This is a genomic window from Nostoc sp., from assembly GCF_036918245.1.
Lineage (GTDB): Bacteria > Cyanobacteriota > Cyanobacteriia > Cyanobacteriales > Nostocaceae > Nostoc.
Map to the genome: position 1 here is coordinate 1 of NZ_JBALEF010000104.1, position 41887 is coordinate 41887.

A 41887-nucleotide genomic window follows, 5' to 3' on the forward strand; every position below is an offset into this window, starting at 1 on the left:
TCGCGGAGCGTCTGGTAGAGTAGCCATGCCGGAATGGCTTATCGGTTCAAGAATAAATCTGAGTAGGTCATGGGGAGTGTCCTTAAATAGCCGCCAATATTGGACAGTCTACTACGCTACAAGCCCCATTCTCTCGTTGATAGTGGCATCATCGTGCCAAACCGGGTTAATTGTACTCGCTTGGCTGAAAGTAAGACGAGATAAGCCTTTCAAGAAGCGCTTTTTTGGTGAAAAACTATGATTATGCTGCTAGTTTTGATCTAGTTTAAACGAAAAATCGTCGTTTCAGGCACTTGAATTTTTCGATTCGTATAAAAAACCTTTTTTGGGTGCGACAAGATGGCGCACGAAGGGCTGGAAGCCCCTAGATATAAGCCAATCGGATTGTTCGGAATTTGAGACAGCGAATCAGCCTCGGAAATTGGCGAAGGTATTGATAAGCCGAGCGCTTGCCATCTGGTCGAAGAGGTTACTTAGAGTCTTCGTAGATAGTCGCTCCCGCACTGCGGAGTTCATCCAGAAACCATTTGGTATCCGAGAGTAGTTCGGGTAGGTAAAGCCCAGGGCGGGCAGGAGAACGGTCATTGAGTCCCAATACCGACGCCAGAGAAAGAACGACGCACAAACCCGTGAGTGAGCATGCGCCATGCTTGAACTCCAGCGTTGATCGCAAATGCTTCGTTCGACCATCGGCCTCGCCCTCGATCTCGACGACGATCTCGTGAGCCGCCTCACCGCCCCGGCGGCGGCTGGACGATTCGTCGGTCACCAAGTCGAAGCGTACATCCGACGCTCCGGGGGCGGCATGGAGGCTCACGATATCGAACGAGGAAAATGCGGTGGCATCGAGCGATCGACCGTCGACTGATTCGACCTTGCCCTTTGCGGCGTCGCCGGACAGCCATATGCGCCGCCCACCCTCGAATACCAGTGCGGCGGGAGCCAACTCGTGTACCCGCTCCATGTCTTCGAGCGACGATGGACCAGCTGTATCCTTCTCGTCGAGGATTGCTCCGATCCTGATGGATTGGATGCTCTCAAAGCCTTTGGCGCTGTTCAGCGCCAGAAACGTGGCCGCACCGGCCATCCAGTGACTGGCGACCACGACGGGTGCTGCGGTCGCACGATGCGCGAACAGCGCCAACTCGGGGCCGAGTTCGGTGAGGCCAGTGTTGATGTTCAGGTAAGGGACGCCCAAGTCCTGCGCGTAGCTCATGCCTTTAAGCCCAGCTTCGGGAGCCAACATCACCACGGCAGCTATGGCGACGTCATCACCGAGGCCCAAGCGGGGCTTATCAATATCTATGGCAACGGCTTCGGCAGCGCCCACCTCCTGGGCGACTTCGCCTGCCGCTTGCAGGTTCCGTCCTCCGATGAGCACTGGAATGCCGGGATGCCTCTGGCGAAACCACCTGACAGCGGCGCGCCCCACGACGCCCGATCCCCCGGCGAAAAGTACCTGTGCTGTCGTCATCAAGTTAGAAGCGCGTTCTTGGTCAAAAACAATGGTTGGTTCTTTGGTTTTCATAATGCAATGAATGAGTGAATGAAATATACAATCGAGCGTACCTTTGCAAGCTGTTGGCGTTTTACCTGTTTACTGCGATCGCTTGCCAATCATGTTGTTGTACGAGGAGTGCAAGCTGCATTGGATTCTCGTCTGATCTAACTTGAGTGTAATGAGTGCCAACGCTCAACTTCTTTCAGATTCTTACAATGATTTGTCAGATTCTTATGGGGTTAGCGAACCTGCTTGGGGGTGATTCCAGTCAGGCGCTTAAACTGTTGCGTCAAATGGCTTTGGCTGGAGAAGCCGACTTGTAAAGCAATGTCCGCGATCGTCAAGTCCGTTTTCGACAGCATCACTTTTGCCTGTTCCACCCGCTGTTGAATCACATACTGATGCGGCGAGATTTTCATTGCTTGTTTAAACAAACTGGCAAAGTAAGTGGGGCTGATATTAACGACATTTGCCAGTTCAACCAGTGACAAATCGCAATCGAGATGAGTGTGAATGTAGTCGATCGCTTGCTGCAACTGGATATGAGTTAAGCTTCTATTCTCAGGTGCAATGATTGGTGCATTCTCAGAATAATGCCGCAAGAGATGGATGATTAATGCTTGAGACAAAGATTCAACATATAATCGCCCCATCATGCCACCTGATTTCACCTCAGCTAAAAGTAGCATGGTAATCTGCTGAAGATTCAAGTCTTGCTGACCGAAATGGTTGACCAAATTGACCCGTGCTGTATTGATTTGGGACACTTGGGCAACTTGTTCGACCAGCTTTGGCTGTAAATGAATGTTGAGTTCCGTTTGGACAGCCTCACTTCCTGGACAACACCAGTAGCTCAACTGTTCAGCCGGAACCAAGAGGCTATCTCCTTCTTGAAAGATTGATTCGTGCCAGCGATCGTCAGATTTCTGGCTCAGATAAGTGGGATGCCCCATCGGTAAGATTAGCCAATGATCGGACAGAGCAGGCAGTTCTATTTCTTCTATTTTGCCAGGAATTGAAGTATAGTCATGCTGCTCAACCAGGATGCCATTCCAGCCCATCTGCCGACTAGATAAGGTCAGCGTTCTCTGGAGTCGTTGGTTCAGCTCACTTGGTTTAAGAAGGGTGTTTGTCATAGAATTTGCCTGTACCTACTCACTCATTCACAGCTTGGGGAAAAAACGCTTTCTGATTTTCTTAGCTTTTAACATGAGTTCATCTCAGGTCAACCCTCTTTAGGTCAACATCTTTTCTTTACGAAAAGAACATTACGCCAGCTCGATGACGATTTTACCGAAGAGATATGCTGATACTTAGGATTAATAGGCATCTATTTATACATTTATAGCCGTAGCCAGTACAGTTAGGACGTAAACTAGACAAGTGTGTTTCCTTCCTCAATTAGGACTGACTAAGCAATGCCAAACCCCTACAGTTACGATTTCCGGCAAAAGGTGATTGAAGCGATCAAATTGAACGGGTTGAAGAAAAGTGAAGCGAGTGAACTGTTTAACATCAGTAGAAACACCATAGACCTATGGTTGAAACGCTTTGCAGAAACTGGAGATTTTCAGGCAAAGCGGAATCAGTCTGGTGGTCACAGCCATAAAATTATCGATTGGGAGAAATTTCGAGCCTTTGTGAAAGTGCATGGGGATCAAACTCAAGCCGAGATGGCACAACTATGGGAGGGCGAAATTAGTGCCCGCACGATATCCCGTGCCTTAGAGAAAATCGGTTTCACGCGAAAAAAAAGACCTACGGCTATCAAGAACGCTGCGAGTCTAAACGGCAAGAGTTTATTGCTCAGATAGCTCTGCATAACTCCGATGAAATTGTCTATGTTGATGAGTCTGGCATGGATAATCGAGACGATTATGGCTATGGCTGGAATGAGCGAGGAGAAAGGTTTCACGCCCTCAAGTCTGGGCGACGCCAAGGGCGAGTAAATATGATTGCGGCATTGTGTCATCAACAGTTGATGGCTCCCTTCACAGTTGAGGGTTCTTGTAATCGAGATGTGTTTGAGACCTGGTTGGAAACTTGCTTAGTACCTGTACTTAAACCAGGGCAGGTTGTAACAATGGACAACGCCACCTTTCATAAAGGTGGACGTATTGAACAGTTGATTCGAGAGGCTGGCTGTCAAGTCCTGTATTTGCCACCTTACTCCCCAGACCTCAACCGAATTGAGAAATGCTGGTCATGGCTCAAGAGTCGAATTCGCAAACAACTCCAGCAGTTTGACACTCTTCGAGAAGCTATGGAATCTGTTTTACGCAAGGCATCCTAACTCATCTGGCTATCGCTATAGGAGCTTCAAACCCCTGCTATGCCGTATTAAATTGTTGCACCAAATAATCTATAGGTTAATTGGTACATTGAGAATTGCCAAAAATATCGATTGACAGGATGCTTATACAGTAAGGGTTACAGCCTTAGCGTACAATTTTCCCGTTTTGGCACGGTGATGCCAATAGAAAAGCCTTTGTATCGCCCTCCGTAATACTCATTAAAAACTTTATTTCCAAGGTAAGCGTCGTAACTCAAATAACCGCGGCGATCTAAATGACCAGATAAATCTGTTACGTTCCTTTGGCGTCAATCTCGCTGTTGCGGAAAGATGAACCAGCCCGCGCCCCCGAAGCCAAGTTTGATAAGGCGCAGTTGACCAGTTCGCACCCCATAGAGGATGACAGCGGCGTTGTTCAGGTTGACCCAGCGCTGACCAAGGCGGATCTGGTAGGCGAGCGGGGCACCAGCAATGCTATTAGCGGGTTGGGGTCGGGTTCGGACGGTATAGATCGATGCCGTGGGGCCAGGCACTACCCAGTAGCCGAAACCGTTATAGAAGGTCGCCGTGTACACCGACCACACACTGTCGTGTGCTGGTACTACCGCACCACTAGGAATTCTCTGCTGGGCGGAGAACGGGGTACTGATGTTCCCGACTAGATAGATGTTGGTGTCTGGTCGCTCTGGTGACGGAGCAAGGGAGCTTGGATCTGCGGGGTTGGGGAGCCGTGCAAACTGGATCACCTGAATACCAGCGAACCAACCTGGGCGGGAGATGTCATAAGGGCATGTGGTAACGAGAGGCGGGCAGGGGCTACTGGAGCCTTCACTACCTGAGCTCTCGGCTAAGGTCGAGCCGACGGGAGCAAGGACGAGGAGCGCGGAGGTAACGGCAGACATCGTCATGGCTACGACCGGATGAAGGGATGGGAGCATCGACAGTCCTCAGTAATAAGTATGCAGGAAAGCATAATAATATAGTATTATTAATAGCTTTGCCAAAATAAGAGCCTAGATAAATTTTGGCAAAAACGGTAAAACTGAGCATATATAAGCGGTTTGATGAAAACGTGGTTTGGAATCTGAAACCCTTATCCCGCTGCGATCGCTGATTCTCAATCAGTAAAGACAACGGAAAAAGAGGGGAGGTCTACGGTTTTGATGGTGGCAAGAAGGTTAAAGGACGTAAACGCCATATCGTTGTAGACTCTCAAGGATTGTTACTTGGGGTTTTCGTCACCGAAGCTAATGCCTCAGAAAGATTAGGGGCAGTGGTTGTGCTGGATGAAGCAAAGGAAAAATTGTCCAAATTAAAAGTGATCTGGGGAGACCAAGGTTATTCTGGCAAGAACTTTGCCAATGCTGTTATTCAGGTCTGTGGTGAGCAAGTACGGGTGGAAGTGATTGAACGAACCTCCAACACCTTCCTTGCGTTGCCCAAGCGATGGATTGTTGAGCACACTTTTGGCTGGCTGAATCGATTTCGGCGGTTGAGCAAAGATTATGAGGTGTATTCCGAGGTGAGTGAAGCGATGATTTATGGTTCTTTGCTTCGTCTCATGGTCAGGCGATTAGCTATTTAACATTTACTTTACGAATCAGCTCTTAGTCAGTCCTGATTGAGGAAGGAAACACACTTGTCTAGTTTACGTCCTAACTGTACTGGCTACGGCTATATTCCCAAAGTTATTTAAATTAGCATTTGGTGAAAATTGTTAACTTCACTAAGCGTGAAGAATTAACGCTGACACCAAGCTAAAATCTAGACTAAATAATTACAGCAGATTTCAAAGAAGGTGAAGTACATACACTAAGTCTCAAAACCAGGGATAAAGCCTGTTTTACTTCTGACTTCTGATGTCTTTGCGGAGCTTTCTTTGCTTTGCTCATCTTACGGTTACAGTGACAGTAGGAGCAGCCGCAATTTTTTATGTTCTCGTCCTCAGCAGAGACTAGCTTGATTTTATCCGCTTTTTTGGACTCTTTGACCCTCATCCCTCAAGGATGTTGCTGGTCATTATTGGAGAGCTTTTCACCCAGACATTTTGATTGTGATAAAAATCACCACGCTGTTCTAATGTAAACCCACCCAGCAATAATCCCAACCATACTTCTACCATCGGCATTTGCAACACACGTTGCAGTTTAACTAAAGAAATCTCATCTTTGACATTTATCAGATGGTTAGCGATGGCGCTGTGCCATTTTTCCACATCCTCATCTGATGCCAAATTGCGGACATCTTCTAAAGTTGTCACCTCATTGAGCATTGCCAAAACATTCGCTTTTTCAACAGGTGCTACTACAGAATCACCCAACTCAGTAGGATATGAAAATTGGTGTGGGCCGTGTGGTTTAAAGGTTTGTGGTGTTTGCGGTTCAATCAAATCATCTAAATCCAGATGCATTGTTGTCCGCACTAGACCAGCAAAGAGATCGGTGCTAACAATTGGCCCCTTTGGGTTATTGAGATTGCGGGTATCTTGCAATAGCACTTCGGCACGAGACTTAAGAATATCCGCAATTTGACTGAAGGCAAGCGCTGCGGTTAATAACTGTGCCTCCAAGGGTAAATTTTCTAGCTCCGCATCTAAACATTCCCACATCGGTACTAGTGTTGATGTCGCTGGAGATTCAGACAACTCATCTAATACATCCCAGATGGTTAATTGGCGGTATGTGGTCATCTCTAGGATTCTGGATGTAACGGGCAGGGTCGTACTGGGCAGTAGCTTGAGGTAATCTCAAACATATCCTTATAAAGATATAGTGAAACACTATATTGAGATGCAAAAGCCTGTAACACCTGATCTGTATAAGTGCGTATTTTACCCGCCGTTAACCCAAAGCAGTGAATTGGTTCTAAGCGGCAAACAGGTTTTTGCCCTAGCCAGAGTTCTGCACCCAAGGCATGTAATGGTTTATCCCCTGGTTCTTTATACAAATACAGCACTGCAAAATATGTTGCTGGTGGTTCGACTATTACTGAATCAATTTCTGCTGAATGACTCTCACAACGATTACGGTAAAACGAACGGCGATTGTGACAGACTTTTGGATTCCAACACCCGTCCCCTGCTGTTCCATGTAAAACTTTAGCTTGAGTTGTTGGTAATTTGGCGCATAACTGACACTTGGGATCGAGTGGCTTTGGCATAGCTTACTCTACTTCCTCTCCGATTGCACGATAGTAAGCAGCGATCGCCGCTTCTTGCTCACTGCGAAGGGTATAGCGCCGAAACGCTTTCTCGCTTTGATGTCCTGTTAATTTTCGTGCATGGCTGGGGTCAACTCCCAATAGCAATAAGTCAGTAGCGTAAGTATGTCGAAAGGAGTGAGGGTGCAAATCCTCAATATGAGCTATTTCACCAATTTTTTCTACAGCGAAGTAAATACCGTGATAACTCAAGCGTTCACCTTTGTATGAAGCATGGTGTGAAATCATCAGTGGGGAGTCGCTGTTTAACACCTCTCCTTGCTGTGAGCGCAATTGTAAATACTCTGCTAAAACTTCCCGACTCTCTTTTCGCAGTGGAACTAAGCGTGGTTCATTGGTTTTGGTGTCTGGTAAAAATAGCAGCTTGCCATCAAATGAGCCAACATTTAGCTGTACAACTTCTCCAGCACGCAGTCCATGACTGAGAATGTGAACCAGTGCTGTATCGCGTTGCTTTGTTTCTCCCAACAATTCCAACGCTGACCAAACCTGTTCCATTTGTTCTGGGGTTAAACTCTGAGCTGGTGGCAGTGGTACTTTTTCCAGTTTAATCCCCAGTGTGGGTAAGGTAGCAATAATATCAGGATACGTATAGCACATCCATTTAAAAAAGCTTTTGAGTGCTGCAACTCCTGCATTGATGCTGCTTTTAGAAAGCGGTTTACCAGCATCAGTAAGTATTTCATCACGGAGATATTCTTTATATAGCGCAAGGTGACGTGGACGCAGTTCATGATAATGTAGTTCACTCCAAGCCAAAAACCTTTTGAGTTCTCGTTCGTAAAGCTTGCGGCTGTTGGGTGCGAGATTGTTGCTGCGTAAAAATTCCAAAACTTTTACCCACCGAATATCGGTTGGTGGTCTTGTACTAGCCGTGCGCCCAGAGAGCGATGCAGTTTCAGCGTTTAGGGGAATGAGTTTGATAGGAGGTAACGAATCTGCGTTATAGTTCATTCTTTTGTTCAAAAGTCTTCAGAAGTCGGAAGTCGGAAGTAATTGTCTTATCGCTGAAGGTTATGAAAATATATTTATTCTCTATTCGGAGTTAAACTATTAATTCTCGCTTGCCGCCTTCATCCTCCTGCCGTTGGATTTGCTGCCATTTAATCTCTGTTTAATTTTGCCAGTAGAAGCAACTCAGTTGAAGTCGGAGGTCGGAAGTCTTCCGCAAGTCGGAGGTCGGAAGTCGGAAGTCGGAGGTCGGAAGTCGGAAGTCGGAAGCAGAAAATAGTGATGAGAAACTGGCTTTTGAGTTAAATAACTAAGGTTTCAGTTGCGCTCTGTGGCATCCAACTTTAAAAATTTATTCTCATTTAATCTATTCTTTATTTTGCGTGTAGAGGCAACGAGTATCTTGACTATTTCATCAGCTTCTCTAAGTAATGGGTCAAATTTAGATTTATCAACAACTTCAGATTCAATTAAAATTTCTAGCCAATATTCAGTTTCACGTGCCTCCTTGAGTGCTATTTCCATTTTGTGCAAAAAGTCTTTATCAGACTGAGCCGAACGAGATTCATGCACATTAGCACCAATACTTGTACCAGAACGCAACAGTTGCTTTGATAGCGTGCGGCAAACCCCCGGTTTTTCATCAAGAAAGCTACAAGCCTTAATGATTCTGACCGCAAACGCTTTACTCCTGTCAGTAATATTAATGTCTTTATCCATACTTATACCCGCTGTACTTTATCTTTATCTTTATTTATTCTTACTTCCGACTTCCGACTTCCGACTTCCGACTTCCGACTTCCGACTTCCGACTTCAACCATCATACCCGATCGCGGATACAAAATAAGTAACCCTTATCTTTTATCCGATATAAACTACGGTAAAAACACACGAACCCCCAGACACTACACTTTCACCAACATGCTGTGACTTACACCATAAGTTGTCCGCGACGGACAGCTTATGCTTGAAAATGGAGCTTTAAAACCTGCTCTTTTTGGGCTTTGATACGTAAATTTAGTAGTTTCAAGTTTTTCAAGCTGCAAAAATATAGATATTTTCGGTCAGTTTATGCTTTATTTCTGAATTTTCGGTCACGTTATGGTTTCAAAACCTATATTCGCAGAGCGATCGCACTACGACAAATCAAGTATTTCAGCCTTCCTTACGGACAGTTTATGGTTGAAAAAACGGTCACTTTATGGTGTAAGTCACACATGCTCAAGCGGAGGGTGCATGTTGGCAACGGAATAGAGTGCGATTCGTTGATTAGTGAATCACGGTGTAAGTCCGTACATAACTAATCCAACCTGACAGCAGATTACTGTCATTAAAGGTTGAACTCTCGGTTTGATGTAGGTGTAAGCCCTACCATTCAGACTCAGAATTGACTCCTTATCTGCCCACACCGAACAAGCTCGTTTCTTGCAGAGTGAAGCTGGGAACAGGGCGCAATCAGACAGCCGTTACGGGTTGACACTGGCGCTAATAGGGAGTTCCCAAGATGAAACAGAGCCTAGAAAAGCAACTTACGTTGAGGCAGGGCGTAACACAAAAACCCCTGACCATACTGGAGATAATTCCCGCCGTACATTCTATTTAGAAACGGCAAGAGTCCAGGGAATCTAGTAGTTGAATTGGCTACATCTAACGGAACAATCAATCTCACCGAGGGAACGAATAAAAACGAGTTGTGAGTCCTGGGGAAGTCGAACCCCAGGTAGGTAAGACGGGATACGGAACTCTCACAAGTCGGGTAGGACAGACCGTAATTGGTCTGAGGTGTTCAGAATACATTAACTAGAGAAGAGAAAATGATTAGACACAGTTACAAAACTAGTGAATCTTGGAAAGCTCTACCGTGGAAGAAATTCCGCCGTAACCTTTTCCGCCTTCAAAAGCGCGTGTACAAAGCGGTTCAAGTTGGAAACAAGCGGAAAGCTCGGTCACTCCAAAAGCTTATTCTAAAATCTACCTCGGCTCGATTTCTTGCAATAAGACAAGTATCTCAGTTAAATGCTGGTAAAAAGACGGCTGGTATCGATGGTAAAAAATTCCTCACCTTTAGCGAACGCTTCCACCTGGAAGAATGGTTAAGAGTGAATAGCGGAGATTGGAAACATCAAGGCTTACGGGAAATCTCCATCCCCAAAAAGGACGGGACTACCAGAATGCTTAAAATACCAACCATAGCGGATAGAGCTTGGCAATGCCTTGCAAAATATGCTCTGGAAGCCGCCCACGAAGCAACTTTCCACGCTAGGAGTTACGGGTTTAGACCTGGGCGCTCTGCCCATGATGCACAAAGGTACATCTTTAATAACCTACGCTCCTACGCCAACGGAATAGATAAACGAATAATCGAACTCGATATCGAAAAATGCTTTGACCGGATTAACCACTCAACAATCATGGACGAACTCATCGCCCCCAAAGGCTTAAAACTCGGTATTTTCCGATGCCTCAAGGCAAGAGTTAACCCACAATTCCCCGAACAGGGTACACCTCAAGGGGGAGTAGTCAGCCCATTACTAGCCAATATCGCACTCAACGGGATTGAAAGTATCCACAGATACCACCTAGAGTATAAACGCGGCAAAAGAATAACAAACAAGACCTCTATAGGGAGCATTGCCGAGCCATCAATCCGTTATGCGGATGACATGGTTATTATACTCCGTCCCGAAGATGATGCGACAGAGATACTTGAAAGAATCGCCGAATTTCTCCGTATTCGCGGGATGAATGTAAGCCAAAAGAAAACCAAAGTTACCGCCACGACAGACGGGTTTGATTTCCTTGGCTGGAACTTCAAAGTTCAGAGCAATGGAAAGCTTAGAAGTACTCCCTCAGTGGATAACTTTAAAGCATTCCGTAAGAAAGTAAAACACGTCGTCAACAACTCGAATTATGGTTCTATCATTAAAGCTGAGAAATTAGCCCCGATAGTTAGAGGCTGGAGAAATTACCACAAGCATTGTGATATGAACGGGTCAAAGCATTCGCTTTGGTTTATGAGCCACAGAGCATACACGGTATTTAACAAGGAAACAAAGCAAAACCGCTATTCGAGCGAAAAGCTCATAAAGAAAGCATTTCCAACGGTTCCTACCTCCGAAAATAAACACGTCATGGTTCAGGGTACAAAATCCCCCTATGACGGAGATACAGCCTACTGGAGCGAACGCAATAGTAAGCTCTACGACGGCGAAACTTCTATTGCTCTTAAGAAGCAAAACTATAGATGTGCTTCCTGCGGGTTGAGATTCATTGATGAGGGACGGGTACACCTGCACCACATTGATGAAAATCATGCCAACTGGAAAAAGAATAATCTAGAGGCAATCCACGAAAGTTGTCACGATTACAAGCACATGAGCAAAAGCGTAAGCTAAGAACATCGGGAGCCGTATGTGATGAAAGTCACAAGTACGGATCTAACTGAGAGGTGCGGGAGATAATACTCCCCATCGACTCAACCAACTATTGCGCTGCCGAGAAATTTTGTTTGTCTTTGGTATCGCTTTTGATGCGTAATTCAGCAATACACACTTCCATGGTGCTAACTTATAGTTATAGTTAGCCGTAACTTATTATAAGCACGATTCAACTATAGCTTTGACTGAGTGCAAAGATAGTTTACAAAAGTTGCTCAGGCGGTTGCCTTAGTTCCGGGTTAATTCGAGAAGCTATCCACGCGCAGATCCCGCCAGACATCAGAAATCTGCCAGCCAGAGTTGCCAACAGACTGTACCGGAGGATTATCAAGCAATGGAATATAGTCAGGAACTCTAGGTTCTATTATGATTACTGGTTTCTCCTCAACCTCAACCACAGGGGCTGTATATTTGTCAGTATTAGCTTGAAGAAGTTGGTCTTCTGCGTCTTGGATTTCCCTCATTTCCTTCAAAGTCAGCTTAGACGGTTTTTTGATGATCTTCTTCGTCTCTATATCATTAGAAGTTTTCATTGGCTGTTCCCTCGAAGGCATTGGTTCAAAATTTGGATGGGTAAAGTTAGGAGAAGTTAGGTGTTAATGATTGCACGGAATTAACAAGGTACACCAAATAAGATTGAAAATACGAGTACCTTGCTGAAGAATTTATCTTTTTCGATACAATTTTCTTTTTCGTGCAGATGCTTTTATAAGCAAGCGATCGCTTTTTAATCGTGACTGTACGTCAATATTTTTTCCCGCTTAGAAATATTACAGCAATTGTGGGGTTTTGTACCAGAACTTCATGCAGACACCCGTGTGGTAGATGTGCATATCTCTAGAAAAGCGGACAAAGGTAGAATCCAACCCCAACGACCCAGAAGTTGCGCGCGGATGTCCTCCTGATTTAGCTGCTGGAATCAAGGGAGCTAGGATTTCCCACTCCATATCAGTTAAGTCTGTGGGGTAAGAGTTTCGCACCATAAGCAACTATGTAAATATACTGCTTATGGTGTATTTACCTTTGCTTTAACTCCTTTCTCCTCGCTTTTAGATTTACTTTATAAATAGCCTATAATTCACACCACACAGCAAAAAATGACTACGCTCTAGTGGTAGTAACAAAAAATAGAAAACATATAGGTTAAATACGAAATCTTTCATTTAGATTGACGTAAGCGGCGAAACAGCCATTTAAATGGCGAAAAAGAGCGATCACTATTTAGGTGGATAACATTAAACGGTAGTTCGATGGTAAAAGTACTACCTTTACCTAATTCACTTTGCACATTCAAACTACCGTGGTGTGCCAGAACAATTGCAGAGGCGATCGCCAATCCTAATCCAGAACCGCCAGTGCTACGAGAGCGATCGCTATTCACCCGATAAAAGCGATCGTAAATTCGAGTCAGTTCCTTCTCTGGGATACCAATACCCGTATCATGAACCCGAATCACAGCATGATGGTCACTACAACCCAGGCAAACAGTAACCTCCCCTCCTTTGGGTGTATACTGAATTGCATTGACAATTAAATTAGAAACCAAACGATAAAGCTGGTCACTATCACCGACAATATTTACTGGCTTATTTACCTTGATGCTAGATTGCAGCATTACACCTGCCGCGATTGCCATCGCTTCAAATTCCTCGACTAAATCGCTGACAATATCATTTAGACAACATTGTTCTAGTTGTACTGGCAGCTGTTGCCTATCTAAACGAGCCAATAATAATAAATCTACAACCAAAGTAATAAGTCGCTGATTCTGACGGTGAATAGTTCGCAGAATGTCCCGCGTTTCTTCTTCATCCAGTTGCGACATTAAAAGCGCTGATTCCACCGTTGCGCCTGTTGCAGCTAAAGGCGTTCGCAATTCGTGTGCTGCATCTGCTGTAAACTGTTGAATTTGTCGATAAGATTGATAAATTGGCTGCATGGCTAATCCTGATAGCCACCAACTAGCAACTGCAACCATACCCATTGCGATCGGCAATCCCAAACCTAAACTTAATTTCACACTATCCAGATAACGATTAAATTCTTCAAGACTTCGCCCCACTTGCATATAGCCCCAATCCCGATGATCTTGGGTGTGTAGCATTAAAGAATTTTGGTGATAATCATTGCCTTTGCTGTCTTTGAGAAATAACCATTTTTCATTCCTGAAGACAGTAGACAGTCCTTCTGGATAATTGCCAGTAGTAGCAATCAAGCGTCCTGAAATATCAAAAAAACGCACATAGTAGTGATCTTTATTAACTACACCAAGAAAATGGCGTTTAGTATCTGACTGCTGTTGAGTACAGCCAGATCCAACTCTACATATATTTATATTTGGGAATAGCTGCTGTACAACAGGTTCCAAACTCCCAGGTTGCCTGAGCTTAAATTCAATACTGTCATGGAGTGTTCCGGCTACAGACTCAATTTCACTGTCTAAGGCTACCACATGGGCATGGAAAACAGCTCTGTAGACACCGAAAGCACAAACGCTTAAAATTGAACCCATGACGAGGGCATACCACAGAGCTAAACGAACACGAGTTCCTCGAAACAGTTTATTTTGATTCATTAATCACATTAAGACGATATCCCATACCGTGCAAAGTTTCAATCGGGTTAGCGCAGTCGAAGCAGACTAATTTGCGACGCAACAAACGTACTTGCGCCGCCACCACATTGCTAGCAGGTTCTGCACTCACTTCCCAAAGCTGATTGCGAATCTGTTCCGTGGTAACAATTTGATTGGGGTGCTTCATCAAATATTCCACCAGTTGGAATTCTTTATTAGTTAAAGAAATTTCCTGTTTTTCCCCTGTCGTGTTTTGACCGACAACTGTACTATTGCTGTAATCTAAAGTAAAGTTACCAACGGTTAGTTGTTGAGGTTGTAAGTGGGGATAACGCCGCTGCAATGCCCGCAACCTTGCCAGTAATTCTGCCATTCCAAAAGGCTTCACCAAGTAATCATCAGCACCTGCATCTAAGCCAGCAACTTTATCTTCCATGCTATCTCTAGCTGTGAGCATCAAGACAGGCAAACAACTTCCTTTTAAACGCAGCTTTTTACACAATTCCAAACCAGTAAATCCTGGGAGCATCCAATCTAAAATCGCCACTGTATATTGTGCCGAACTATTTTCTAAATATGCCCATGCTTCATTACCATCCATTACCCAGTCAACTAAATATTTTTGCTGCTTCAGCGTTCGCTTAATAGCAGCACCCAAATCTGACTCATCTTCGACCAGCAACACACGCATATCAAATTGAAAAGTTAGAGGTTCGTGGCAGTTTTGTGAAATCAGCATAGTTAATAACAGGGTTATCCCTTACAAACAGATTGACAGAAGTTTATGAAATTAGGATGAAATTCTGAGTTATTAAATAATATATACAAGCAAGCTATCTAAGATCATAAAGAGATGCTACGGCTTTGGTAGTATAAAAACTCAGTAGATATGATTGCTCAATTGGTGTGAGTGATACTCAGTTAGAGAAGTTAACAAATCTAACTAATTGCAATACGTCTACTGAGTTATTTTTTATTCTGACAGGTAATGATGAAATCAAGATGAAATATTAAGTCAGCTCATAAAATCTCTAATTGCACTTAAGCCCAACTAAAATACATCAATCAAAAGCTATGATTTAGACTTTTTTCAGTTATTAAAAAATAAGCCTTGTTTTTGATATGTCATTATAGACAAAATAATCTTATTCATATCAATTATAAATCTCAATACATTGCTCGTTTTTCTATATAAAAGCCCACCCGCAGGCGAGCTAAGATTTTTCCAAATGAGAATAGCTATAGCGTTTCCTAAGCAACTGAGGTATAGCCTAGCCACCGTAAGTCTGAATCCGGGCTAAACCAAGTGGAATTTCTTCTTTCATATCAACCTTTTTGACAGATACTGGATAATGCCAAGTTTGCTCATAACCTGGAGTATTAACTCCTTTCATACGAATTGATATGCTTGTACCAGGGGCTACTGGTTCCGAAAAAGCTACTGTAGCTTTTCTGTTGTTAATGGAAACCGTTGTCGGAATTTTTTGACCTAATTTATTTTCGACTTCAATTCCTTTATCAATACTTACCCCCTCTGGTAAATCAATCGCCAATTCTGAAAGTGCTTTACCTTGGACATGAACATCAAACTTATGAGTAGCATTTAGGGTACGGGCATTATTAGGAACAGCAGTACTATTTCCTAAATGGGAAAATTTAGCATCATTTGGATTTTTCGCCCAAGCAGTAGAAACTGAAGGAACTGAAGATGCGAGAACTAAGGTAAAGGCAACAGTGTAAATCAGCTTTTTCATCAATATTCTCCTTGTTTTGTTAATCAGTTAATTACCTCTATATCTATAATTGTGGAAGGTATTGATGAAATAGAAGTGAAATATTGTTATGTTAAGTAAAATTTAAAATATAGTTATTAATCATCAATGATTAATAATATTTGACAATTGGGTTTAAAAATCCCAAAAAGCCTCTGACATTTAACTTACAGACAAGTTAAATGTCAGAGGCTTTATTTATTGAATCGTGCTAAGTTTAAAAATTTACACGAAATCTAGCTACACCTATAGGTATTTCTGCATTAATGCCAACAAGATTAGCAGATAAACGGTAGACAGGGCCATTACCAAGAAATGGTTGTTTGACATTCTTGATATCAATCTTTAGCTTAGTATTAGGAACAATTGGTTCAGCAAAAGCTAGTAATATAGTTTTCCCATCTACAGAAACATTAGTGTTAATTTTTCTGCCATTATCTTCGTTTATAACAACATCATTAGTATTATCACTCCACCTGATAGTATTTGGAACTTCAATTTTTAACTGCGAAACACTCTTGCTATTTTTGGGAACGTGTACTCGCAAAGTATGTCTAACACGCGACCAGCGAGTCTGAGGAAATTGATAGTTACCATCAACATGAGGAACATTACCATCTTCTTCATTGGCACTTGCATAGTTGGCAGGAATTAAAAGTGCAGCAGCCAGAGTAGATATAGCAACGTAAACTAGCACTTTCTTCATGTTTTCTCCTCACTTAATCACTAATGTCAACAAATCAAAATGAACCTGTGATAAATCAATACGGAACAATCTGGTAAAACTAAAATTAACTACCTTCTACGTTTCTTACTTTTCACATTGTGAAAAGTAAGATTAGGTGTAAAGGTTTGAAGTTGTTATACTCTTACACCTCGTAATACCAACATTTTCAAAAATTTCCATGAAAAGTCAGTCTACGGTTACACGTTAATTAAAGGAAGTTAGAAATATTACCGTTAAATTGTTTATCGTTTGAAGTCAAAAAGGTATACTACCTTTATTGATAAGTTTGGCAGGTCTAAATGAAATCAAGATGAAATTTATGATGAATGTCAAAATTTAAGGATTAAAATGTAGGGAATTGAGCTATACCAACGGGAATCTCTATTTCACTACCAACAACCTTAACTGAAAAGTGGTATACAGAAGCTGGGCCTGTCACTGGTTGTTGAACTTGATTAAAACTAACTAAGAGTTTAGTGTTAGAAATAACCTTTTCAGGGAAATCTATAATAATCTGTTTGCCATTGACAGAAATATTAGTATTAATTTTTTGACCATTCGGATCAAAGACATCAATGTCATCACTCACTGCTACAGTAGATGGAGTTTCAATAATAAGTTGAGAAAGAGCGTTGTTCTTTTGGAGGATGTTTAATCGAAAAGTATGTTTGACAAGCCGCCAACTATTAGTTGGATATTGCAAGTTATTCTCAATGTTAGTCTCTTTAGCACTTGCATGACTAAAAGAAATGAAAGCTGTAGTGGCAAGAGCAAACACTGTACCTGTGTAAATCAATGTTTTCTTCATCTGGAATTTTTAAGTAAATTTTATGTAAAATAAGCTACATATTTTTGCTTATTGAACGAACCTTTACATTATGAGTTTGACAGGTCACGATGAAATCAAGATGAAATTTTGGCTGGTTTGGGAAAATTATTCGTTCATGCTATGGTAGGTAGCTACGGCTGAAGGAGAACTGCGGTTGACATAGCGAAAAATCCAATATTTGAAAATTGTATCCATGACAACTGGGACAGTAGCAATGAATAGTAAAATCAGACTTTTGTTTTCTGGAAGACCAAAATGCTTTGAGGTGTTTTCTAAAATTATTTCCCAACCATAGGTAGAGTGATAGCCGACAAAGATATCAGTAGCAAGAATAATGAAAAAAGCTTTCGCAGAGTCGCTTAAGCCATAAATTAAGTCGGCACTAAAAAATTGAATAGTGGTAAGCTGCTGCTTACCAAAGACACATAATATAATAAATGACAATAATGAAAGTATATCTGCAAATACGTTAGCAACTGCATCAATACTTTCAGTTTTGTATTTTCGGGATAACGCCATAGCCTTATCTTTGACCTTCTGTTCTACAATATTTGAAGAAAGTTCTGGAGCTTTTCCCAGCAGTACTTCAAATTTAATTTTTCGCTCAAATTTTTTAAATTCAGTTAAGGCTCTTTCTTCCTGAGAAGAATTTAAGAAAATTTCCGATGCTTCTTGGCTCCAGTATTTATAAATTAAGGGTTGAATTACAAATGTTTTAAAGAGATTATTCACTAATAATGGAACAATAAATAGAATTAACAAATAACGGAGCGAACTAATTGTTCTGTGACGAGAAGCGCGAAACTCTTCAACAACTTTATGCTCTGCATTTGGCTCTAGTGCTTGTTTTAGCTTTTCTAGAGTTTGTAGTATCGACCGAGGAACAAAGCTAGGTTTTTGAGATTTTGGATTAGGTTTCATTCTCATTTGTTCGATAAAGTCAGGCTAGTAGTATTACCGGTGTGGCTGAACTAAAAAGCCTGAGAATAGTCTGGAGTAAAGCCAAGAGATAAGCTCCTAAAAGTTACTATATATAATCAAGATGAAATTAGGATGAAATAAATCATTGAGCATTAAAAATTTACTAATAAAAAATTAGACTCTTTGAGCTAACTAAACACGATATAAACAAAAAGCCGGATTAAACTTTAAAATTAGGAGTATAAAACCAAAAATTATTATAATCATTCTCAATGATTTTACATATAAATAAATTCTGATAGATAGGACTCATATTTTATTGTTGAAAAAACTCAGTTCATCTGTGACTGATATGTTAATATATTAAAGAGAAAAGAAACATCAACAAACTGCCACCTTTCAAGCTGTAAATCCTAAATTCAAAATATTTTAGGGATTCTCTGACACCTTATACCTAACTAATCTCAATGCGTTACGTTTTCGTCTGTCAATGGTCAACGACGTTTTTGAAGCGATAGGTCTAATAGCGTCTCTAGTCTTTTATCAGTTAAGCGATGCATAGGCTCCCAGGTTTTTAAACCAAGTGAATGAACCCAAACTTGGACGTAGATAAAAGAGTATAACAATGCACTTACTATGACTATTTAGCAACAGGCTGAACGTTTGTCTTTACACCACAAGATTTGTGTTATGTTTCTGCGATTAGGCGATATTATCCCTAGTTTCACTCAAGCTTCCACTACAGGCGAGAGCAATTTAGATAAAGTGCTGGTCTAGTCCATAAAGAACAGCTTGCTGGGTGGGAAAGCAGTTGAATTTAACTGTACTAATATCTCCACCACAACAGAATTCATTCGGAGTCAATTGCATTGATTAGTGTATTAGGAGAGCTATAGATGTTTTTTCGGCAATTATTCGACCGCGAATCTTGTACTTATACTTACCTAATTGCTGACCTCAATACACAAGAAGCAATTCTGGTCGATCCAGTTTTGGAACAAGTTGAACGTGACCACCATCTTCTCCAAGAGCTTGGCTTCACACTCCGGTATTGTCTGGAAACCCATATCCACGCAGACCATATCACAGGAACTGCACAACTGCGCTCATTGACTTTTTGCCTGGGGGTACTGCCAGAAAATGCTCAGGCAGACTGCGCTAATCAGTTTATTCGAGATGGAGAAATATTGCACATAGGAAGCATTACCATCCAGGCGATCGCCACCCCTGGTCATACTGATAGCCATATGGCTTACCTAGTCAATGGCATTAACGAAGCGGCTCCAAAGGAGCTTCGCGTTCTCACAGGAGATGCTTTATTCATTCGAGGTTGTGGGCGGACAGATTTTCAAAGCGGTGATGCAGGAACTTTATATGACTCGGTGACACAACGGCTATTTACATTACCAGACGAAACCCTTGTATATCCTGGTCACGATTATCAAGGTCATATAGTATCTACAATTGGCGAAGAGAGGCGATGGAATCCGCGATTTGTAGAACGCGAATCTCGTGAGCCTGCGGCACGGTTACGCCCAACACAGATGCTCCGCGATCGCGCTAGCTTCATTGAGCTTATGACCAACTTGGATCTACCGAAACCCAAAAAAATGATGGAAGCCGTTCCTGCTAACAAACGTTGCGGTAACGTAGGTTCCCTTGGTTAAACCGTTGACTCAATATTTCGTTTGTAGCTTCTAAGTGAGAGAAAAGTATTATGTCTGCGCTAATTAAGCCAGTAGAACGCGAATCAGCCATTCCAAGTGATACATTGAGTGTGCAACATCAAATTGTAGTCGTCGGGGGTGGAGCCGCAGGGATCACAGTCGCCGCCCAACTGCTGAAAAAAAATAAGCAGCTTGATGTTGCCATTATTGAACCAAGAGACAAGCACTACTACCAACCAGCATGGACACTAGTTGGCGGCGGTGTTTACAAAGTTGAGGATACAGTCAGGGACGAAAAAGATTACATCCCTGATGGTGCTACTTGGCTCAAAGACTATGTAGCTAAGTTAGACCCAGACAACAATACAGTTATTACTCAGGAGGGAAAGCGTATTTCCTATGAATATCTAATTTTAGCTCCAGGTATTCAAATTGATTGGCATTTAATTAAAGGGCTGAAAGAAGCAATTGGGCAAGATGGCGTTTGCAGTAATTATGCTTATCAATACGCCCCTTACACCTGGGAAGTCATCAAGAACTTCAAAGGTGGTAATGCTATATTTACTTACCCTAGCACTCCGGTTAAATGTGGAGGAGCGCCACTGAAAATTATGTATTTGGCTGATGATGCCTTCAGCAAACAAGGGGTACGCCGTCACTCAAAAGTCATGTATTGCACAGCTATGGGGGTGATTTTCAGTGTGAAAGAATTCGCAAAAACACTGCTTTCTGTAGCAGAGCGTAAACAGATGGATGTGAGATACAAACATAATCTTAAAGAAATCAAAGCTGATACCAAAACAGCAATTTTTGATGTATCAACAGACTCTGGTGTTGAAGAAATAGCTATCAAATACGATCTGCTCCATGTCACGCCACCTATGAGCGCACCAGACTTTATAAAACAGAGCAAATTAGCTGTATCAGATGGAGCTGGTCAAGGCTGGGTTAATGTTAACAAATACACTCTACAGCACAATATTTACCCTAACGTTTTTAGTCTGGGCGACGCCGCTTCTCTGCCAACATCAAAAACAGCAGCAGCTGTGAGAAAACAAGCCCCAGTCGTTGTTGATAACTTACTGGCTTTGATGAACTCAAAAAATCTCAATAAAAAATACGATGGCTATACTTGCTGTCCATTAATTACAGGATATGGCAAAGTAGTACTTGCCGAATTCAATTATGACAACAAGCCCAGCCCTACATTTCCAGTTGATCCAACTAGAGAACGGTACAGTATGTGGTTGTTAAAAAAATATGGTTTCCCCTATATTTACTGGAATAGAATGTTGAGGGGTAAACCTTTTGAAGGAAAGATGTTAGGAATTAGCTCTTGAATCTCTCAGATAATTAGCCTTGTTCGATTGGAACTGAAAGTACAGGCAGATCAGGCGCTAAGGCTACCGCGTTCAGACATCGCTGCTTGTGGAAGCAATAGCGATTAGCAAAGAGCGACGTAGAAATCTTCGCTGTCTGCTTGTTCATTGACTTAAATTAGGTTATCAGGAGCGAAAGGACATTGATAACTCGGATCGCCTGTCTCCACCTGAATAGTTGGGTGTTCAATGCTGAAATTATCGTGAAGCTCACGCACTACCCGTGCTAAAAAAGTATCACCGGGATAACCTGCTGGGATGACAAGGTGAACAGTGAGTGCTGTTTCTGTGGTACTCATTGCCCAAATATGTAGGTCATGAACTTGAGCCACGCCAGGGAGTTCGGTTAGATAAGTACGGACAGCTAAAGGTTCTATTCCTGCTGGTACAGCATCTGTAATCAAATTCAAGGATTCCTGCAAAAGTCCCCAAGTGCCAACTACAATCACCACAGTAACAATCAAACTCACCGCTGGATCAAACCACAGCCAGCCTGTAGCAATAATTGCAATACCAGCTAGTACAACCCCTACAGATACCGCAGCATCTGCAACTAGATGTAAGAATGCGCCTCTGATGTTTAAGTCACTTTTACGCCCCGACAAGAACATCAAAGCACTTACTGTATTAATGAAAACTCCTATAGCTGCTACTGTAATTACTATTCCTCCTGCTACCGGAGCAGGTTCACGAAACCGTTGAATTGCTTCCCAGCCGATACCGCCAGAAACAACTAGGAGAAAAGCGGCGTTTAAAAGCGCAGCCAAAATTGAGGTGCGACGCAGCCCGTAGGTGCGACGTGATGTCGGGCGACGACGGACGAGGATGCTTGCGCCCCAAGCAAGTAGTAAACCCAAAACATCACTCAAATTGTGACCCGCATCGGCAATCAAGGCAAGGGAGTTAGCAACAATGCCATAGGTTGCCTCAATGACGACAAAACCAGTGTTTAGGGCAACACTGATAACAAAGGCGCGGTTGTAATTACTGCCACCGCGATCGTGTCCGTGACTATGATTATGAGACATGACTGTTTTTCACTCTCCGGCGGAGAAAACTTCTATAGTTTGACAAGTAACAAACTTGTCTTTAAGCATATGTTTGACCAAGGAAAAAAATTCGGTTATTGCAGTTTCACTATCAATAACCGTAACGAGAAGCGGTAATGCAGATGACTCAGTAGACGAGTCTAGCTCATTTAAAGTACGAAAAACGCCATGTTTGCCATATCCAGAAATTGCCCGCACTACCGTTACCCCTGTTAATCCTTGTCTGCGAGCCATTCCAAGCATAACTTGATGAAGGGGTTGATGTTCCCAACAATCCAACTCGCTAACATAAATTGTTAATTGTTTCCATGTTGTCATATAGCGTTTCCTATACTGGTATCGCTATTATCGCTAATTATTTATTTGCTCGGATTATCGTTTAAAGGCAAAGCGACCATTAAATTTTTCACCTTTTACATCCGTTTGAATAACAACTTTATACTCTCCCGTTGCAGTTGCAGGTAGCTTTGCTGTGTATTGCTTTTCCTCAGTATTATAAGGAACTTGTAGGGTTTTGTTACTGCCATCTGGTAGCTGAACTTGAGCCGTGAGCTTGGCATCAGTAATTGCTTTGTCCTGCTCGCCGTGTACGCTCACATCTAAATGGGTAGAATCTTTTTCTATATTTGGTTTGAACTCTAAATGATATTTGCCCGACTCTATAACTTGACCCTTATGCTCTCCATTATTAGATTGATCGCCTTTTTTATCATGAGCATGACCGTCGTTTTCATTATGCGCTTCCCCAGTTTTAGAAACGGGTTCAGTTTTAGCAGCTGTTTCTGTAGTTGCAGTCTTGGTAGCACTTTCCGAGTTAGCAGCTTGATTCCCACCATTACAAGCACCCAAAAAAATTAATCCTACACTGCTAACAATTACTAAACTGGTCTTCAGAAATTTCATTAATTCAAACTTCTTGATGTTTTGTGAATTAAAAACTAATACAGCACGTTGTAAGTAAACCACCCATTTCAAATCAATGAAACCCTTGGGGTATAGGAATTCTAATTCCTAATTCCATTAGCGTAGCGGGGCGTGGCCCATTTCAAATTCCGCGCCCGCTTTACTAGGCTCTGGCTTCTCGTGCAATTTCTGGCTGAATAATTGGTTCAGCCTTTCTTGGCACCAAAAATCTTCTAAACTGCATATATGAAGCTGGAAGTACTAACAGTGTTAAAGCAGTAGAGGTAAACAATCCACCTAATACTACAACGGCTAGTGGCTGAAGAATTTCTTTGCCTGCACCACTACCAATTACCAGTGGTACCATACCCAATGCTGAAGCCAATGCTGTCATCAAAATAGCAACTAAGCGTTCCATCGATCCTTCCATCAAAACCTGCGGTAAAGGTTGTCCTTCTGCCAATCTGGCATTGTAGTTCTCAACCAACAAAAGTCCGTTACGTGCTGCTACACCAAATAGAGTAATAAATCCTACCATTGAAGCTACGGAAATGATGCCACTTGTCAAGGCTATGGAAATCACACCACCAATTAATGCCAAAGGCAAATTAATTAAAATCATCATGGTTGCAGGAATTGATTTAACAGCAAAGTAAAGGATAAGTGCGATCGCCATAAATGCTAATGCACCAGCCGAAAGTAAAGTTTTCGTCGCTCCCTCTTGCGCTTCAAATTGACCACCGTATTCAATAAAATATCCAGCGGGTAATTGCACCTGTTGCTTAACTCTCTCCCGAATATCCTTAATTACAGAACCTAAATCTCGTCCAGCCACGTTGCTGGATACGACAATATAGCGAGAGACGTTTTCGCGGTTGATGGTATTGGGGCCTGTAGCATAGTTGATTTTTGCGACTTGGGCTAAGGGAATTTTTTGTCCGTTGGGTGTATCAACTAGCAAATTTCCGATAATTTCAATATTGTTACGGTATTTTTCTTGCAACCAAACCACCATATCAAAGGTTTGTTGTTGCTCCAATACTTGGGAAACGACTCGCCCATTCAGTGCAGTTTCTACTACCTCTGACAATTCGCCAATAGTTAAACCATAGCGGGCTGCTGCGTCGCGGTCGAATTGAATTTGTACCTGTTTAATTGGTACTTGCGGTTCTAGTTGCAAATCTACTAGACCCGAAACCTGGCCCATAGTTGATTGTACTTGTTCACCAAGGGTGCGGAGTTGTTCCAAATCGGGGCCAAAAATTTTCACAGCGATCGCACTCCGTACACCTGAGAGTACCTCATCCATCCGGTGCGAAATGAACCCGCCGATATTGGGAACGACTCCGGGAATTTTATCAAATTCTTTACGAATCGTTTCAATTGTTTCTTCTCGATCTTTTGCCCCCTCCTCGCTGAGTTGGACATCTATTTCCGCCCCATTTACACCAGCTACCTCAGTATCCCCCACAGCCCGTCCAGAGCGCAATTGAGCCGTTTCAACCCCAGGATTTTTTTTCAGGGCTTCTTCGATCGCTATGCCTACTTGATTAGTCGCATCCAGAGACTGACCAGGCATTAAAACTGCGGCGATCACCAAAGAGCGGTCTTGGAATTCTGGTAAAAAAACTTGCCCTAAACCCAGCATAATTACCAATGAAGCCACAAAGCCAGTGATCGCCATTCCTAAAATAATTTTGGGGCGGCGCATAGAAAATTTCAAAGCCGGACGGTAAAGTTTATGGGTTTGTTTTTCTAACCAAGTTTCTGTACTGGGTAATCTTGTATTCGTTAACAACAGGGCGCACATTGCTGGGGTTAATGTCAGCGCTACTAAGGTGGAAGCAGCAATTGACAGCAGATAGGCTAAACCCATTGGTGCAAAAATTCGACCTTCCACACCAGAGAGGGCGAAAATTGGTGCAAAGACAACTGCAATAATAATTGTGGCGAAGAGGACGCTAACCCGCACCTCAACTGAACCATTAAAGACTACTTGCAATGGTGGAATGGGATTACCTGCTAATTGGTTTTCCCGCAAGCGGCGGTAGACGTTTTCCATATCTACAATGGCATCATCTACCACTGAACCAATAGCCACCACCAGTCCGCCCAAAGTCATGGTGTTAATGCCTTGTCCTGTCCAGTTCAGAATCATCATTCCTAATAACAAGGACACGGGTAAGGCGCTCAAACTAATGATTACCGTGCGCCAATTCATCAAAAACAGAATCAGAATGATAGAAACGATGATAGTGCCATCACGCAAAGCTTCTTCGACGTTTTTGATCGAGGCTTCGATAAAATCTTCCTGACGGAAAGTAGTTGTAATTTTGACATCTTTAGGCAGACCGGCCTGAATTTCCTCTATTGCTTTTTCAACCGCCTTCGTTACTTTTGGCGTATCTGCTGTTGGCTGTTTGTTGACTGTCAAAATTACCGCTTTTTTACCCGTAAAACTGCCATCGCCGCGTTTGAGTGCTGCACCGATTTGGACATCCGCCACTTGTTCTAACAGTACTGGCGTGCCATTTTTGGCTTTAATTACTGATTTTTTCAACTGCTCAATAGATTCAATCCGCCCTACCCCTCGCACTAATGTCTCTTGGTCAGGAGTAATTAAAAATCCCCCTGGTGCATTAGCGTTGGCGGCGGCGGCGGCTTTGGTGACATCATCAAGGGAAACATTAAACGCCTTCAGCTTATCAGGGTTAACCAACACTTGATACTGACGCTCATCCCCACCAAATATGACGATATTACTTACACCAGGGACAGCCAACAGGCGGTTCTTCACTTGCCAGTTGACAATCCGCCAGACCTCCATTATTGAAGTGGTTTCAGAGGTAAAGGCGTATTTGACAGTCCATCCTAAAGGTGAACTGACGGGAAGAACCTCTGGATCTTCTACACCTTGCGGTAGTTGACTGCGTGCTTGTTGCAACCGTTCTGTCACCAATTGACGAGCGCGATAAATTTCTGTGTCCAAGCTAAAAGTAGCTCTCACAGCAGAAAGACCTACAGCCGAGGAAGAACGCAATGCTTCCAGTCCTGGGGTACCGTTGATAGCACTTTCTATTGGTCGGGTAACTAGGGATTCAACCTCCTCTGCTGCAAGTCCTGGTGCTTCGGTCATAATTTCGACCTGGGGTGGAGCAAAGTTGGGAAATACATCCAGTGGCATTTGCGTAAGGACGAGAAAGCCCCAAACAGATATGAGGATGGAAGCAATAACTATTAGCCAGCGTTGGGCAATAGACCATTTAACAATATAATCAAGCATTTTTAGACGTTTTAAGGGATGTCTGCTTGCTGTGCAGCTAAGTAAGTTTAAAGATCAAGTACTTTACCTACTCTCCCAAATGAAGATGAAATTGAGATGAAATTTTTAGCTTAAACTTCAAGTTGCCTCACGTCTGTCCCTTCGGGAAGCGTGGGATGAATTTTTGGGCATTGTTACAAACCATCAACAGCAGGATGGCAAACGTCAGCTTTGATGATTTTACGTGATTCCAATTGTTACCGTAATAGTTGACATAAAGTAGTTTAATTTGTTCTTGGGTGTAATGTCTTTCAATCACAAAATTGCGGCTGCTATAACTGGAAAAATTTGAGCTAAAGCAGCCCATAGTTTCCTCAACAATTCGATAACAAAATTGAATAACCCAACTATTTGTAAGGTTTTTTTAAAAGTTGGGTTTGACAATTATTTGAATTAGTTACATCTGAATCTGCTCAAGGAGAGCTTGTGTTTGCTTATACGGAAGAGTATCTCCTTGCCGTTGAAACAGACTTGCAGCTTGCTCTAAATCATTAATGGCATTTTTGCGATCGCCTAAAGCATATTCAGCAAGTCCTCGGTTGCCGTAAGCATCAGCTAAATTGGGGTTGATTTGTAGGGCTTGGTTAAAGTCAGCGATCGCCAGCTTGTGATTTCCCTGTCTATAATTCAAAAAGCCTCTATTGTAGTAAGCATCTACAGACTTCGGATCAATTTTTATTACCTGGTTAAAGTCGGTAATCGCAGCTTGAATGCTTCCTAGTTCCGCATGAGCAGTCCCCCGACTGTTGTAAGCATCTGTATGGTTGGGATTTAATCGCAGTGCTTGATCAAAGTTGATAACGGCTGCTTTAAAATCTCCTAATTGAGATTTTGCCAAACCTCTCAGGCAGAAACCCTCATAGTATGTAGGATTTAACTGTACTACCCGACTAAAATCTTCTATTGCAGCGTTGAAGTTGCCTTGCTCAAGCTTTTGCACACCCTGGCTATAGTATTCCTGATAATTCATCTGTTGGATGTGCGTTGGTGCTTTCTGTGCAGCATGAACAGCAACAGGTATTCCACTCAGTACGCTACTCGTTATTCCCAGAATGGCAACAGAAGAGTGAATATAGTTCATAGCTTAACTTTCTCCTTGATATATTTATCAAGACAGATACACGAGATTGTTCTTGACTAGATCCATCCTAAGCGGTTTAAAGCTTGAAACCCACTCAACCCAAAATACTTTGTAATAGCAACCAAACATTTAGGCCGACGATAATAATAGCAACTAACCAAGCTAGAGATTTTAGCCACAGGGGATTTACAAACTCTCCCATTAAGTGACGGTTACTTGTAAACATCACCAATGGAATCACTGCAAACGGTAACTGCAAGCTAAGGATAACTTGACTAAGAACTATGAGGCGGCTTGTGCTATTTTCCCCAAAGATAATAATCGTAATCAACGCTGGAATAATAGCAAGCAGACGGGTAACTAAACGCCGTAACCAGGATGGAAGGCGAAATTGTAAAAAGCCTTCCATGACAATCTGCCCAGCCAGAGTTGCAGTCAGTGTTGAACTTTGCCCGGAAGCAAGTAAGGCAATGCCAAAAATAGCACTAGCAGCACTAACACCTAATAATGGTGAAAGTAATTTGTAAGCATCTTGAATTTCTGCCACATTCTGATTACCAGAAAAATGAAATGTTGCGGCAGACACAATTAAAATTGCTGAGTTGATAAACAGTGCCAAAGATAGAGCAAAAGTTGAATCAATTGTGCCAAACTTAATTGCTTCCCATCTTTTTCCAGTAGTAGGTTGCCAATCACGGGTTTGCACAATAGATGAGTGTAAATATAAGTTGTGAGGCATCACTGTTGCCCCTAAAATGCCAATAGCAATGTAGAGCATTTCTGGGTTTTGTAAAATTTCTTTCTTGGGCAGATATCCAAACATTATCCCCCTCATATCAGGTCGAGAGAACAGAATTTCTGCTGTGAAACAGATGCCTACGGTTGCTACCAGCATTATTACCAGGGCTTCTGTATAGCGAAAGCCTTTACTTTGCAGGAATAGCAATACCAAGACATCCAGCGCAGTGATGCACACACCCCATAGCAAGGGAATACCGAATAAAAGTTGCAGGGCGATCGCACTTCCGAGTAGTTCTGCCAAGTCACAAGCGGCGATCGCAATCTCACACAGTATCCACAAACAAAAGCTTACCCTTCGTCCGAAATAATCCCGACAAGCCTGCGCCAAATCTCGCCCCGTAGCAACTCCCAAACGTACACACAAAGATTGCAGCAATATTGCCATCAAGTTCGACAGCAGGATCACTGTTAACAGAGTATAACCAAACTTTGACCCCCCAGCGATATCTGTTGCCCAGTTTCCAGGGTCTATGTATCCGACTGAAACCAAATACCCTGGGCCTCCATAAGCCAGCATCTTGCGCCAAAAGCTGTTGCTGTTAGGGACTTTTATACTGCGGTGAACCTCTGGTAAGCTAGGTCTGTTTTCTGGGGGAGTCATTTACTTTGCCGTTTAATATTTTCATATTATTTTCATAATTTATCTTTTCATATTCTTCTCATTATTTGGGAATATCTGGCATGAATATTAATCTTCTCAAGATTTTTACTTGTGAAATCTTGTCTCACACCAATAATTTTTGTATTTTTTTATACTTCTGATAGAACAAAAATCTAATAAGATTTGAAGTTCGTAAAGAATTTTTTTGCAATCAAGTTGCACAATGCTTTTTGATTGATGAATTACCTAAATTAATTATGAGAGGTAAAAAAATGACCAATCAGCAACTAAAGATTTGATTCATCTAAGTGTTCCTCTACAGAACGGTATAGGTTAATGATGTGACTATCAGCCAAACTGTAATAGACATTCTTACCTTCTCGACGATAGTTGACCAAACGCATCGCTTTAAATAATCGCAGTTGATGACAAACAGCTGATTCGGTCATTTTTGTTAATGCAGCTAAATCGCAAACACACAACTCTTGGAAAGCCAAAGCTGAGAGGAGGCGTAGGCGATTCGGATCTGCTAGGATTGCAAAAACTTCTGCTATTTGCTGTGCTTTAGAAGTTGCTAATATTTGCGTTTGAGTTGAACGCACATTATCTAAATGCACCAAATGAGTGTCACAGCTTGGCACATCAGGGTTTTGTCGGTTGTCGAAGTCTTGCTTTGCCTTGCCCTTGTTCATGCCTTTACGCGTAAGTAATGGTTATCAATTTCATAGTATCTAAAATGATAACCATTGTACAATTGAATAGTTATTCAATTGTTGTAGTAAGATATTGGCAGTTAACTTTGTAGTTTTTTATGTAAAGCTGCTATGACTCAAACCCCTTCCCTCAAAACCCAGTTTTTGCAAGTTGATGGTATGGACTGCGGAAGCTGTGCTAAGACAATTGAAGCCAGCTTGCAACAGCTACCCGGTGTGATGGAAGCATCAGTGAGCTTTGCAACTGCAAAAGCCAAAGTTTTATATAACCCGAAGATCCTGAGAGAAGCTGAAATTATAAATCGTATAACCACCTTGGGTTATACAGTTGAGCAGACTAGTGAACTAAAGTCTCATAATCACAGCAATTCTTGTGAAGGTGAACACGACTATAATCACGACCACGTTAAAGCGGACGTTAGTCAAAAGTTGCAGGCAAAAGTCGGTGGGATGGATTGTGGCAACTGTGCCAAAACTGTTGAAGTTGGCTTGCAGCAAATCGCTGGAGTTTTAGAGGCATCGGTTAGCTTTGCGACTGAAAGAATGCAGGTATCTTACGATCCGCAACAAGTTAGTGAAAAAACAATTTACGACCGAGTTAAAGCTTTAGGTTATACAGTTGAACAGAGTCATGAAGTAAAGCCCCATAATCACACCTCTGACTGTAATGGCAACCATGACCACCATCACACCCATTCCCATGACAGCGACCATGAGCATTTGGAAGTAGCCTTTCCTCAAAAACTACAAGCAAAAATCGGTGGGATGGACTGTGGCAGCTGTGCCAAAACTGTTGAGGTTGGTTTGCAGCAACTCGCCGGAGTTTTAGAGGTATCGGTTAGCTTTGCGACTGAAAGAATGCAGGTATCCTATGACCCGCAACAGGTAAATGAACAGACAATTTCAGATCGAGTTCGGACTCTGGGTTATACGTTTGAACAAATTGGTGAGATAAGCTCTCATCAAGATACCCACAGTCGTGACCACGATAATTCAGTCTCGAAACCAACTCAAAAACGCGACCCAGCAAGCTGGAAATTCTGGATTAACAACCGCCGAGGACAGAGCGTAATTTTAGCGGGATTGGGGTTAATCCTGGGTTTGCTGACTCAACATTTGGCATTACCGATCTGGATAGCAAGGGCTTTTTATGGAATTGGCATAGTAATTGCAGGCTATCCTATTGCACGGGCAGGTTTGTTTGAGTTGCGCTTGCGCCGTGCCGATATGAATCTGCTGATGACTATTTCAGTTATTGGGGCAGTAATTTTGGGGGACTGGTTTGAGGCAACGCTAGTCCTGTTTTTGTTTTCTTTGGGTACAACACTGCAAGTTTTCACCTTTGGTCGCACGCGCAATGCTATCAGCGCTCTCATGGATTTAACTCCACCTACTGCTACTGTCAAGCGGGGGAATAAAGAAGTTACAGTTCCTGTTGAAAGCATTCAAGTTGGTGAAATTTTGACGCTTCGACCCGGAGGGCGCGTGGCGTTGGATGGCATAGTTATTTCTGGCAGCAGTGCCATTGATCAATCGCCAATTACAGGAGAGTCAATTCCAGAAGATAAAGAAAAAGGCGATACTGTCTTTGCCGGAACATTGAATCAATCAGGCTTTTTAGAAGTAAAAGTAACTCACACTGTTAGTGATACAACTGTTTCTAAAATTATTTATTTGGTAGAATCAGCCCAAGGAAGTCGCGCTCCTTCTCAGCAGTGGGTGGATCGGTTTGCAGAGGTCTACACCCCGATTGTAATTTTGATTGCGATCGCCATTGCCTTAATTCCGCCCTTGGCTTTTGCTCAACCTTTTAACGTCTGGCTCTATCGGGCGCTGGTAATGTTGGTAATAGCCTGTCCCTGTGCCTTAGTAATTTCTACTCCTGTTTCAATTGTCAGCGCCATTGGTGCAGCAACTCGTCAGGGCGTTTTGTTCAAAGGGGGTAATGCACTGGAAACGGCTGGACGCCTTACCACCCTTGCTTTTGATAAGACTGGTACAATTACGCAAGGACTACCCGTTGTACAGAAGGTTTATGACCTTGGGACGGTAAGTGCAAATATGGTATTACAGATTGCAGCTTCACTAGAACAACAGTCAGAACATCCGCTCTCCAAGGCAATCGTAACCAAAGCTCATGAACAAGGCATGGAGTTAGAAACACCTATTAACTTTACGGCACTACCTGGGAAAGGGATTCAGGCAAACTTTGGTGAGCTGGTGTATTTCGTAGGCAATCAACGGTTGTTTTTAGACCAAGGTATTCGCTTATCTGGTGAAGTGGAATCTTTGTTGGCTGAAATTGAACAACTCGGTCAAATTCCGGTGCTGATAGGGACAAATGAAGGGTTATTGGGAGTGATCGCACTTTCCGATGGCATCCGCTTGGAAGCTACAGAAGCCCTGCGACAATTGAGGCGGGTTGGATTAAAGCGGTTGGTAATGTTGACAGGCGATCGCACTGCTGTTGCCAAGCAAATTGCCCAGCAAGTTGGAATTACAGAGTACCGAGCAGAACTGCTACCCGAAGATAAACTTGAAGAAATTCAACTCCTACGTAAAAAAGGAGTAGCAGGCATGGTTGGAGATGGTATTAACGATGCCCCTGCGCTTGCTGCTGCGGATATCAGTTTTGCGGTTGGTGGAATAGATATTGCTCTGGAGACAGCAGATGTCGTGATCGTGGGAAGCGACCTCAGACGACTTGCTTATGCAGTAGAACTAAGCCGTCGCACTGTATCTGTAATTCAACAGAATGTTGTCTTTTCTTTAGTCACAAAAGGTTTATTTCTGCTGTTGGGAACCTTTGGATTTGTTGGGTTAGCTGTAGCCGTCTTAGCAGATACAGGAACTTCCTTATTAGTTACTGCAAATGGAATGCGGCTATTTAAAACCAAGACTGTCAAGGATTAAGCAATGGTACACGACCACAGCCACAAGTATCAGGGACACGCACACGGACAGGGCAACTACAACCGCGCTTTCGCAATCGGTACTGCCCTCAATGCTATTTCTCTAATTAAAGATAGTCTGAGGCAGTTTCAACTTACTTGCAAGCTATGACGCTCGGTTCAGTCTGACACCTTGTCTCTTGACAGAAGCGATCGCTATAGTTAAGAATTCGACTACCAGCTGCCATGCACCACAATGTCACACCAATCAAAGATTAATATAAGCTTGATGGGAGCGGTATTTCTGTCAATGCTTGTCACCCCAGTGTTAGCACATAACATCAAACTATCGGGGGATGTGGCTGGTACTTGGCACGTTGAACCAAATCACAGTCCCAAAGCAGGAGAAACAGCGAGAGTCTGGATTGCACTTACCCGCAAGGGAGGGAAAATCTTGCCAGTGTCGGAGGCGAATTGCCAAATGGCTGTCTACTCTCAACCTCGTAAACAGGAAGGAAGATTCGCCTGTATTACAGCCTACGGTGCACTCGTTCTAGCCCCAATGTACCTTCTTGAATTAAGTCTAGAAACTCAACATTGCGTTTTGGGTATTTTTTAGCAATAGACACCACTAACCGCAGATTAGCCTGAATCATCTTCTGCTTGGCAATTTGTCTTTGACTTAGTTGTTGCAGCAGCACATCTTCTTTCAACTGCATCTTGTCAGCCCATTCTTGCAGAGTCGGTTCACGCTGTAATTTTTCAGATAGTTCTTCCTTCCCAGTAAGCATTGCCATCATTTGCTGAACTTGTTGAGCAAAAAAAATTTCTTGTTCATGGGTTAACAGAGCTACACGTCCAATTTTATGAAGATAGATATGTACTGTATCTGCTGTAGATGAAAATTCGTTATTCTTGCGCTTAACTTTAGTTAATTGGGATGCTGAGTTAGGCATGAATAGGTTAGCCTCCATTGAATAAATCTTGAATAAACAAATGTTCAAAAAATTATAAATAAATATAAACTAATCGAAAGGATGAAAATATTGTAAACTTCCTCACTAGCTCTATCTGAAGTAGTTATCGTGACATTTTACAGAGGTTACTAAAATTTAAAAAAGTGTAAAGTTACTCATTAAACAAGAGACATAGTTATCAAAGCTTTTAACATTTTTAATTTTCACAAATCAAAGGAAGGGTGAATATTTTTGGCAGTTTATTGTTTCAGGAGATGAAAGCTGTAAAATTCGCATTTCATCCCTATCCCCAAAATCAATTTTCCAACACAGATTCCGCTACCTTTCCATTTTCCACAACAGCCGCACTTTGCTTAGGTAACAAAAACCTACCAAACTTCGAGTACAAAGCAGGTAAAACCAACAAAGTTAACGCCGTAGAAGTAAACAACCCACCTAAGACTACAATCGAAAGAGGTTGCAAAATTTCCTTCCCTGGTCCCACTGAAATTATCAACGGAACTAAACCCAAAGCTGAAGTTAAAGATGTCATCAAAATAGCGTTGAGTCGTTCCATTGACCCAGCAATTAATACTTCTTTTAAAGACATTCCTATCGCAACTTTTGTAGTGTAATTATCTACTAATAATAATCCGTTTCGAGTAGCCACACCAAACAAAGTTACAAATCCTACCAATGAGGCTACAGAAACAACTCCTCCTGTAAAAGCTACCGCAATTACTCCACCCACTAATGCAATGGGCAAGTTAATCATAATCATCGCTGTTGAAGCAATTGATTTTACAGAAAGATACATTAGTACTGTAATCACAACAAAGGAAATAGCACTGAAAATCAGAATATTTTGTGAGGCTCGTTCTTCTGCTTCAAATTGACCTCCATATTGGATAAAATAACCTGAAGGAAGTTGCACTTGTGCCTTAACGTTATTTTGAATATCTGTCACTACAGAGCGCAAATCTCTGCCTTTAGCATTAGCAGATACCACAATTAAACGCGAAACATTTTCCCGGTTGATAGTATTAGGCCCAGTGCCATAGGCAACCGTAGCAACTTTAGCTAAGGGAATTTTATTACCATCAGGGGTATCAACTAACAAATTCTCAATTGTTTGTAGATTTTGGCGATACCGTGGTTGTAACCACACAACCAAATCAAAGCTTTGTTGCTTCTCTAAAACTTGAGAGACTGTTCTTCCATTGAGCGCAGTTTCAATAATATTAGATAATTGTCCAATAGTTAAACCGTAGCGAGATGCAGCAACACGGTCAAACTTAATTTGAATTTGTTCAACAGGGATCTGTGGTTCGAGTTGTAAATCTACAATTCCCGGAATAGATTTTATTGCGTCTTCAACTTGCTTTCCAAGCTTGCGAAGTTCTTCTAAGTCGGAACCAAAAATTTTGACCGCGATTTGACTCCTGACCCCAGACAAAATTTCATCAATACGGTGAGCAATAAATCCACCAATATTAGATGCAGCCCCTGGTATTTTGTTAAACTCTTCGCGCAACCATTCCACAGTAGCTGCACGATTTTTCATTCCTTTGTCACTCAACCCAATATCAAGGTGAGCCAAATTCACAGGTGCAGCATCCGGATCATTGGGGGCGCGTCCGGCGCGTAATTGAATATACTTTAATCTAGGGTCGTCTTTGAGTTTATCTTCCAAAGCAAAAGCAGCACTATTCGTAGCTTCTAAAGATGTACCAGGGTAAAGTGCTAAGGTATTTACCAAAGTTGATTCTTGGAATTCAGGTAGAAATGCCCGTCCTAAAGTTGGGAAAATTATAATTGCTGCTATCATTCCCGCCGCAGCCAAAGTAATCACAACTACCGAATTGCTGATAGCAAAATTGAGAAAATGGTAATAAATCCTTTTGCAAATTCTTGGTACAAAGGGTTCCCTTACTGACATTTTATCGTGAGGTAATAAAATTGCACATAAAGCCGGACTTACAAGCAGCGCTTCTAAGCTAGAAACTACAACTACTACCAGATAACTAAGACCCATCGGGCCAAAAATCCGACCTTCTACACCAGCGAGGGCAAATATGGGAGAAAAAACGACAATAGTAATTAAAGTTGCCCCAATCAAAGATTCCTGGACTTCCTGTACTCCTTCAAAAACAATTTCCAGTACTGGACTAGGGTTGGGAGAGTATTTATTTTGTCGCAACAAACGAAAAACATTTTCTGCATAGACAATGGCATCATCGATCGCTGTACCAATGGCGATCGCTAATCCTCCCAAAGTCATTGTATTTAGCCCCAAGCCCAAAAAAGATAATACTTGCAATGAAAATATAAAAGTCAGGGCAAAATTCAATAGCACAACTCCCAGAGTCCGCCAATTCATTAAAAAAGGGATGAGGATAACTGCTGCAATAATACTACCTTCCACCAAGGCTGACCTGACATTTTCCACCGAAGCATCGATATAATCTGCTTGGCGGAAGGTTTGATTTACTTTAATTTCTTTTGGTAAACCTGCTTTTAGCTCAGATATTGCGGCTTCAATAGCACGGGTGACGGTGGGAGTATCAGCTAAGGGTTGTTTATTCACTATCAGCACAACAGCATCTTTCCCATTTAAACTACCATCGCCGATTTTCACAGCACCACCAATTTGCACTTCGGCGACATCTCCCAGGCGGACGGGCGTTCCTTGACGGGCGACAACGACAGATTGTTGAAGATCATCAAGAGATTCAATCCGCCCAATTCCCCGAATTAAAGTTTGTTTGTCAGGGGTAGTCAAAAAGCCACCAGGAGCATTGACATTTGCCGCTTGTACGGCTTCACTTACCTGTTGTAAAGATACATTAAAAGCTTGTAGTTTGTTGAGGTCTACTAACACTTGATACTGACGCACATCGCCGCCATACACAAGTACCTGACTAACACCGGGAACTGCCAAGAGGCGATTCGTTACTTGCCAATCAACAATTCTGCGGACTTCCATGAGGTCGATTTTAGTAGCAGATTGGTTATTGCCTTCCGCTTCCACAGTCAAGGCGTACTTTAATACAGTACCGATGGGGGAGCTTGTAGGGGCAATTCGTGGGGTTTCGACTCCTTCTGGTAGCTTGCTTATGGCTTGTTGCAGTCGTTCTTGTATCAACTGGCGGGCTTGAAAGATATCTGTTCCCCAGCCAAAAACAATTCTGACTACAGAAAGTCCTACTGAAGAAGAGGAACGAACAGTGGTTAAGCCTGGAGTTCCATTAATGGCACTTTCAATTGGTAATGTCACCAAAGATTCGATTTCTTCTGGCGCTAGTCCAGGGGCTGCTGTCTCAATTTCGACTTGGGGAGGTGCAAAGGCTGGAAAAACATCCAGTGGCATTTTGGGGATGGTATTAAAGATAATAACTAATGTGGAAATGAGGGCAGCAATTACTACGAGCCAGCGTCGAGAAATTACCCATCTAGCAACTGTACTAATCATTTGGTTTTTGGTTAATAAATGGCGAAGGGTTTATTTATTCCTGATAAACGGGTGAGTAAATTTAAATATTAGGTGTGTCTGTTGCTAGCATCAAGCCCCGAATCAACCTAAATCAACCCAAAGCGAACTATTCCTAAATAGGATATGAACAAACTACATTCTTATACTCTCTGCGCCTGTAGCGTGAGATTTATAAACTGTCTGTTCACAATCTAAATAGTCTTGCTGTAGGTTAGTTTGATGTTAGAAAATCTAACAGAACCAAACTTCAGGTATTTATTATCTGCAACTTCGCTAATCAGTAACCACCATCTGAATGTCGAGGACGATCGCGCTCCTCAAGATTTTTATCAGAAGTAGATGTAGATATGGTTGGTTGCTTGTGGTTGTCGAGATAAACCTCTGTTTCATAATTGAACCCGCCGTACTCTAAATTACCTGCTGGTACTAAACGGGTACGACGATTAGACCAGAAAGCACCTCCCATGAAAGCAACTGTCGCAAGTGCTACTCCTCCACCTGCTGTTAACCACAAAGGTAGTGGGAAACTGTTAGTTTTAACTTCAGTTTCTTCTGCGTGAGAACCACTTTCTTCATTGTGTTCTTCTTCTGCTTTACTATCACCCCGCAATGATTGAGCATAAAGTTGGGGCGCACGTTGGGTGACGATCGCATCTCCCTCAAACAAACCCGTCTTCACCTCAACCATGTCTCCAGAGGTTTGACCCAAGGTCACTTCCGCAGATTGGAAAGCATTCCCATTTTGGACGTAGATTATTTTTTTTCCATTCGCATCGACTACAGCCGAGCTAGGAACCGCTAAGATAGATGCCGATGATTGGTTTGTTAGTACCTCTAATTCCGCAAACATTCCAGGTTTGAGTTGTCCGCTTGGGTTATTTACTTCAGCTTGTACTGGGACAACCCGTGTTTCCCCTTGTACTACCGCACCAATCTGTGTAATCTTTCCAGAAAAAGTACGGTCTGGTAAGCTAGCAACTTTTAGACTTACTCTTTGACCTACTTTTACTTTGTCTAAATCTTTTTCATAAATATTGGCTGTGGCAAAAACCCGATTATCATTGACAATAGTCATGAGTGTGCCACCTGCATCATTAAAAGTTTGACCAAGGGTAACTTGGCGATCGGCAACTTTACCGGAGATGGGAGCAGTCACTGTCACCAATCCCTTGGCGTTAGGACGGTTGCCTATTTGTTGCAGTCTAGTATTATAAGCAGAATCACTAAGACGTAAACGCTCTTGTGCTACTTGAACAGCAGACTCAGCGCGTTTCATTTGGGCTTCGCTTTCAATGACATCTCGTCTGCTGTCGGCTGAGGTGAGTTTGGCTTTTGCTTCCGCTAATTGTGTCTGAGATTCGAGCGCGTTGCGACGTGGTAAAGCGCCTTCATTCGCTAACTGTAAATCCTTATTATATTTTTCTTCAGCAAATGCTACCTGGCTTTGTGCTTGGGCAATGTCGGCGTTAGATATTTGCCAATACCTTTGATAATTTTGTTGAGCTAATCTGGAATCGGCTTGCGCTTGCTGCAAAGAAGCTATAGCTTCCGCTCGTTTTTCTTCGGAACTAACCCGTAACTCTATCAAGTCAGGACTGGTGACAACGGCAAGGGGTTGACCCTTTTTGACTACAGCGCCGGGTTCCACCAACAATTCAACCACTTTTGCCCCTGTAATTGGGGTATTCACTTCTACTTTTTGGCTAGGTAAGGTTTCAATCTGTCCAGTACTTTTAATACCCAAAGCCAGCCGTTGCCGTTTCACTGGCTCGACTTTAATTCCCAGCCTCTGGGCAGTTTCGGCATCAACTTCGACAGAACCACTTGCTTCGCTTCCACCACCCTGAAATGAACTTCCACCAGTATGATCGTGTCCAGCACCAGCTAACACAGCCGTGGGAGTTGTCAGTAATAAAAGGCTCAGGAGTGTGCCGGAAACACAACGAATTACTGTAGGTGGTTGGAGACTGTTAGAGATTCCCATCGCTATTTTGTGTCCTTGAGTTACTATCGTGTAGATTTGTGCTTAGACGTTGGTTGACTTTTTAAGCGGGATTTCGAGAACCCCTTTTGGCAAGCAAGCGGTTTCACTCTTGGAATTTGTTCACGAAGCCAACTTAACCACTTAACTTAATAGTTTTTCACACAGATATGAAATTGAGATGAAATTAGGACGAGCGATTAGCATTCAAGTAAAAGTTATTTGTATTTGTTGGTAATGGACATATAGCACGCTATCTACTGGCATTTGCTCTCCAACAGAAGCCAGGTTTGACAGCCAAATAAATGTCGCATTTTCTTTTAGATACATAAGTTTTACGTCAAGTGTTTCTTGAAAGAGGGATAGCTGAATGTAATACTCAGCAATCCCAACAGCCTCTAATTCAACCTTAAATTAGAAATATCGGAGATTTATGTCACTTAATTGCAAAATCGAAGACAATTGCAAATGCCGCATCCTTATACCATTTCTTTATGAAGCTGCGCTAAATAAAGCTTCAAGAATAAAGTCGTAAGAAGTGAGAGAGGCAATCATGGAAGGTGTAATTGCTTTAAGAACATCAGTTAACTTCTGCTGTAGTTGTGTGAGGGTTTTACAGTTTTTCCATTGGAGTTGAGATTTAAGAAATTCCCAAAACCGCTCAATTGGGTTGAGTTCAGGAGAGTGAGGAGGTTGAAAAATAGGGATAATGTTATCTGGATAATCGAGAGCTTTCGCTTTGTGAAAAGACCCTTGGTCGAACTGGATAACCGCGATATCATCGCCAAGGTCAGCAGAGAGCAACTCCAAAAAGTGTTGAAAACAATCACTATTGAGGTAGGGGAACTCATAGAAAAAGCTGTATCCACTTAGGGGTTCTACGACTCCGTATAAATAAAAATTTTCACGTTGCCATTGGCTTAAACCCACAGGTTTAACTCCTTTAGCCGTAATTAAACGTCCTGCAATTGTCTTTAATCCTAAACGTGTTTCATCTTGGCACAAGTACCTCAATCGTTTACCTTCTCCAAATTCCTCCTGCAATAATTTGAATGCTAGAGGAAGTTTTTTTTAAAGTGAGATAGGCTTTCTGGGTGTTGTTTGCTGCTTTGAGGACGAGGCACCTTCAACTTCGCACCCAAACGCTTGCGAACAATTTCATACACTGTTTTGTAGGCAAGTGAAAGTCCTAATTCGCTCTTGAGCCATTGTTGAATTTGACCATAGCTTTGAAACCCAGATGGTTCCTGCAACTGCTGTTTCAAGCGTTCTAAGTCTGAACCACTGATGCTAGGGACTTTCCCTGGTGCATGTTTTACTTCAAGCAAGCCCCTTTGTCCTTCATCTTTATACTTTCTCACCCAACGAGTTATGGTTGCTTCATCACGCCCTAAACGTTCTGCTAGCGATCGCCTGCTGCTCACTTGACCACTCTTGAGCCAATAGAGCATTTGTAATCTTTCTTTGCTGCTTGCCTGTGTGACATGTCTAAGAGCTTTCTCCAATTCTTCTTGGCTTTCTGAAATCTCGATTTGGAATGGACGACTCATAACAAAATTACTAAATGCACCCATCTATAAGTTTGACGTAATTTAGCGCATTTTCATACAGAATTGGTATTACACCAGCCAATGTCCCAGATCAAGGTTAATGAAGTTATCTGTATTAAAGGCAGCACCCTGATAGTTTTTTACACACCTGGTCAATGCTGGGAATTCCGTATCATCAGCCGCACGGGTGGGATATTCGGTGAACAAAAGATTTATTACACGGCTGCGGCGGCGTTGACAACTGGGTTGAGTTGGCTCCGAGATGAGTTGTAATGATGAATGCCATAGCTCATCACTGTAGCAACTGGTCACATAGCCAGGTGGGAAGTAATGCAGATATGGTATTTGGAACAAGTAGTGCTAATGTACTACAAGACTGGTAATATAGTATTTTACTAAGCACCAGTTGGCCTAACTTCCTAATGCTTCACTCTGCTTCTAAGTGAGAAAGATAGTTCACGTAGATATGGATGCTTTTTACGCATCGGTAGAGCAGCGTGACAACCCTAGCTACCGAGGCAAACCGTTAGTCGTCGGTGGCAGTCCGAATCAGCGAGGCGTAGTTGCAGCAGCCAGTTATGAAGCTCGTAAGTTTGATATTAACTCCGGTGCGATTCGTTACTAAACAAAAACACGTTAATAATGTGTGTATAACTTAATCAGTGTAATCTAGACAACTAGACACTGAACTCTCAGATTGATGTAGGTGCAAGTCCTACCCGCTCGATTCTGGCGTGACTCCTTATCTGCCCACACCGACTAAGCTCGATTCTTAGAGAGTGAAGCTGGGAACAGGACACAATCAGACATCTGTTATGAGATGACACTGGTGTTAATAGGGAGTTCCTATGGTGAAACAGAGCCTAGAAAAGTAACCTAAATACAAGCAGGGCATAAGATAAGAACCCCTGACTTTATCAGAGTCAAAACCTGCTGTATGTCGGAGTTATAACAGCAAGAATCTAAGGTTTCTGATGGTTAAAGTGGCTACACCTAACGGAACTATCAATCATCTGAGGGAACGAATAAAAACGAGTTAAGGGTCTTAGAGCAGTCGTACTCTAGGTAGGTAAGACGAGATACGGAAACCCCTTAATTCGGGTAGGATGCGGCGTAATTGCTGCAAGGTATTCAGAAAACGCTTTCTTGGAGTAGAGCATGATTAGGCACAGTGTAAAAACTAGTAGTCTGCCAAGGCAACTTTGCTTGGTAGCCCCTGTTTTTGATAAGCTACTGAAAAATCAGAGAGTAGCATGCATGGTAAAAAAGTACAT

33 protein-coding genes and 4 pseudogenes are annotated in these 41887 nt (G+C 42.5%); 11 read left to right on the plus strand and 26 right to left on the minus strand.

The window, feature by feature from the left end; translation table 11 throughout:
* Window positions 1–241, plus strand: a 241-nt coding sequence (locus V7L12_RS30520) for a hypothetical protein (RefSeq protein ID WP_335090129.1), incomplete at its 5' end; no start/stop codon positions are given.
* Between the two features lie 228 nt (window positions 242–469).
* On the opposite strand, the gene V7L12_RS30525 is transcribed toward V7L12_RS30520, so the two are convergent.
* Window positions 470–1528 (minus strand): hypothetical protein, encoded by a 1059-nt coding sequence (locus V7L12_RS30525; RefSeq protein WP_335090131.1) that lies wholly within the window; start codon window positions 1526–1528, stop codon window positions 470–472.
* Window positions 1529–1546: 18 nt separating this feature from the next.
* Here V7L12_RS30525 and V7L12_RS30530 point away from each other — a divergent pair, with 18 nt between their 5' ends.
* Window positions 1547–1669 (plus strand): hypothetical protein, encoded by a 123-nt coding sequence (locus V7L12_RS30530; RefSeq protein ID WP_335090133.1) that lies wholly within the window; start codon window positions 1547–1549, stop codon window positions 1667–1669.
* Between the two features lie 71 nt (window positions 1670–1740).
* On the opposite strand, the gene V7L12_RS30535 is transcribed toward V7L12_RS30530, so the two are convergent.
* Window positions 1741–2637: an AraC family transcriptional regulator gene (locus V7L12_RS30535; RefSeq protein WP_335090135.1), complete on the minus strand. Its 897-nt coding sequence runs from the start codon at window positions 2635–2637 to the stop codon at window positions 1741–1743.
* A gap of 282 nt (window positions 2638–2919) precedes the next feature.
* Here V7L12_RS30535 and V7L12_RS30540 point away from each other — a divergent pair.
* Window positions 2920–3794 (plus strand): IS630 family transposase gene (locus V7L12_RS30540; RefSeq protein ID WP_335090137.1). Its coding sequence is split into 2 segments (ribosomal slippage): window positions 2920–3249 and window positions 3252–3794, totalling 873 coding nucleotides; the frame shifts between segments, so codons are not numbered across the junction.
* A 1097-nt stretch (window positions 3795–4891) separates the two neighbouring features.
* Window positions 4892–5379: pseudogene (locus V7L12_RS30545) on the plus strand (IS5 family transposase); the annotation flags it as partial.
* A 408-nt stretch (window positions 5380–5787) separates the two neighbouring features.
* On the opposite strand, the gene V7L12_RS30550 reads toward V7L12_RS30545, so the two are convergent.
* The 4 genes from V7L12_RS30550 to V7L12_RS30565 form a co-directional block, all read right to left on the minus strand.
* The gene (locus V7L12_RS30550; RefSeq protein ID WP_335090139.1) at window positions 5788–6483 is read right to left on the minus strand and encodes a hypothetical protein; all 696 of its coding nucleotides are present in this window, start codon (window positions 6481–6483) and stop codon (window positions 5788–5790) included.
* Window positions 6484–6485: 2 nt separating this feature from the next.
* On the minus strand, window positions 6486–6953 hold the full coding sequence (locus V7L12_RS30555) for a hypothetical protein (RefSeq protein ID WP_335090140.1): 468 nt from the start codon (window positions 6951–6953) through the stop codon (window positions 6486–6488).
* A 3-nt stretch (window positions 6954–6956) separates the two neighbouring features.
* Entirely contained in the window at window positions 6957–7967 is a 1011-nt protein-coding gene (locus tag V7L12_RS30560) for a tyrosine-type recombinase/integrase (RefSeq protein WP_335090142.1), read from the minus strand.
* Between the two features lie 315 nt (window positions 7968–8282).
* Entirely contained in the window at window positions 8283–8684 is a 402-nt protein-coding gene (locus tag V7L12_RS30565; RefSeq protein ID WP_335090144.1) for a four helix bundle protein, read from the minus strand.
* 1095 nt (window positions 8685–9779) lie between these two features.
* Here V7L12_RS30565 and V7L12_RS30570 point away from each other — a divergent pair.
* The gene (locus tag V7L12_RS30570) at window positions 9780–11360 is read left to right on the plus strand and encodes a group II intron reverse transcriptase/maturase (protein WP_335090145.1); all 1581 of its coding nucleotides are present in this window, start codon (window positions 9780–9782) and stop codon (window positions 11358–11360) included.
* A 281-nt stretch (window positions 11361–11641) separates the two neighbouring features.
* On the opposite strand, the gene V7L12_RS30575 is transcribed toward V7L12_RS30570, so the two are convergent.
* Window positions 11642–11935, minus strand: coding sequence for a hypothetical protein (locus tag V7L12_RS30575; protein WP_335090147.1), 294 nt, complete (start codon window positions 11933–11935; stop codon window positions 11642–11644).
* A gap of 219 nt (window positions 11936–12154) precedes the next feature.
* Here V7L12_RS30575 and V7L12_RS30580 point away from each other — a divergent pair.
* A pseudogene (locus V7L12_RS30580) lies at window positions 12155–12296 on the plus strand (winged helix-turn-helix domain-containing protein); the annotation flags it as partial.
* On the opposite strand, the pseudogene V7L12_RS30585 reads toward V7L12_RS30580, so the two are convergent.
* The 7 genes and pseudogenes from V7L12_RS30585 to V7L12_RS30615 form a co-directional block, all read right to left on the minus strand.
* A pseudogene (locus V7L12_RS30585) lies at window positions 12284–12385 on the minus strand (transposase); the annotation flags it as partial. The pseudogenes V7L12_RS30580 and V7L12_RS30585 sit on opposite strands and share 13 nt — an antisense overlap.
* A 176-nt stretch (window positions 12386–12561) precedes the next feature.
* Window positions 12562–13977 (minus strand): two-component system sensor histidine kinase RppB, encoded by a 1416-nt coding sequence (rppB, locus tag V7L12_RS30590; protein WP_335090148.1) that lies wholly within the window; start codon window positions 13975–13977, stop codon window positions 12562–12564.
* Window positions 13964–14716: a two-component system response regulator RppA gene (gene rppA / locus V7L12_RS30595; protein WP_335090150.1), complete on the minus strand. Its 753-nt coding sequence runs from the start codon at window positions 14714–14716 to the stop codon at window positions 13964–13966. The genes rppB and rppA overlap by 14 nt, the downstream gene beginning before the upstream one ends.
* 532 nt (window positions 14717–15248) lie before the next feature.
* Window positions 15249–15731, minus strand: a complete 483-nt coding sequence (locus tag V7L12_RS30600) for a DUF2808 domain-containing protein (RefSeq protein ID WP_335090151.1) — start codon at window positions 15729–15731, stop codon at window positions 15249–15251.
* Window positions 15732–15966: 235 nt separating this feature from the next.
* Complete coding sequence (locus V7L12_RS30605) at window positions 15967–16455, minus strand: DUF2808 domain-containing protein (protein WP_335090153.1); 489 nt, start codon at window positions 16453–16455, stop codon at window positions 15967–15969.
* Window positions 16456–16819: 364 nt separating this feature from the next.
* Window positions 16820–17284, minus strand: coding sequence for a hypothetical protein (locus tag V7L12_RS30610; protein WP_335090154.1), 465 nt, complete (start codon window positions 17282–17284; stop codon window positions 16820–16822).
* A 126-nt stretch (window positions 17285–17410) separates the two neighbouring features.
* Window positions 17411–18226 carry a CemA family protein gene (locus V7L12_RS30615; protein WP_335090156.1) on the minus strand — a complete coding sequence of 272 codons (816 nt, stop codon included), beginning with the start codon at window positions 18224–18226 and terminating at the stop codon, window positions 17411–17413.
* 896 nt (window positions 18227–19122) lie between these two features.
* On the opposite strand from V7L12_RS30615, the gene V7L12_RS30620 reads away from it, so the two are divergent.
* Entirely contained in the window at window positions 19123–19893 is a 771-nt protein-coding gene (locus V7L12_RS30620; protein WP_335090158.1) for an MBL fold metallo-hydrolase, read from the plus strand.
* Window positions 19894–19943: 50 nt separating this feature from the next.
* The gene (locus V7L12_RS30625) at window positions 19944–21233 is read left to right on the plus strand and encodes an NAD(P)/FAD-dependent oxidoreductase (protein WP_335090160.1); all 1290 of its coding nucleotides are present in this window, start codon (window positions 19944–19946) and stop codon (window positions 21231–21233) included.
* Window positions 21234–21385: 152 nt separating this feature from the next.
* Here the strand turns inward: V7L12_RS30625 and V7L12_RS30630 are convergent, their stop codons facing one another.
* From V7L12_RS30630 to V7L12_RS30660, 7 genes are all read right to left on the minus strand, one after another.
* Window positions 21386–22300: a cation diffusion facilitator family transporter gene (locus V7L12_RS30630; RefSeq protein ID WP_335090161.1), complete on the minus strand. Its 915-nt coding sequence runs from the start codon at window positions 22298–22300 to the stop codon at window positions 21386–21388.
* Window positions 22301–22309: 9 nt separating this feature from the next.
* Entirely contained in the window at window positions 22310–22639 is a 330-nt protein-coding gene (locus V7L12_RS30635; RefSeq protein WP_335090163.1) for a DUF190 domain-containing protein, read from the minus strand.
* 54 nt (window positions 22640–22693) lie between these two features.
* On the minus strand, window positions 22694–23224 hold the full coding sequence (locus V7L12_RS30640) for a hypothetical protein (protein WP_335090164.1): 531 nt from the start codon (window positions 23222–23224) through the stop codon (window positions 22694–22696).
* Between the two features lie 163 nt (window positions 23225–23387).
* Complete coding sequence (locus tag V7L12_RS30645) at window positions 23388–26507, minus strand: efflux RND transporter permease subunit (protein ID WP_335090166.1); 3120 nt, start codon at window positions 26505–26507, stop codon at window positions 23388–23390.
* A gap of 436 nt (window positions 26508–26943) precedes the next feature.
* Window positions 26944–27627 (minus strand): tetratricopeptide repeat protein, encoded by a 684-nt coding sequence (locus tag V7L12_RS30650; RefSeq protein ID WP_335090167.1) that lies wholly within the window; start codon window positions 27625–27627, stop codon window positions 26944–26946.
* A gap of 94 nt (window positions 27628–27721) precedes the next feature.
* The gene (locus tag V7L12_RS30655; RefSeq protein ID WP_335090169.1) at window positions 27722–29029 is read right to left on the minus strand and encodes an Nramp family divalent metal transporter; all 1308 of its coding nucleotides are present in this window, start codon (window positions 29027–29029) and stop codon (window positions 27722–27724) included.
* Between the two features lie 287 nt (window positions 29030–29316).
* Complete coding sequence (locus V7L12_RS30660; RefSeq protein ID WP_335090170.1) at window positions 29317–29721, minus strand: ArsR/SmtB family transcription factor; 405 nt, start codon at window positions 29719–29721, stop codon at window positions 29317–29319.
* Window positions 29722–29853: 132 nt separating this feature from the next.
* Here V7L12_RS30660 and V7L12_RS30665 point away from each other — a divergent pair, with 132 nt between their 5' ends.
* Window positions 29854–32655 carry a heavy metal translocating P-type ATPase gene (locus V7L12_RS30665; protein WP_335090172.1) on the plus strand — a complete coding sequence of 934 codons (2802 nt, stop codon included), beginning with the start codon at window positions 29854–29856 and terminating at the stop codon, window positions 32653–32655.
* Window positions 32656–33181: 526 nt separating this feature from the next.
* On the opposite strand, the pseudogene sigB reads toward V7L12_RS30665, so the two are convergent.
* From sigB to V7L12_RS30690, 5 genes and pseudogenes are all read right to left on the minus strand, one after another.
* Window positions 33182–33589, minus strand: a pseudogene (gene sigB, locus V7L12_RS30670) (sigma-70 family RNA polymerase sigma factor SigB); the annotation flags it as partial.
* Between the two features lie 316 nt (window positions 33590–33905).
* On the minus strand, window positions 33906–37061 hold the full coding sequence (locus tag V7L12_RS30675; RefSeq protein ID WP_335090173.1) for an efflux RND transporter permease subunit: 3156 nt from the start codon (window positions 37059–37061) through the stop codon (window positions 33906–33908).
* 298 nt (window positions 37062–37359) lie between these two features.
* On the minus strand, window positions 37360–39066 hold the full coding sequence (locus V7L12_RS30680; RefSeq protein WP_335090175.1) for an efflux RND transporter periplasmic adaptor subunit: 1707 nt from the start codon (window positions 39064–39066) through the stop codon (window positions 37360–37362).
* 489 nt (window positions 39067–39555) lie between these two features.
* On the minus strand, window positions 39556–40077 hold the full coding sequence (locus V7L12_RS30685) for an IS630 family transposase (protein WP_335090177.1): 522 nt from the start codon (window positions 40075–40077) through the stop codon (window positions 39556–39558).
* A gap of 41 nt (window positions 40078–40118) precedes the next feature.
* Window positions 40119–40613 (minus strand): helix-turn-helix domain-containing protein, encoded by a 495-nt coding sequence (locus V7L12_RS30690; protein WP_335090179.1) that lies wholly within the window; start codon window positions 40611–40613, stop codon window positions 40119–40121.
* An 81-nt stretch (window positions 40614–40694) separates the two neighbouring features.
* Between V7L12_RS30690 and V7L12_RS30695 the strand changes: the two genes are divergently transcribed.
* Together V7L12_RS30695 and V7L12_RS30700 are read left to right on the plus strand one after the other, a co-directional pair.
* Window positions 40695–40886, plus strand: coding sequence for a hypothetical protein (locus V7L12_RS30695; RefSeq protein ID WP_335090181.1), 192 nt, complete (start codon window positions 40695–40697; stop codon window positions 40884–40886).
* Window positions 40887–41079: 193 nt separating this feature from the next.
* On the plus strand, window positions 41080–41238 hold the full coding sequence (locus tag V7L12_RS30700; RefSeq protein WP_335090182.1) for a Y-family DNA polymerase: 159 nt from the start codon (window positions 41080–41082) through the stop codon (window positions 41236–41238).
* Window positions 41239–41887: the final 649 nt, after the last annotated feature.

Coding starts and splice junctions, on each gene's coding strand:
- V7L12_RS30525 (WP_335090131.1), bottom strand. CDS start 1,528: ATGAAAACCAAAGAACCAACCATTGTTTTTGACCAAGAACGCGCTTCT.
- V7L12_RS30530 (WP_335090133.1), top strand. CDS start 1,547: ATGAAATATACAATCGAGCGTACCTTTGCAAGCTGTTGGCGTTTTACC.
- V7L12_RS30535 (WP_335090135.1), bottom strand. CDS start 2,637: ATGACAAACACCCTTCTTAAACCAAGTGAGCTGAACCAACGACTCCAG.
- V7L12_RS30550 (WP_335090139.1), bottom strand. CDS start 6,483: ATGACCACATACCGCCAATTAACCATCTGGGATGTATTAGATGAGTTG.
- V7L12_RS30555 (WP_335090140.1), bottom strand. CDS start 6,953: ATGCCAAAGCCACTCGATCCCAAGTGTCAGTTATGCGCCAAATTACCA.
- V7L12_RS30560 (WP_335090142.1), bottom strand. CDS start 7,967: ATGAACTATAACGCAGATTCGTTACCTCCTATCAAACTCATTCCCCTA.
- V7L12_RS30565 (WP_335090144.1), bottom strand. CDS start 8,684: ATGGATAAAGACATTAATATTACTGACAGGAGTAAAGCGTTTGCGGTC.
- V7L12_RS30570 (WP_335090145.1), top strand. CDS start 9,780: ATGATTAGACACAGTTACAAAACTAGTGAATCTTGGAAAGCTCTACCG.
- V7L12_RS30575 (WP_335090147.1), bottom strand. CDS start 11,935: ATGAAAACTTCTAATGATATAGAGACGAAGAAGATCATCAAAAAACCG.
- rppB (WP_335090148.1), bottom strand. CDS start 13,977: ATGAATCAAAATAAACTGTTTCGAGGAACTCGTGTTCGTTTAGCTCTG.
- rppA (WP_335090150.1), bottom strand. CDS start 14,716: ATGCTGATTTCACAAAACTGCCACGAACCTCTAACTTTTCAATTTGAT.
- V7L12_RS30600 (WP_335090151.1), bottom strand. CDS start 15,731: ATGAAAAAGCTGATTTACACTGTTGCCTTTACCTTAGTTCTCGCATCT.
- V7L12_RS30605 (WP_335090153.1), bottom strand. CDS start 16,455: ATGAAGAAAGTGCTAGTTTACGTTGCTATATCTACTCTGGCTGCTGCA.
- V7L12_RS30610 (WP_335090154.1), bottom strand. CDS start 17,284: ATGAAGAAAACATTGATTTACACAGGTACAGTGTTTGCTCTTGCCACT.
- V7L12_RS30615 (WP_335090156.1), bottom strand. CDS start 18,226: ATGAAACCTAATCCAAAATCTCAAAAACCTAGCTTTGTTCCTCGGTCG.
- V7L12_RS30620 (WP_335090158.1), top strand. CDS start 19,123: ATGTTTTTTCGGCAATTATTCGACCGCGAATCTTGTACTTATACTTAC.
- V7L12_RS30625 (WP_335090160.1), top strand. CDS start 19,944: ATGTCTGCGCTAATTAAGCCAGTAGAACGCGAATCAGCCATTCCAAGT.
- V7L12_RS30630 (WP_335090161.1), bottom strand. CDS start 22,300: ATGTCTCATAATCATAGTCACGGACACGATCGCGGTGGCAGTAATTAC.
- V7L12_RS30635 (WP_335090163.1), bottom strand. CDS start 22,639: ATGACAACATGGAAACAATTAACAATTTATGTTAGCGAGTTGGATTGT.
- V7L12_RS30640 (WP_335090164.1), bottom strand. CDS start 23,224: ATGAAATTTCTGAAGACCAGTTTAGTAATTGTTAGCAGTGTAGGATTA.
- V7L12_RS30645 (WP_335090166.1), bottom strand. CDS start 26,507: ATGCTTGATTATATTGTTAAATGGTCTATTGCCCAACGCTGGCTAATA.
- V7L12_RS30650 (WP_335090167.1), bottom strand. CDS start 27,627: ATGAACTATATTCACTCTTCTGTTGCCATTCTGGGAATAACGAGTAGC.
- V7L12_RS30655 (WP_335090169.1), bottom strand. CDS start 29,029: ATGACTCCCCCAGAAAACAGACCTAGCTTACCAGAGGTTCACCGCAGT.
- V7L12_RS30660 (WP_335090170.1), bottom strand. CDS start 29,721: ATGAACAAGGGCAAGGCAAAGCAAGACTTCGACAACCGACAAAACCCT.
- V7L12_RS30665 (WP_335090172.1), top strand. CDS start 29,854: ATGACTCAAACCCCTTCCCTCAAAACCCAGTTTTTGCAAGTTGATGGT.
- V7L12_RS30675 (WP_335090173.1), bottom strand. CDS start 37,061: ATGATTAGTACAGTTGCTAGATGGGTAATTTCTCGACGCTGGCTCGTA.
- V7L12_RS30680 (WP_335090175.1), bottom strand. CDS start 39,066: ATGGGAATCTCTAACAGTCTCCAACCACCTACAGTAATTCGTTGTGTT.
- V7L12_RS30690 (WP_335090179.1), bottom strand. CDS start 40,613: ATGAGTCGTCCATTCCAAATCGAGATTTCAGAAAGCCAAGAAGAATTG.
- V7L12_RS30695 (WP_335090181.1), top strand. CDS start 40,695: ATGTCCCAGATCAAGGTTAATGAAGTTATCTGTATTAAAGGCAGCACC.
- V7L12_RS30700 (WP_335090182.1), top strand. CDS start 41,080: ATGGATGCTTTTTACGCATCGGTAGAGCAGCGTGACAACCCTAGCTAC.